The sequence below is a fragment of the Chloroflexota bacterium genome (genome assembly GCA_020161265.1).
GTDB lineage: Bacteria > Chloroflexota > Chloroflexia > Chloroflexales > Herpetosiphonaceae > Herpetosiphon.
Genome location: JAIUOC010000013.1, coordinates 57,672 through 115,342, shown reverse-complemented (window position 1 = coordinate 115,342; position 57,671 = coordinate 57,672). Strand labels below are relative to the sequence as shown.

The 57,671-nt window shown below is 47.9% G+C and carries 43 protein-coding genes and 1 other RNA gene (2 of these 44 cut by a window edge); 27 read left to right on the top strand and 17 right to left on the bottom strand.

Features of this window, described 5'->3' with window-relative positions:
* The 3 genes in view from LCH85_24760 to serS are tightly spaced (at most 17 nt apart) and all read left to right on the top strand, a layout consistent with a single transcriptional unit that may run on beyond the window.
* Nucleotides 1–394: the 3' portion of a hypothetical protein gene (locus LCH85_24760; GenBank protein ID MCA0355218.1), read on the top strand. It extends 68 nt beyond the left edge of the window; the window shows 394 of its 462 coding nt (coding positions 69–462); its start codon lies beyond the left edge, outside the window; it ends in the stop codon at nucleotides 392–394.
* A complete protein-coding gene (locus LCH85_24755) occupies nucleotides 391–972 on the top strand; it encodes a hypothetical protein (GenBank protein MCA0355217.1) in 582 nt (193 codons plus the stop codon). The genes LCH85_24760 and LCH85_24755 overlap by 4 nt, the downstream gene beginning before the upstream one ends.
* A 17-nt stretch (nucleotides 973–989) precedes the next feature.
* Entirely contained in the window at nucleotides 990–2,258 is a 1,269-nt protein-coding gene (gene serS, locus LCH85_24750; GenBank protein ID MCA0355216.1) for a serine--tRNA ligase, read from the top strand.
* Nucleotides 2,259–2,432: 174 nt separating this feature from the next.
* Here the strand turns inward: serS and LCH85_24745 are convergent, their stop codons facing one another.
* On the bottom strand, nucleotides 2,433–3,464 hold the full coding sequence (locus LCH85_24745) for a response regulator transcription factor (protein MCA0355215.1): 1,032 nt from the start codon (nucleotides 3,462–3,464) through the stop codon (nucleotides 2,433–2,435).
* Nucleotides 3,465–3,835: 371 nt separating this feature from the next.
* On the opposite strand from LCH85_24745, the gene LCH85_24740 reads away from it, so the two are divergent.
* The 4 genes from LCH85_24740 to LCH85_24725 all read left to right on the top strand — a co-directional run bounded on the left by LCH85_24740 (nucleotide 3,836) and on the right by LCH85_24725 (nucleotide 7,631).
* Nucleotides 3,836–4,960 carry a sugar ABC transporter substrate-binding protein gene (locus LCH85_24740; protein MCA0355214.1) on the top strand — a complete coding sequence of 375 codons (1,125 nt, stop codon included), beginning with the start codon at nucleotides 3,836–3,838 and terminating at the stop codon, nucleotides 4,958–4,960.
* An 84-nt stretch (nucleotides 4,961–5,044) separates the two neighbouring features.
* The gene (locus LCH85_24735; protein MCA0355213.1) at nucleotides 5,045–5,836 is read left to right on the top strand and encodes an ATP-binding cassette domain-containing protein; all 792 of its coding nucleotides are present in this window, start codon (nucleotides 5,045–5,047) and stop codon (nucleotides 5,834–5,836) included.
* On the top strand, nucleotides 5,833–7,068 hold the full coding sequence (locus LCH85_24730) for a sugar ABC transporter permease (GenBank protein ID MCA0355212.1): 1,236 nt from the start codon (nucleotides 5,833–5,835) through the stop codon (nucleotides 7,066–7,068). Before LCH85_24735 ends, LCH85_24730 begins: the two co-directional genes overlap by 4 nt.
* 230 nt (nucleotides 7,069–7,298) lie before the next feature.
* On the top strand, nucleotides 7,299–7,631 hold the full coding sequence (locus LCH85_24725; GenBank protein ID MCA0355211.1) for an MGMT family protein: 333 nt from the start codon (nucleotides 7,299–7,301) through the stop codon (nucleotides 7,629–7,631).
* A 40-nt stretch (nucleotides 7,632–7,671) separates the two neighbouring features.
* On the opposite strand, the gene LCH85_24720 is transcribed toward LCH85_24725, so the two are convergent.
* Together LCH85_24720 and LCH85_24715 are read right to left on the bottom strand one after the other, a co-directional pair.
* Nucleotides 7,672–10,410 (bottom strand): hypothetical protein, encoded by a 2,739-nt coding sequence (locus LCH85_24720; GenBank protein ID MCA0355210.1) that lies wholly within the window; start codon nucleotides 10,408–10,410, stop codon nucleotides 7,672–7,674.
* A gap of 278 nt (nucleotides 10,411–10,688) precedes the next feature.
* The gene (locus LCH85_24715) at nucleotides 10,689–15,950 is read right to left on the bottom strand and encodes an alpha amylase N-terminal ig-like domain-containing protein (GenBank protein MCA0355209.1); all 5,262 of its coding nucleotides are present in this window, start codon (nucleotides 15,948–15,950) and stop codon (nucleotides 10,689–10,691) included.
* Nucleotides 15,951–16,542: 592 nt separating this feature from the next.
* Between LCH85_24715 and LCH85_24710 the strand changes: the two genes are divergently transcribed.
* From LCH85_24710 to LCH85_24685, 6 genes are all read left to right on the top strand, one after another.
* On the top strand, nucleotides 16,543–18,393 hold the full coding sequence (locus LCH85_24710; GenBank protein ID MCA0355208.1) for a glycoside hydrolase family 31 protein: 1,851 nt from the start codon (nucleotides 16,543–16,545) through the stop codon (nucleotides 18,391–18,393).
* A 46-nt stretch (nucleotides 18,394–18,439) separates the two neighbouring features.
* Entirely contained in the window at nucleotides 18,440–19,165 is a 726-nt protein-coding gene (locus tag LCH85_24705; protein ID MCA0355207.1) for a metal-dependent hydrolase, read from the top strand.
* 426 nt (nucleotides 19,166–19,591) lie between these two features.
* Entirely contained in the window at nucleotides 19,592–21,925 is a 2,334-nt protein-coding gene (locus tag LCH85_24700) for a putative DNA binding domain-containing protein (protein MCA0355206.1), read from the top strand.
* A complete protein-coding gene (locus tag LCH85_24695) occupies nucleotides 21,918–22,517 on the top strand; it encodes a UbiX family flavin prenyltransferase (protein ID MCA0355205.1) in 600 nt (199 codons plus the stop codon). Before LCH85_24700 ends, LCH85_24695 begins: the two co-directional genes overlap by 8 nt.
* The gene (ubiE, locus tag LCH85_24690; protein MCA0355204.1) at nucleotides 22,517–23,227 is read left to right on the top strand and encodes a bifunctional demethylmenaquinone methyltransferase/2-methoxy-6-polyprenyl-1,4-benzoquinol methylase UbiE; all 711 of its coding nucleotides are present in this window, start codon (nucleotides 22,517–22,519) and stop codon (nucleotides 23,225–23,227) included. The genes LCH85_24695 and ubiE overlap by 1 nt, the downstream gene beginning before the upstream one ends.
* Before the next feature lie 249 nt (nucleotides 23,228–23,476).
* Entirely contained in the window at nucleotides 23,477–24,016 is a 540-nt protein-coding gene (locus LCH85_24685) for a zinc ribbon domain-containing protein (protein ID MCA0355203.1), read from the top strand.
* A 109-nt stretch (nucleotides 24,017–24,125) separates the two neighbouring features.
* Here the strand turns inward: LCH85_24685 and LCH85_24680 are convergent, their stop codons facing one another.
* On the bottom strand, nucleotides 24,126–24,332 hold the full coding sequence (locus LCH85_24680) for a helix-turn-helix domain-containing protein (GenBank protein MCA0355202.1): 207 nt from the start codon (nucleotides 24,330–24,332) through the stop codon (nucleotides 24,126–24,128).
* 140 nt (nucleotides 24,333–24,472) lie between these two features.
* Nucleotides 24,473–25,618: a glycosyltransferase family 4 protein gene (locus tag LCH85_24675; GenBank protein MCA0355201.1), complete on the bottom strand. Its 1,146-nt coding sequence runs from the start codon at nucleotides 25,616–25,618 to the stop codon at nucleotides 24,473–24,475.
* 304 nt (nucleotides 25,619–25,922) lie between these two features.
* Here LCH85_24675 and LCH85_24670 point away from each other — a divergent pair, with 304 nt between their 5' ends.
* Both LCH85_24670 and LCH85_24665 read left to right on the top strand, forming a co-directional pair.
* Nucleotides 25,923–26,153, top strand: coding sequence for a heavy-metal-associated domain-containing protein (locus LCH85_24670; GenBank protein ID MCA0355200.1), 231 nt, complete (start codon nucleotides 25,923–25,925; stop codon nucleotides 26,151–26,153).
* Nucleotides 26,154–26,224: 71 nt separating this feature from the next.
* Complete coding sequence (locus LCH85_24665; GenBank protein MCA0355199.1) at nucleotides 26,225–28,741, top strand: heavy metal translocating P-type ATPase; 2,517 nt, start codon at nucleotides 26,225–26,227, stop codon at nucleotides 28,739–28,741.
* 53 nt (nucleotides 28,742–28,794) lie between these two features.
* On the opposite strand, the gene LCH85_24660 is transcribed toward LCH85_24665, so the two are convergent.
* The 8 genes from LCH85_24660 to LCH85_24625 all read right to left on the bottom strand — a co-directional run bounded on the left by LCH85_24660 (nucleotide 28,795) and on the right by LCH85_24625 (nucleotide 41,762).
* The gene (locus tag LCH85_24660) at nucleotides 28,795–30,864 is read right to left on the bottom strand and encodes an AIPR family protein (protein ID MCA0355198.1); all 2,070 of its coding nucleotides are present in this window, start codon (nucleotides 30,862–30,864) and stop codon (nucleotides 28,795–28,797) included.
* Nucleotides 30,865–30,866: 2 nt separating this feature from the next.
* The gene (locus LCH85_24655; GenBank protein MCA0355197.1) at nucleotides 30,867–31,841 is read right to left on the bottom strand and encodes a PD-(D/E)XK motif protein; all 975 of its coding nucleotides are present in this window, start codon (nucleotides 31,839–31,841) and stop codon (nucleotides 30,867–30,869) included.
* Nucleotides 31,825–34,539, bottom strand: coding sequence for a Z1 domain-containing protein (locus LCH85_24650; protein MCA0355196.1), 2,715 nt, complete (start codon nucleotides 34,537–34,539; stop codon nucleotides 31,825–31,827). The genes LCH85_24655 and LCH85_24650 overlap by 17 nt, the downstream gene beginning before the upstream one ends.
* Entirely contained in the window at nucleotides 34,539–36,014 is a 1,476-nt protein-coding gene (locus LCH85_24645) for an ATP-binding protein (GenBank protein ID MCA0355195.1), read from the bottom strand. Before LCH85_24645 ends, LCH85_24650 begins: the two co-directional genes overlap by 1 nt.
* Nucleotides 36,015–36,149: 135 nt before the next feature.
* On the bottom strand, nucleotides 36,150–37,688 hold the full coding sequence (locus LCH85_24640; GenBank protein MCA0355194.1) for a DNA cytosine methyltransferase: 1,539 nt from the start codon (nucleotides 37,686–37,688) through the stop codon (nucleotides 36,150–36,152).
* A 283-nt stretch (nucleotides 37,689–37,971) separates the two neighbouring features.
* A complete protein-coding gene (locus tag LCH85_24635) occupies nucleotides 37,972–38,958 on the bottom strand; it encodes a nucleotidyltransferase family protein (protein ID MCA0355193.1) in 987 nt (328 codons plus the stop codon).
* Complete coding sequence (locus LCH85_24630; GenBank protein MCA0355192.1) at nucleotides 38,955–40,460, bottom strand: NAD-dependent epimerase/dehydratase family protein; 1,506 nt, start codon at nucleotides 40,458–40,460, stop codon at nucleotides 38,955–38,957. The genes LCH85_24635 and LCH85_24630 overlap by 4 nt, the downstream gene beginning before the upstream one ends.
* A 123-nt stretch (nucleotides 40,461–40,583) precedes the next feature.
* Nucleotides 40,584–41,762 (bottom strand): DegT/DnrJ/EryC1/StrS family aminotransferase, encoded by a 1,179-nt coding sequence (locus LCH85_24625; GenBank protein ID MCA0355191.1) that lies wholly within the window; start codon nucleotides 41,760–41,762, stop codon nucleotides 40,584–40,586.
* A 116-nt stretch (nucleotides 41,763–41,878) separates the two neighbouring features.
* Between LCH85_24625 and LCH85_24620 the strand changes: the two genes are divergently transcribed.
* Entirely contained in the window at nucleotides 41,879–42,424 is a 546-nt protein-coding gene (locus LCH85_24620) for an NUDIX domain-containing protein (GenBank protein ID MCA0355190.1), read from the top strand.
* On the opposite strand, the gene LCH85_24615 is transcribed toward LCH85_24620, so the two are convergent.
* Nucleotides 42,364–42,663, bottom strand: a complete 300-nt coding sequence (locus LCH85_24615; protein MCA0355189.1) for a hypothetical protein — start codon at nucleotides 42,661–42,663, stop codon at nucleotides 42,364–42,366. The genes LCH85_24620 and LCH85_24615 overlap by 61 nt on opposite strands.
* A 418-nt stretch (nucleotides 42,664–43,081) precedes the next feature.
* On the opposite strand from LCH85_24615, the gene ssrA reads away from it, so the two are divergent.
* Nucleotides 43,082–43,440: a transfer-messenger RNA gene (gene ssrA, locus LCH85_24610) on the top strand.
* Between the two features lie 43 nt (nucleotides 43,441–43,483).
* On the opposite strand, the gene LCH85_24605 is transcribed toward ssrA, so the two are convergent.
* The 3 genes from LCH85_24605 to LCH85_24595 all read right to left on the bottom strand — a co-directional run bounded on the left by LCH85_24605 (nucleotide 43,484) and on the right by LCH85_24595 (nucleotide 46,600).
* The gene (locus LCH85_24605; GenBank protein MCA0355188.1) at nucleotides 43,484–45,256 is read right to left on the bottom strand and encodes a serine/threonine protein kinase; all 1,773 of its coding nucleotides are present in this window, start codon (nucleotides 45,254–45,256) and stop codon (nucleotides 43,484–43,486) included.
* A 66-nt stretch (nucleotides 45,257–45,322) separates the two neighbouring features.
* Nucleotides 45,323–46,099 carry a histidinol-phosphatase gene (gene hisN / locus LCH85_24600; protein ID MCA0355187.1) on the bottom strand — a complete coding sequence of 259 codons (777 nt, stop codon included), beginning with the start codon at nucleotides 46,097–46,099 and terminating at the stop codon, nucleotides 45,323–45,325.
* A gap of 27 nt (nucleotides 46,100–46,126) precedes the next feature.
* Nucleotides 46,127–46,600, bottom strand: coding sequence for a MarR family transcriptional regulator (locus LCH85_24595; protein ID MCA0355186.1), 474 nt, complete (start codon nucleotides 46,598–46,600; stop codon nucleotides 46,127–46,129).
* A gap of 185 nt (nucleotides 46,601–46,785) precedes the next feature.
* Here LCH85_24595 and LCH85_24590 point away from each other — a divergent pair, with 185 nt between their 5' ends.
* The 10 genes from LCH85_24590 to LCH85_24545 form a co-directional block, all read left to right on the top strand.
* Nucleotides 46,786–50,634, top strand: a complete 3,849-nt coding sequence (locus LCH85_24590) for an efflux RND transporter permease subunit (protein MCA0355185.1) — start codon at nucleotides 46,786–46,788, stop codon at nucleotides 50,632–50,634.
* Between the two features lie 75 nt (nucleotides 50,635–50,709).
* Complete coding sequence (locus LCH85_24585) at nucleotides 50,710–51,168, top strand: GNAT family N-acetyltransferase (protein MCA0355184.1); 459 nt, start codon at nucleotides 50,710–50,712, stop codon at nucleotides 51,166–51,168.
* Nucleotides 51,169–51,262: 94 nt separating this feature from the next.
* A complete protein-coding gene (locus LCH85_24580) occupies nucleotides 51,263–51,421 on the top strand; it encodes a hypothetical protein (protein ID MCA0355183.1) in 159 nt (52 codons plus the stop codon).
* Nucleotides 51,422–51,501: 80 nt separating this feature from the next.
* Nucleotides 51,502–52,443 carry a mevalonate kinase gene (gene mvk, locus LCH85_24575; GenBank protein MCA0355182.1) on the top strand — a complete coding sequence of 314 codons (942 nt, stop codon included), beginning with the start codon at nucleotides 51,502–51,504 and terminating at the stop codon, nucleotides 52,441–52,443.
* A gap of 10 nt (nucleotides 52,444–52,453) precedes the next feature.
* On the top strand, nucleotides 52,454–53,659 hold the full coding sequence (locus tag LCH85_24570; GenBank protein ID MCA0355181.1) for a glycosyltransferase family 2 protein: 1,206 nt from the start codon (nucleotides 52,454–52,456) through the stop codon (nucleotides 53,657–53,659).
* Between the two features lie 119 nt (nucleotides 53,660–53,778).
* On the top strand, nucleotides 53,779–54,240 hold the full coding sequence (locus LCH85_24565) for an NUDIX domain-containing protein (GenBank protein MCA0355180.1): 462 nt from the start codon (nucleotides 53,779–53,781) through the stop codon (nucleotides 54,238–54,240).
* Between the two features lie 8 nt (nucleotides 54,241–54,248).
* The gene (locus LCH85_24560; GenBank protein MCA0355179.1) at nucleotides 54,249–55,913 is read left to right on the top strand and encodes a serine/threonine-protein kinase; all 1,665 of its coding nucleotides are present in this window, start codon (nucleotides 54,249–54,251) and stop codon (nucleotides 55,911–55,913) included.
* Nucleotides 55,914–55,922: 9 nt separating this feature from the next.
* Nucleotides 55,923–56,444, top strand: a complete 522-nt coding sequence (locus tag LCH85_24555; GenBank protein MCA0355178.1) for an NUDIX domain-containing protein — start codon at nucleotides 55,923–55,925, stop codon at nucleotides 56,442–56,444.
* Nucleotides 56,445–56,517: 73 nt separating this feature from the next.
* Nucleotides 56,518–56,805: a hypothetical protein gene (locus LCH85_24550; protein ID MCA0355177.1), complete on the top strand. Its 288-nt coding sequence runs from the start codon at nucleotides 56,518–56,520 to the stop codon at nucleotides 56,803–56,805.
* 92 nt (nucleotides 56,806–56,897) lie between these two features.
* Nucleotides 56,898–57,671: the beginning of a hypothetical protein gene (locus LCH85_24545; GenBank protein ID MCA0355176.1), read on the top strand. Its footprint extends 1,164 nt past the window's final position; 774 of the gene's 1,938 nt are visible here — the first part of the coding sequence; the start codon lies at nucleotides 56,898–56,900; its stop codon lies off the right edge, out of view.

The following is a 57,671-nucleotide window of genomic DNA, read 5'->3' as shown; positions in this document are numbered from 1 at the left end:
ACGTCAACTCCAAGCGATGCGGGCTTTTCGAGTGCCATTTTTGCCGATGCTGCTCATCGGTTTGGCGCTGATTAGCTATGGAACATTGCGTTTCGATACCTTGGGCTGGGTTGTTGCGGGATTGGGCGGTGTGTTAATTATCAATGCTTGGGTTCGTCGCCAAAGCCAAGCCGCGCTCAAGGCTGGCGTGGTGCAAGCGATTACCGGCGAACTCGAAAAAATTCGGCCAGTGCCGTTTGCTATGTTTGAATCTGAGCTAGTGATCAATAAACGTTCGTATGCGCTCTTAGCCAAATTGGGTCACCAACCGCTCCAGGTTGGACAACCGTACACAATCTATGTAGCCAAGGGTGTTTCACGCATGGGTATTATCGTGGCGGTTGAAACAGCATGAGCAAGCGTCAATCCAAGCGCCCAACTGGCGAGGAATTAGCCAAAATTCGCGAACATAATGCCCAAGTAGTGCAAATCCAAGCGGTTGATCTGGTTTGGGGCATCAAAGCCGAGTTGCCAAGCAATCGACGTGGCGAGTTGCATCCTGATCAAATTAAACGCATTTTGAAAATCTCAATTTTTGATATTTGGATTCGTTTGGCCTTTGGGGGATTCTTCTTGGTGTTTGCGCTAACCCAACGCACCGATTCGTGGCAGTTTTGGGTTCCGCTTGCCATCGCGTTATTTCCCTTAGTTAGTGCGATCAATGGGGCACTTGCTCGTCAGCGGCTCAATAAAGCCAAAGTCGAAACGCTCGAAGGCAGTTTAAACGAGGTCAAAATGCATCGTTCCGAGGCAGTTTCGGCCACCTTGCACCGCGATAGCTTATATATGTTTTTGCTGAACGACCAACACAGCAAAACTTTGCCCAAGCCCAACCAAGCCTACCGTTTTTATGTGGCATTCGGGGTGATTCGGCCAGGAATTGTCGTTGCAATCGAGGAATTAGATCAGCTTGCTGCGTCAGCCGACGCATAATTTGAAGGAGTATTTCAATGCTAGATATTCGTTTATTCCGTGAACAACCCGACATGGTACGCGAAGGTTTTGCTAAAGTTGGCCGTGATCCTGGCTTAGTCGATCAGGTGATTGGTTTGGATCTTAAACGGCGCGAGGCGATTACCGAAGTCGAACGGCTCAAGGCCGAGCGCAATGCTGGCTCGAAAGATGTGGCCCGCACCAAAGATAAGGCTGAACGCGACGCAAAAATTGCCGCCATGAAACTGGTTGGCGATCAAATTACCGAACTTGATACTCAAGCGAATGCAATCGATTTGGAATTGCACAATCTTCTGCTCGATTTGCCCAACTTGCCGTTGCCTGAAGTGCCAGTTGGCAAAGACGAGCACGATAATGTTGTGGTGCGAGTTGAAGGCACAATCAAAGAAACCGATTTTGAGGTTAAGCCACACTGGGAGCTAGGCGAAGCCCTTGGCATTCTCGATTTTGAGCGGGGCGTGCGCATGAGCGGCACACGCTTTTTCGTGATGAAGGGTTTGGGCGTGCGCTTGCAACGGGCCTTGATTAGCTGGATGATCGATATGCATGTTGATCAGCATGGCTATACCGAGTTGGCCGTGCCCTACTTGGTTAAGGCCGATGCCATGGTTGGCACTGGCAACTTGCCCAAATTTGCCGACACGATTTTTCATATTGAAGATACCGATTTATGGTTGATTCCAACCGCTGAAGTGCCAGTTACCAACTTACATCGCGAAGAAATTTTGGATAAAGCCCAATTGCCATTACGCTATGTGGCGCATACCCCATGTTTCCGCAACGAGCAAATGAGCGCTGGACGCGATGTCCGTGGCATCAAGCGCCTCTACCAGTTCGATAAAGTTGAGATGGTGAAAATGGTTGAGCCAACTACCAGCTACGACGAATTGTTCTCGCTGATTAGCAATGCTGAAGATGTTTGCAAAGGCTTAAAGATTCCTTATCGCTTGTTGCAATTATGTACCGCCGATTTGGGCATTGCCACGGTCAAGTACGATTTGGAAATGTGGGCACCTGGCATGAACGAATGGCTCGAAGTTTCGTCGTGTGGCTTGTTTGGCGATTATCAAGCTCGCCGCGCCAATATTCGCTATCGCCCCGAAGCTGGGGCAAAACCAGAGTTTGTGCACACGCTGAATGGATCGGGCTTGGCTTTGCCACGGGTGATTATCGCGATTCTGGAAAATTATCAAAATGCTGATGACAGCGTGACCGTCCCCGAAGTGCTGCGACCGTACATGGGCGGCATCGAACGGATTGGGTAATATTAGGGGTCAGGGGTTGGGGTTCAGGGGTCAGGAAATGCTTTGGTGAAACAGAAAGCAGCAGAATAATCAAAATAATCTGTGCTCATCTGTGGCTAAAAACCTTCTTTGTGTTCTTCGTGTCCTTCGTGGATCACAATCCTGACCCCTAGCCCCTGACAACTGACACCTCACTCACACATCTTCCAACAACAAGCGCAGGGCTGCCGCATCGAGGTCTTTTTTATCGAGCAAGGCGACTGCCCCGACTGCCAAACCGCGTCGGTGAAACTCGCGGTCGGGGTAGGCACTGACGAGTAGCACCCGGGTATTGGGTGATTGTTGCTTGATTTGGGCCGCGCAACTAATTCCATCTTCATCGCCTAAAACCACATCGACCAAGGCCAAATCTGGCGAGCGTTGGCTGATTGCTGCCATGGCCTCGGTTTGATGAGCGGCCTCAACTACAGCACAATTGGGCTGCATTTTGCTAATCATGCGGCTAACGTGTTGCCGATAGCGCAAATTATCATCAACAATCAACACGCTTAGCGCTTGACTGGGGGCGAGCGCTTGGCTGCTGGTTGGCATCATCGGCAATTGCGGGTGTTGGGCCGCATAATGCACCGCCTCAAGCCGACTTTGCACCCCAATTTGGCGATACAGCCGTGTAAGATGATTTTCGACAGTTTTAACGCTCAGGCCGATGCGGCGAGCGATTGCATGGTTATCATCGCCCTGCTGCAAACACCACAGCAATTCGCGTTGGCGCGGGGTCAGGCCAGTTTCAACCACGGGCACGCCGCGCATCAATTTAGAAAGCAAGGGTGTGCAAACCCAGCGTTCGCCAGCCAGCACGCGTTGCAAGGCTAACCGAATATCAGCCAAAGGTTGATCTTTGAGTTGATAGCCATCGACTCCTGCTTGCAACAACCCTTGCACATACACATCATCATCGTAGGCGCTGACCACCAAGATTTTGAGCTGGGGATAATGCATGCGAATTTGGCGAATGGTTTGCAACGGCTCGAATTGCGGCATGCTCACATCAATCACCAAGGCATCTGGTTGCAAATCGAGCGCTGCTAAAACCCCAGGCCCATCGCCAACCTCGGCCACAATTTCAACATTGGGCAAATCGCTTAGCGCGGTTGAAATGCCAGCTCGCACTACCGCATGATCATCGGCTACCACAATTCGAATCTGACGCTCGCCATTGAGTTGCATGCAAATCCTCGCTTTAGGGGGAAATCCCCCCATTCAACTAGGGGAAAGACCCTAGGAAGATTGGGGGATTGGGGGTTGGGTTGACCAACAGCTTTGGCGTACACTAGCGTTACATCAGTCAGCACATACTATCGTGCCATAAGCGGCGAATTTACGCAACTTAGGCAACCCACCACCAACCAACTACCCATCATGGCAAATCTACACCTACAGAAAAAAGCAATGGTTCGCTCAGCGTAGCTTTGATGATGGTTTAGGGCATTGGTGCGCTTCTCACCAGGAGCAGGTTCGTTCGATTTGGTTGGCTTTTTGTTCGCACAATTCGGTATCAATGACGATTGTAGGTCTTAACAGACGAAGGAGTCCACTCTATGAACGTGCGGCGTAGCGCATTCACTTCCCTCTTGTTGATCCTCATCTCCGGCGTGATTGCAGCCTGTGGTAGCGAAAGCGCTACAACTGCTCCAACCACGGGCACTGGTGGCACAACCAGCAGTGGCGGCAAAGTAGTCGCTTTGTTCTTGCCCGATGCCAAAACTGCCCGCTATGAAACTGCCGACCGCCCCTACTTCGAAGCCAAAATGAAAGAGCTTTGCCCAGATTGTCAGGTGATTTACAACAACGCCAACCAAGATGCTAGCTTGCAATTGCAACAAGCTGAAGCAGCATTGACCAACGGCGCAAAAGTGTTGGTACTTGACCCAGTTGATTCAGCTGCTGCTGCTTCAATTGCCGACAAAGCCAAAGCCCAAAATGTGCCAGTCATCGCCTACGACCGCTTGATCCTCAACTCAGATGGCGTAAGCTACTACATTTCATTCGACAACGAATCAGTTGGCAAGTTGCAAGCTGAAAGCTTGGTCGCACAATTAGACAAACAAGGGATTGCCAACCCAACCATCGTCATGATCAACGGCTCACCAACCGACAACAATGCTAAATTGTTCAAAGCTGGCGCTCACAGCGTGTTTGATCCATTGGTTAGTGCTGGCAAATTGACCATCGCCAACGAATATGACACTCCCGACTGGAGCCCCGACAAAGCCCAAGACCAAATGCAACAAGCCTTGACCAGCATGGGCAACAAAGTTGATGGCGTGTATGCTGCCAACGACGGTACTGGTGGCGGGGCGATTGCCGCTATGAAAGCTGGCGGTCTCTCACCATTGCCCCCAGTCACGGGCCAAGATGCTGAATTGGCTGCGATTCAACGGATTTTGGCTGGCGATCAATACATGACGGTGTACAAAGCAATCAAGCCTGAAGCCGAAGCTGCTGCTGAATTGGCTTTTGCCTTGCTCGAAGGCAAAACCACCGATAAAGCTACCAGCAAGGTTAACAATGGCAAAATTGATGTTCCTTCAATCTTACTGACCCCAATTGCTGTGACCAAAGAAAACGTCAAAGATACGATTGTCAAAGACCAATTCCACAAAGTTGATCAGATCTGTGCTGGCGACTTCGCCAAAGCCTGTGCTGATGCCGGTATTCAATAACTAACCTCTACGCCGCTGGGTTGGCACGGCTCACACAGCCAGCCCAGCGGCTCCTCCTCTGACCCACAGCAAAAGGAATATGTCATGACAGCAACAGAAGCAGCGATGCCTGTCTTGCAATTGCGCCAAATTAGCAAACGCTTTGGTGCGGTTCAAGCCCTCTCCAACGTCGATTTCGAGGTTTACTCGAATGAAGTGGTGGCGTTGGTTGGCGATAACGGCGCAGGCAAATCGACGCTGATTAAGACCATCGCCGGAGCCTACAAACCTGATGAGGGCGATTATGTCTTTGAAGGCAAGGTCGTTTCAGTCAATAGCCCACGCGATGCCACCGACCTCGGCGTTGAAACCGTCTACCAAGATTTGGCCTTGTGCGATAATCTCGATGTGGTTTCCAATCTCTATCTTGGCCGCGAAAACGTGCGCCGTAGCGGGGTCAAAGCGCTTGATCTGCTGAATGAAACCGAGATGGAACGTCGAGCAACTGAAGTGCTGCGCGATCTGAGCGTCAAAATTCCGAGTGTGCGGGTGCAAATTGCCAATCTTTCGGGCGGTCAGCGCCAATCGGTGGCGGTTGCCCGTTCGGTTATGTGGAACTCCAAAGTTGTGCTGCTCGATGAGCCAACGGCGGCGCTGGGCGTTGAGCAAACCCGCCAAGTCAAAGATTTGATTATGCGGTTGCGCGATCGTGGTTTGGCTGTGGTGGTGATTAGCCATAATGTTGCCGATGTGTTTGAAGTATCCGATCGAATTATTGTGATGCGGCTGGGGCGGCGGGTCGCTACCTTCCACACCGCCCGTAGCACCAACGAACAAGTGATTGGCGCGATTACTGGGGCAATGCTGCCCAGCAATGCCTATGGAGAGGCCGAATGATGAAAACGCAACCGACGAATCTTGCTGCTGCGCCCAACAATTGGCGCGAAGCATTAGCCGAACGCTTTCGCCAAGGCAACTTAGGCTCGCTACCAGTGATTATTGGCTTGATTATTATTGCGCTGGTGTTTCAAAGTATCAATAAAAACTTTCTTACGCCACTCAACCTGACCAACTTGATGGTGCAAATCGCCGCGATGGGCACAATTTCAACTGGGGTTGTGCTAATTTTGCTGCTAGGCGAGGTTGATCTTTCGGCAGGCCAGGTTAGTGGCTTGGCGGCGGCAGTGATGGCGGTGTTGGTTTCGCGCCATAATTTGCCTGCTGGCGTGGCGATTATTGGGGCAATTGTGGTTGGAGCCTTAGTCGGCTTGTTGCAAGGCTGGTGGATTTCATCCTTCCGCGTGCCCTCGTTCGTGGTTACGCTTGCAGGTTTGCTAGCTTGGCAAGGCTCGCGGCTACGGGTGCTTGGCGACACAGGCACCATCAACATCACCAATAAATTTATTAATGATATTGCCAACTATAAATTGCCAATTTGGCTTGGCTGGGTTTTGGGGGTTGTCAGCGTTGTCGTTTATGCCTTGATTGTGTTCAACGAATATCGCAGCCGCCGCGCTGCTGAATTGCCAACTGGTTCGTTGAACGGCGTGTTCTGGCGGGTTGGAGTGGTTGGTGCGAGTGTCTTGGCAGGTGTTGCCATGATGAGTGTCAACCGCAATGCCAACGCTGCAGGCAACCCAATCCAAGGTGTGCCTAGCGCAGTCATTATCTTCTTGACCTTCTTGATTATCTTTGATTTTATTACCCAGCGCACCCGTTTTGGCCGCTATGTCTATGCGGTTGGTGGCAATACCGAAGCTGCTCGCCGCGCAGGGATCAACGTTAATCGGATTCGGATTACGATTTTTATGCTGGCTTCGGCGCTCGCAGCCTGTGGCGGGATTTTGGCGGCCTCACGTTTGAACGCGGCCAATCAATCATCAGGCGATGGCGACGTGCTTTTGAATGCAATCGCCGCAGCGGTGATCGGTGGCACCAGCTTGTTTGGTGGGCGTGGCCGAATTTGGTCGGCTTTGCTGGGCGCACTGGTGATTGGGGCAATTGCCAATGGCATGGATTTGCTGGCGCTCAAGTCATCGATCAAATTTATCGTCACTGGCTCAGTGCTTTTGTTGGCCGTTACGATTGATGCCGCCTCACGCGCCCGCCGCGAAAACAGCGGACGTTAGATCCAAACCTTAACGCAGAGGCGCAGAGAGTATTTTAGGATTCAGAGGCCAGCGATCAGGGGTCAGGATTCTTGATTGGGCGAGGTGATGCAAAGCTGATCCCTTGTCCCTGAATCCTGACCCCTTCGTGTTCTTCGTGTTCTTCGTGGATTAATCTTAACCTTGACTTCTTCGTTCGTGCTATTTTGTGCTAAAGTGCTGGTAGCAGATCTATCAGTGAGCACAGATTAATGAGCAACGAATTTTTGACGGCGATTTATCAAACGCTCAAGCAAGTGCCAGCAGGCCGGATTGTGAATTATGGGCGGTTGGCTTTGGCAGCGGGCTACCCTGGCTATGCGCGGGCGGTTGGCAAAGCCTTGCATTCCTTAGATGAGCAATATCCTGATGTTGCTTGGTGGCGGGTGGTCAATCGCGAGGGTCGGATTTCGACCAATTGTCCAGTGCATACGGCAATCGAACAACGCCAACGCTTAGAAGCCGAGGGGATTGAGTTTGATGATCGTGGCTATATTAGCTGGCAACGCTTTGGTTGGCTCGAAACCAGTGAGCTGGAGTTTTGAATAATGGGCGATAGCAACCACTATCGCCCATTATGTTTAATTATTTCACCAGCACTACGCCCGATTGGGCTGAAACTGGCAAGGTTAATTGGCCGTTGCTGACGGTATAGCTGCCACCATTCAAGACATCGGTCAAGACTGTGCCATTGACCAAATGGCTGACATTGATGGTTGCGGTTTGGGTGGCTGTGCCATTGTTAAGCACTACAACTGCCTCTTGCGTGCCTTTCCAGCGACGATAGCCATACAGTTTGCTGGCATCGTTGACCAGCAGGGTTGCCACATCGCCGCTGCTGAGCGCTGGGTAGGTACGACGTAGCCCGATCAATTTCTTGAAATGGGCGTACATTGCCGTATCGGGACTACCACCTTTATCAGCCCAAGGATAGGTGCGGCGGTTATCGGGATCGCCGCCACCAGTTACCCCAACTTCGTCGCCATAATACACCGATGGTGCACCTGGCAGGGTCATTTGCAACAGCACCATCAATTTCATGCGGGCTTTGTCGTCGTTGAGCAAGCGTAAAGCGCGAGTTGAGTCGTGCGAACTGACCAAGTTCATCATGCCAAACCATGGGGTAGCAGGCATTTGCGCACGGAAGGCATTGTAGCTACTGTCGAATGAGCTAGGTGCATTGCCATTGGCGAAGCTCACCGCCCAATCACGGAAACAATAGTTCATCACCGAATCAAGCTCGTTTTGGTTGAGGTAGGCGCGATATAAGCCCCAATCACAACCGCCCGTGACTTCGCCCAGCAATAAACTTTCGCTATCGCCATAACCAGTTTTGACATAGGGCCGCATATCGCTCCACCAAGCATGGGTGATATCTTGGGCTACGTCGAAGCGCCAGCCAGCGATACCCCGTTCGAGCCAGAAGCGGGTTACTGATTTGCCATTGGGGCTTTGAGCGCTGCCATCGCGATAGAAAAATTGCTTCACTGGGTCGTTTTCGATAAATTCAGGGATGGTTTCATAGCCATACCAACCCTTCCAGCCCCAACCGCCAACACATGGATACGAGCCGCTGGTGCCAGCTGAGCCTTGGGTGAACCAACTGCGGTAGGGCGATGAAGCCGATTCGCAAGCACCATTGATGCCTGTCCAGCGGTCGGTTTTATAGCCTGGGTAGCCTTGGAGATAGATGCTATCCATGCCAGCGTGGTTGAATACACCATCAAGAATCACTTTGAGGCCTTTGGCATCGGCGGCGGCGATCATCTCGTCGAATTTTGCCAAATTGCCAAAGCGTGGGTTGATGCCATAATAATCGTTGGTATCGTAGCCATGGTTTGAGGCTGCATCGAAAATCGGGTTGAGATAGAGGACATTCACGCCAAGATCGTTGAAATAACCAGCATTGATTTTATCGACAATGCCTTGTAAATCACCACCATAAAAATCGATGCCATAGCCGGGGGTGGTTGGCGTTTCATTCCAATTGCTGTGGATTGAGGCCAAACAGTTGGGTGCGCCTGCGCCGCTATAGCCGTTGCAGGTGTTTGGGCCATAGACCCGCACATTGTTGAAATTGTTGCCGCTATCGCCATCACGGAAGCGATCAGGGAAAATTTGATAGATCACGGCATCTTGCAGCCATGTTGGCACCGCATAATCTTGCGGTGGTGCTGGAACCGTTCCTAACTTCCACGAACGATCAAGCGCGGTGGCACTCCACACGCCTGGGCCAGTGTTGCTGGTGTTGGCAACCACATAATAGCCAATTGTCGAGCCGTCGCTCAGCTTAAATTGATACCACTGATCGGTTGAGCTGCTGGGGGCTGGCACGCTGGCTTGCCACATAGCATAGGTTCCATCATTACTCACCACAGTTAATGGATAGCTGAATGATGGTTGGCTGAATGGTGCGCCAGTTAACCAAACCGATAAACTCACAGCGCTAACATCGTTGCTACAGGTACGTAAACGAATACTAGCCGATTGCCCGGCTTGCAGCGAACCAAGCGGGTCGCGATACACGCTGTTGGTGCTATCGTGGTACACCGCGCTGCTGATGATCGTGTTGTTGCCGACTGCTGCGCCGCTGCAAGCCCCCGATGGCGTGGCTGAAACTGTGGGAGTTGGGGTGTTGGTGGCAGTAGCAGTTGGGGTACGCGATGGCGTGGGTGTTGCGCTGATGGTGCCAACCGGCGTGCGCGTGGCTGTAGCGCTAGGAGTGGCAGTGCGAGTGGCGGTTGGGGCAATTGTTGGAGTAGCCGTGGGCGTACCGCCGCTTTGCACTGTAAAACTATAATCATCGGGATCATAGTTTGCGCCCCGTACATGCTGGCCGCGAGGATTGACGTAATTGCCATTTTGGGCTTTGAGTAGGGCTAAAACGCTGCCATCGTACACCCGAACCCGATAATACACAGTTGTACCAGCGGCATGAGCTGGAATTGTGCCACGCCACAGATCGTAACTGGTGCTAGCGGTGTTGCGGAAACTAGCAGTTAGCGTTTTGACTTTGCTCATCGCTACGATCTGCTCAGTTCCGTTCCAGTAGCGAATTTGGGCACTGGTCAGATCGCCAGCCAGCGCTAAGATTGAAATTTGGACATTGGTGGTTGAAACGATCGTGCCATTGGCTTCGGCTTGTTGAAAGCTGAAACTTTCGCCTGGCACAAGCTCAGTGCGGGGGTTGGCGCTAGGAGCAGCATGATACAGCTCATCCCAATGCACATTATTATCGCCAGCGGCAACCGACTTCGGGTTTGGCAACAAGGCCAAGGCCAACAGAACCAACGCGAGCAATCCGCCAAATCGTTTGTTTAGCATTAATGACTCCGTTTACAGCGTTGTTAGAGTATTTGTCGTGAAACACCAACGTTTCAGATAGGAGCCGTGCGCCAAATTTTAGGCACACCAAACCTAGCGTCGAACGCTCGGCTACCTATGTTCTCTGTTGGTGCTCGCAACGATGGTGGCCTAGACCATCCTCACAACGACCAACAGAGCCTCATTCGGGGCGGTGCAAAACGGGGTATCGCGATGGCTAGGCCATCAACAATACCCCGACACCATTATCGGTATTCAATTAGCGGGCAAGCATGAAATTAGTTTGAACGTCCAACGATTGGTAGAAAGATCTTGAGAATATCCCTGCCAACAGTGAAGCGCACAACGTAGCGTTGTTGCATTGGCGATGGATCACCAATCACCCGCCGTACATTGAATGCGGTTAGCGTGTAGGTTCCATTTGGCAGTGGTGCTGCGGGGATGAAGCTGAAGGTTGTTGGGCTGGTAGCGACCACTGTGCCGACTACGGGCTGATTTTGAGCATTGGTCAAGACCAATACTTGGCTGATTGGGGTTGTTGCCGTAACAACTTGCGACCATGTAATTGCTGGTTGGACTGTTGGCGCAACTTCAACTGCGTTGTTGGCAATTGAACTACTGCTGACCAAGGGGTCGCGCCATGCTTGGACGGCCTTGCGGTTATCGTCGCCAGTGCCCCAATTGGTGTCAGTATCATCAACGATGAAATGGCCGTTGTTGCCATATTCAATGGTTACGCGGCGATTGGTGAAGGCCTCGATTGTGCCCCACGATTCGACGCGCTCCCACGCGCCACGAGTGTATTTATACTCCAAGGCTGTGCCTTCGAGAATTTGTTTATTGAATTCCCATGTATCGGTCAGCACGCGTTGCATAATTTGACCATTGGCCGTCCAAGCGCCATTGAAAACTGTGCCATCGTTGCCAGCGACATAGACGCTTTCGTTGGTTGGGGTTTCAACTGGCACTTTGACGCGGAAGGTCACGTCAATTACCCGTTGCTCGGCGCGAATCGAGACGCTATTCGAGAATTCCGATTGATTGAACGAACCGTCGAGCGCCTTCAATTGATAGGTATAGGTAATGCCTGCGGTTACCTCGGTATCAGTGAAGATTGTAGTTGGGTGCAATACCGAGGCAATCGCGTTGCCATCGCGATACACATCGTAGCGATAGGTATCGTTAGCGCTTGAAACATCCCAGCCAATCACAATTTGCGAGGCTGAACGTCGCACTTCGCGAAGATTAATCGGCGCGGTCGGCGCTGTTGTGTCGCTGCTTGCCGCAACAACTAAACTAGCTGCCTGCGCTGGTGAATAGCCATTATCCGAACCATCAAGATCGGCATAGATCCAGCTTGTGCCACCGTCGGTGCTATAACGATAGGCTACATCGAAGGTTCCAACACTGTTTGGCAGCAGATTGCCCACAAACTCATCGTTATTGCCATCTTGTACATTGAAAGTAGCCTCGAACCATGTCCAGCTAGCAGTGTTTGGCTGCGAACCATCGGGGCCATAGCCAACTTCGGCCAACAGGCTTGGCGTTGCGCCTGCTTCACTGGTAACGCCTTCGATGTATACCCGCCCATAGATATTGGTGGTTGGGTTGGTAATGCTGATCGTATGGTTGATTGTGGCTGGGAATTGCAGATTCGACCAGTTGATTACATAAGCTGGCAAGCCCGAAACTTCGTTGCTCGCGTCGCTTTCCAAGCCATTGCGTACTGCTTTGACAATGTAGTAGTAGCGTTGGCCTGGCGTGAGATCAGCATTGCTAAAACTGGTGCTGGTTGTATTGCCGACCAACTCGTAGCCACCGCCGCTCACGATTGAGCGATAAATGTTATAGCTTTCAGCGGTTGCAACGTTGTTCCAGCCAAGTTCGATGCTTTGTGACAATTGATTGGTCACTTGCAAGTTGGTTGGAGCAGCAGGAGCACTCATATCAACGCTATCAGGCGTTAGCCAAATGCCAACACTTTGTGGTGCAACGCTGAATGTGTAGGTTGTAACATCGGTTGCTGGCAGCAAACCAGTTTGGGTCAATGGCATGGTGCGAGTTAGCACTGTCCCCGTTGGCACGTAGCCAGCTAAGTTCAGCTCGATGCTATGGGCTTGGCTATCGCGGTTGAACACAACAATTGCCGCGCCGTTTTCATCCTTACGTCCATAAGCTAAGACTTTGTTGGCATCGTCGGCGGTCATCACATCGAACGAGCCTGTGCGCAGATAGCTATAATCGCGGCGCAATTGGCCAAGCCGTTGATAGGTTGCCAACAAATTGGTGTCGGCTTTGCGCCATTCGGGCAAGCTGTTGTAGCCTGCTTGGTCAGTCCATGGGTAGGGTTGGCGGTTGTAGGGGTCGTCGCGTGGCACATCGAAGCCATAGCCAGTTAAGCCAACTTCATCGCCATAGTAGATGGTTGGCGCACCTGGCAAGGTCATTTGCAAGGCGGCAACCAACGATAAACGATGCCGCGCATCAACGAAATTATCGACTGGTTGGCGATCGTAGCCAGTGCCGGTAAAGCCCAATTCGTTGAGCACATGGACGGCCCGATTGGTATCGTGGCTATCGATCAAGTTCATGGCTGCATTGTAGGCTGGCTCTGGGTAATCCTCGCGTATGGTTTCAAAGCTGTTGACAAATTGGCTGGGTAAGAGCGGATCGATCTCCTGACCGCCGTCGTTATCGACCCAGCGGGTATCGCGCAAGAAGCCCAAAACTGCGCGGCGATAGCGATAGTTCATGGTGCTATCGAATTCATCGCCAAGCACCCGATCGCGTACATCGCCTTCGCTCCAGGTTTCGGAGTAGAGCACAGCATCGGGATTGGCGGCTTTCATTACGTCGCGCCAGGTTTCAAAGAAGGTTGGGTTGACCCCAATCACATCGGGCACAACGTCGATACGCCAGCCGTCGGCTTTGTTGGTGCCATCGACCCAGTAACTAGCGGTGTTGCTTGGTAAGTTGGGGTTGCCGCCAGCCGTACCAAACCAATAGGCCATCACTTCAGGATGGTTGGTGTTGATTTGGGGCAAGGTGGCTACGCCAAACCAACCACGATAGTTGGTATCGCCAGCACATACGCCCGTGCCTGGCTCAGCGGCTGGCTCAAAGAAGAACCATGTGCGATATGGGCTGCTGACGCTTTCGCATGCGCCAACTTCAGCGTGGCGGCCAAAGCGATCAAAGAATGGGCTATCGCTGCTGACGTGATTGGGCACGCCGTCGAGCACCACCGTCATGCCACGGTTATGGGCATCGGCAACCAAATCGTCAAAGGCTTGTTGTCCACCAAAGGCCTCATCCACGTTGCGATAATCGCGACCATCGTATTTGTGGTTGGATGGGCTATCGAAAATTGGGTTGAGATAGAGCGTGGTTACGCCCAGCTCTTGCAAATAATCGAGTTTATCTTGGACCCCATTCAAGTCGCCGCCATACATGGTGCTGCTATAGGTTGACCACCATGGGTTATTTTGGTCGGTGAATGGCTCGGGATCGGGCACGATCGAGTTCCACGGAGTAACTGGGAAGCGATGGCCGCGCTCGGTTGGGTAGAACCAACCTCGCCCTGGGTAGGTGGTGTCAGTTGCTACACCAGTTGGGTCATTGCTGGGGTCGCCGTTGCGGAAACGCTCGACGAAAATTTGATAAATTGTGGCGTTTTGGGCCCATTCAGGCGTGGTAAAGGCTGGGTCGTAGATATAGATATTCCACGAGCGATCAGCGCTGGCGTTGACCACCTCGCCTAAGCCACCATCGAAACGATTATCATCTTCATAGAATAGGGTTGTCGCGCCATCTTCGATGATAAAACGGTAATAGACCACGCCCAAAGCAGTTTGCGCTGGCATGGTGTATTCCCAATAATCGTACATTTCATCGCTAGCCACCTTGGTCATACGTTGAATGCTTTGACCATTGTTGGCGGTGTAATACAAGCGAATGCGAGCTTGATTGATATCGTGGGCAGCGGTGCGCAAACGCAAGTTAACCGCTTGGTTGAGCGGTGCAGCACCAAATGGCACGCGATAGAGCGATTCACGGCTGTGATGTTCAATTGCATCACGATTGATCAAGCCATCGCCAACGACTGAATCGGGCACTTGGCCATCACGTTGCGGCGTAATTGCCACGCGGCCAGTGCGATTATCCAAGTAGAAGACGACAGTTTCATTGAGATTGGTGGTGGTAAAGCCGATAGGTGCAGGATCGTTGGCATCGAAGACCCGACCTTGGGCATTGTATTGCTCAACCCACGAGCCAGTGCGGGTGAACTTCGCAGCATAATTGCCTGGTGATGCAATCGTGTAGCGCAACACAAATTGATTTGGGGCGATTTGGATCATTTTGGTCGCTGGATTATTGTTGCTCCAGCCTTGGAATGCACCAACCACCGTGAAATCATTCGATGCATCAATTGCATTGACCACATTTTGAGTTGGTAGCAAATCCCAGCCGTTATCAGCCGCATGATTATTGCTATCGAACAATAATTTTACCGTTTGATTTGGTTGGTCGGTATAAATCCAAGCGTTTGCAGCTGGGAAGGCGGTCGCCCAATTACAAGCATTGACCTTCCATTCATAGGTGCCAGCGGTTGGAATAACAACATCGAGGCTGAAAACCCCGTCGCCGCTCACCAAGTCGCCTTGGGTTCCATTATCGACCAAGGGACTGCCAGTTTCTTGCCATGGTGGAGTTTGGTAGCTGCCTGGAGCACACCATGGGCCTGCATTGCCAGCGGTTTGCGGGCGAATCGTCAGGCGGCTCGTGTTGGTATCGAGCAAAAATACCACCATTTGTCCGGCTTGGGTGGTGGTAAAGCTGATGTTGCCTTGATCGACGGCACGGCCAACCCCAGTATATTGAGTTGTCCAATCGCCAGTATGTACGACTTTGCCTTCATAGCTACCAGCGTTTGGCACAGTATAGGCCAAATAGTACCAGCCATTGCCGAGGTTGGTCATGGCCGTGGCTGGGTCGTTATTCGTCCAAACAGGATTTTGGAACGAACCAACCGCTGTCCAGTTGGCAAAATCGCTATCGTAGGCGTGAATAATATTGGTGCTTGGCACGCCATGATTGCCAGCATTGGAATTGTAGTTGTTGGTGTCGAGGGTCAATTTGACGGTTTGATTGGCTTGGGTGGTGTTCATCCAAGCATTAGGGCCAGCCGGAACTGAAGTTTCCCAACTGCCACAAACAACCGCTTTCCATTCAGAGCGGCCAGCAGTTGCGATCACAACATCTAAAGAGTAGATGCCATCGCCAGCGACTAAATCGCCAGCGAGACCTTCGTCATTGGCAGGTGTTGCGCTGTTATCCCAATTTTGGAATCCGCCAGCGAAACACCAATTAACTTGAGCATTTGCAATAGTTGGAGCTTGATTGAGCGCCGGATTAAACGTGGTAGGCTGGGCAGCAACCACAGGCGTTTGTTGGCTGAACGTGGGGATCATCAACGACAACAGCATAACGATCAGCAGCATACGGCTGATCAGGCTCCGACGATGGGCAGTGTCACGCATGGACGGCTCCTTTGGTAAGGGGTTTTATTTGAACTGCGTTGTCCGCGATTTGTTGTGTCGTCAAACAAACTTTGTTGGTGCTGCGATCATAGCCTACAGCCAATACTTTGTCAACTGAACGAACGAGGTTTTAAATAAGGTAAAAATGTTTACAACTATTTGTAAAATATGCTTTTGTAAAAATGTAAAATGAATTTATTTGTTTTGGATTGTGTAGTTTTAGCGACGTTTCAAGCGCATGAATTTTGAGCAAAATTGGATGTTTCACGTGAAACGTTGCTTGATCCACGAAGAGCACGAAGGACTGAAACCACGAAGGACGCGAAGAGCACGAAGGTTAAGTTTTTTAGCCACAGATTGCACCGATTATTTTGATTATTGTCCTATGCCTCACACCTCAAATGCTAATCCTGTTAGAATTTCCTCCCGCATCCCTCATAATTCATCCTTTGGTTCTCTGCGTTCTCTGCGTTAAACCTAGCCCCTGATCCCTTCATCTATGTTCTATGCTCTATGTTCTATGCTCTTTGTTCTATGTTCTTCATCCCCACTATAATAGCTGGCAACATATTGATCGTTACGTGAGGCGTTTATGGCATACACTCTCGAATCAACAGGCTTATTGGTATTTCAACGTGATGACGAAGAAGTTTTGACGATTCAGCCCTACTTGCAGGCTTATGGCTCGCAGTTTGCCGCATTAGGTGTGCAAACCAAGCCTGATACAGTGCAATACACTAGTTTTGATAACCAAACCTTTGAGCTTAATCTTGAAACGACGGCAACAGGCTATCGGTTGGTGTTTCACGTGAAACATCAGGTTGCCCAAATTGGTTTAGCAATCGGCGTACAACCAGCAGGCTCGTGGTATGGCATGGGCGAACGAGTGATTCAAAGTTGGCCGCTCAACTTGGCTGGCGTGCAAAGCCAACCATTTATGACCTATGACCACGCCGATGATGGCACACTCAATATTGTTACGCCAGCTTGGATTGGCGCGAATGGCGTGGCCTTTATCGTGGCCGAAGATACAGGCCCGTTGCACGTCACAATCAATAGCGATCCAGCAGGGGTGATTCGGCTGGTGCAGTTTCCTTCGCCAACCCCATTTGGCGCAGGCTTGGATGGTAGCGAAACCCATTTTGAAGGCACGCGCTTAGTGCTCGATCTGCTGATTGCTGAAAATGTCAGCGTTGCAGCCCAACATGTCATTCAAAAATTGGGCTATCCCAAGGCGGCTCCACCATTGGCAATGTTTAGCAAGCCGATTTGGACAACCTGGGCACGCTATAAAATGGATATTGATCAAGCTCAAACGCTGGCGTTTGCCCAAGAAATTATCGACCAACGCTATCCATATTCCGTGCTGGAGATCGACGATCGCTGGCAAACCGCTTATGGCGATTTAGAATTCGATCGGCGCAAGTTTCCCGATCCCAAGGCAATGGTCGATCAATTACATGAGCTTGGCTATAAAGTAACCCTGTGGATTCCACCATTTTTCGATCCTAAGAGCGCGGCTTTTGCTGAAGCTGCTGCCAATGGCTATTTGGTCAAACATCCCGCCAACGATCAACCCTATTTGACCCGTTGGTGGCAAGGTTGGGGCGGTTTGTTGGATGTCTCGAATGCTGCCGCCTTGGCTTGGTGGCAAGCAGGTTTGGAGCGCTTGCAAACCTTGTATGGCATTGATGGTTTTAAATTTGACGGCGCTGAAGGCAATTTTCTACCCGCCGAGGCCAAAACCCATCTGCCGATGACTCCCAATCAATATAGTGATCGGTATGTGGCTTTTGTGGCCAAATCGTGGCAATGGACAGAGGTACGAACCGGTTGGCGCTCGCAACAGCAACCAATCTTCTTCCGCGAATGGGATAAATGGAGTCGTTGGGGTATGGATAATGGCTTGCATGCGGTCGTTACCCAAGCGCTTGCGATGAGCGTGATCGGTTATCCCTACGTGCTGCCTGATATGATCGGCGGCAATGCCTATAACGGTGAATTTCCCGAACGCGAGTTGTTGATTCGTTGGACGCAAGTCACAGCATTATTGCCAGCTATGCAATTTTCAATCGCGCCATGGCAGTACGATGCAGAAACCAGCCAGATTTGCCAGCGCTATGCTCAATTGCACGCTGAGCTAGAGCCGTACATCGCCGAATTGGTGCAAGCGACAATCACCGATGGCACGCCTTTAGTTCGGCCATTGTGGTGGCACTACCCCGACGATGCCAGTACCCGCTTTATTGGCGATCAATGGTTGTTTGGCGAGCAATATTTGGTTGCGCCAATGCTCCAATCCAATCACTACCAACGCGACATTTATTTGCCTGAAGGCGGTTGGCGCGATTACTGGACTGGCGAGAAATTCGAGGGTGAAACTTGGCTCTACAATTACCCTGCGCCCTTGGAAACCCTGCCGTTGTTCGAGCGGCTGTGGTAGAATTTTAGCGAGTAGTTGGATTATTGGTGTGCAAGGAGATTATTTCATGGCCAACACAACCATCACTTGGCTTGGTCACGCCAGCTTTTTATTTGTCACGCCCGAAGGCAAACGAATTGTGCTTGACCCTTGGTACGAGGGCAATCCTAGTTTCCCCGAGTCTGCCAAAGCTGAACTCGAAAATGTCGATGCAATTTTGCTTACGCATGGTCATATGGATCATACTGGTAACGCTATCACGCTGGCGCAGCAAACCAAAGCTCCAGTTGCTGGCATCGTTGAACTGATTGGTTGGGTGCAAGGCCAAGGTGTCGATGCGACACAATGTATTGGCTTCAACAAAGGTGGTTGTATCGAGATTGCTGGAATCAAAGCAACCTTAACCACAGCACACCACAGCAGCAGCATCAGTAGCGGCAGTATTTCGCTCTACTTGGGCGATCCTTGTGGCTTTATCCTCGAATTTTCCGATGGCTGCGTGGTGTATCACACTGGCGATACCTGTGTTCACGGCGATATGGCCCTGATGGGCGAGATTTATCAGCCGAATGTGACCATCTTGCCAATTGGCGATTTTTATACCATGGGGCCACGCCAAGCGGCGCATGCACTCAAATTAATTGGCTCTAAATTTGCCATCCCCGAACACTATGGCACATTCCCAGCTTTGCATGGTAACCCCGCAGCGTTGCAGAGCGAATTGAACAAACTTCAGCTCAACACCGAAATCGTTGCGTTGCAACCAGGCGAGGCTTGGACTTACCCAGCCTAAATGTTTCCCGTGAAACATTTAGCAGTTTGATCAGACAGCGTGCTCTTTGGCAAGGGTACGCTGTTTTTGTAGGCAAGGCTTGTCCCAACTTGTGAAACATATGCACAACGATCTGCGGTTGCTTAACATTGAATTAACGTTAATGCCTAATTTGGCTATGTTATGCACATTACCCACAGCTTTTCCACATTAGCAATTAACCAAAGTTATCCACATGCTGTGGATAACTTCTTGATAACTAAGCCAAAATAGCGAGAAATTAATGGTTTCACGGGAAACAGTAGAACATATTTGCGATCGATTGGTCAATTTTAAGTAAATTGCTGCTCTGAGCAGATTGAGGTATCATGACGGGCAAAATCGGCTTGAGAAGTCGAGAGTTTTTGGCGAAATAAAAACATTGATCTTGATGGAGTAAAACGGAAAATGACCTTTAGCGATGAGCAGGTATCTGCGATTTCCGAGCGATGGATGCGTTTAGATTTACATATCCATACACCAGCATCTGAAGATTATGCTGAACCAGAGGTAAGTTATCTCGATATTTTGCGGGCTGCTGCCGCCCACCAACTCGATATTATTGCCTTTACCGACCACAATACGATTCGCGGCTATGAACAATTTCGCGATGAACTGGCCTTACTCGAACGTTTTGTCCAAGCCGATCGCTGTACGCCCGAGGAGCGCGAACGCTACGGCGAATATCAACAATTGCTAGCCCAATTGACGGTGCTGCCTGGTTTTGAGTTTACTAGCCATTATGGCTCGCATATTTTGGCACTTTTTGCCCCGACTACCCCATTAAGTGTGCTCGAAGCGGTTTTGTTGCAATTGGGGATTCCCGCCCAAGAATTAAAAGCTGGCTCGTGCTCTATCTCCAACACCAAACATGTGACCGAAGCCTACGAAATTATTCATCGCGCTGGCGGGATTGTGATCGCCGCCCATGTCAATGCCCATGCGGGTGTCGTTAGCGAGTCAATTCGCTTTGGCAATAGCGGTCAATCACGGGTTGCCGCCACCCAAAGCCCCTATTTGCACGCCTTAGAATTTGTGCATTTCTATGCCTCGCACGAGAGCTACCTCAGCCCAAATTTTTATAATGGCCAACATAGCTATTACGAACGGCCAATGTTTTGCATCCAAGGCTCCGATGCCCATCGCATCAGTCGGGCTGATGCCGATGACCCAGAAAGCAAAAAAGTCTATGGCGTAGGCGATCGTTATTTTGAGGCCTTATTGCCCGAAGCCTCGTTCGATGCGCTCAAAGCTTTGTTCAATAGCAAGCAAATCGATAAGGTTCGCGTGCCACGCCGCGACCAAAAGCAATGGGAGATTGATAACGTGCGACTGAATGGCGATTCGCGCCACTTAATTGCCCGTCCGGCAACCGAGGAGTATTTGGCGCAAGCTTGGCACGATATAGCTGCCCTCGCTAACGCCGATGGTGGAGTTTTGTTAATCGGGACTGATGGCGAGCAAACTGTCTCGCCAACCGTAATTAGCGAGCAAATTAAGCACCTCGTAGCCCAACATCTTGATCCTCAACCCAGCCTCAGCCTAGAATTAATGCAATATCAAGAACGCGATGTGGTGCGGGTCGAAGTTAAAACTGATGAATTGCCGCCTTACGTCGCAAGCAATGGCTCGGTTTATGTGCGCCGCGACGATCAAACCCATGTCGCGAATCGCGAAGAATTATTGCAATTAGCCCGCCGCGCTTTGGTGCGTAGCACCATGTCACCACTCGATAATGGCGAAGATTTGGAATTGCCACGCTCTGGGGTCGAGATTGTTAGCGAGCAAAAACGTAACGCAGTTTGGACCTATGAAGTACGTGATTTGCGCACCACCACTGGGGTTGAGCGTGATCGTGCCCAAGGTTTGTGGGCCTATGCCATCGCTCGCCACGAAGAATTGCGCGATGCCAAAATCGACCTCAACGAAGATGTGCGTTGGTATGGGCGGCTCGGCGTATGGCGTACCTTCCAACAAGGCAATCGCACCAAATACGATCTGATTCATCGCGATGCCTCAGGCGTGATCGACCATATTTTCTATGGCGTTTCTGAATGGGGGCTTGGCGAAGGTTGGCGTTCATTGCTTGGCATCAACGATAATTTTGGCGTTGATCTGAATGTCAACGATGATCATGCACCAATCAGTGCGCCACGTGGCTTTACTGCGCCGATCGACGATGAGCAAACCGATGGCGAAGATGATTGGATGCCTTGGGGCGATCGCAAATATCGTTGGAAAGGCCGTGGCGGGCTTTGGCGAATTTACGGCAACGATGAAAAAATTCGCTTTGATCTGGCCATGAAAAATAAAGAAGATGAAGATTTTCAAACCTTCAACGATGTAACTCGCGCCAAATTGACCGAAGCTTGGCTCAATTTGATTCGGGTCAAGCCGCCAACTACTGGCATCGAAGTTGTGTCGATGGAAGAAAGCGATTTTGGCCGCTCGTTCCGCTTCCGCAATTTGCGCAGCGGCGAGGTCAGCGACCCATGGCGCGACCAAGATCTGGAGCAAGGCACAGTTCGCGAATATGCTGCACGCATGTTCCTTGAAGATCTGCCAATCGACGAGGCTTCAGTACGTTGGTGGGGCAATATCGGCTATATGCGGCCAATGCGCTCACAGGTTGATCTCGTTTATCGCGATGAAGATGGCGTGGATCATATCTACTATGCTGCCCGCCGCGAGGAACTTGAAAACGAATGGCGCGAATTATTGGAGCTATGGGACGATGAGTAAGCGTTTGCCAGTGGTGGTTGGGGTTAGCGGTGCGAGTGGAGCAGCCCTCGCCGATCGGGTGATCGAGCGTTTGATCGCGTTGGAACACCCGATTGAGTTGATTGCTACGTCATCAGCTCGGATCGTTTGGCGACAAGAACAAGGCTATCCTTGGGCTGAAGCCGTGGCGCGTTGGCAGGCTTCAGGCCTGATCACCGAGCATAATCCCAATAATCAAGCGGCGACGATTGCTAGCGGTTCGTATCCGGTCTATGGCATGCTGATTGTGCCCTGCTCGATGGGCACAGTTGCGGCCTTGGCGGCTGGTTTTGCCAACAATTTGCTGCTGCGGGTGGCCGATGTAACCCAAAAAGAGGGACGGCGCTTGGTCGTCGTCCCGCGTGAAACGCCGCTATCGAGCGTGCATTTGGAAAATATGCTGCGTTTAGCGCAACGTGGCGTGCGACTTGTGCCGCCAATGCCCAATTTCTATGCTCGCCCAACCACAGTTGCCGAGGTGGTCGATTTTGTAGCGGCCCGCGCTTTAGTCGCCTTGGGGCTAAGCCCTGAGCTTGATAGTAACCAGCAATGGGCTGGCTTGGAGCTTGAATAATGTCAGTTTTGCCACAATCCGATCAGAAGGCGGTCTATGTCAATGCCATGTTCACAGCAATTGCCCAACGCTATGATCTGATGAATCGGCTAATGACGTTTGGGCTTGATCAAGGCTGGCGACGTTGGGCAACCAAACGCATCAAACAGCCGCAAGCGATGTGGGCCTTGGATGTTGGCTCGGGCACTGGCGATTTTCTGCCGATTTTGCAACAAGCCATGCCCCAGCTCAACGTCGTTGGGCTGGATTTTACCTTGGCGATGATGCAAGCTGGTCAAGCCAAACGCGAGCAAGATACGCTTGGACATAGCTTTATCAATGGCGATGGCATGCACTTGCCTTTCGAGGATGAGGCATTCGATATTGTGACAACAGGCTTTGCCATGCGCAATATTGTGGATATTCGCCAAGCATTTAGCGAGATGGCACGGGTAACCAAGCCAGGGGGCAAATTAGCATGTTTGGAAGTTGCGCGGCCTAAAAATCCCTTGGTACGTTGGGGCCATCAGTTCTATTTCAACAACATTGTGCCGATTATTGGCAGTATTGTTGGTGGTAACAATCGCGCCTATACCTACTTGCCCCAATCAGCTTCGATCTTTCCGCAACCACCTGAGCTAGCCCAGATTATCGCCGAATGCGGCTGGCGCGATGTGACGTGGAAGCAACTTGGTTTTGGTGCGGTTGCCGTGCATATCGCCACAAAATAGATCTACAAAATCGATATGGCCGCATCAAATTTTAAAGTTGATAACAATAAGGGCTTCTCCACTAGAAATTCCTATTGTTTGATATGAAATATTGTATATACATTTCCCTAACACATGTTATAATGCGAGAACTATACCTTTATTGCCCTGAATATTCAGCCATAATTACTATCAATCGAATTTCGATTAAAACTACCTTTGAGTAGAAAGTGCAATAGATTCTATTTCTAACTATGGAAGGATAGTGGGATGGAAAATGTAATAACATGCCCTTATTGTAAAGAAAATATTATTGCTGGAGCACAGAAATGCCGCTATTGTGGAGAGTGGCTTATTCATCGAAAACGTTGGATATCATTGTGGGATTTATTAACCATTATGTGGAGAAGTGATGGCAAATATTGGATATTAGCCACAATCATTGGGCTTATCATATCTCCCTTCGGAGCTATAACAGTTCAATCTATTTATGAATCTCTGGATATACCTCAAATTCAAACTAATCCTTCAAATGTTTTTAGAGGAATGAGAACCGATTATACTATTTTTGCAGTTACAAGTATGGCATTTATATTTAGCTTTACACAATGGATAATGCTTAGAAGATATATTAAAAAAAGTTATTTATGGATTATTTTAAATTCTAGTATTATTCCAATAATTTTTATAAACTTTGGACATATTTATATAACATCAACAAATATATCTTTATTCCTGGTTATCTCTATTTTCTTGAATTTTATTATTGGATTTTACTTGATCGCTAATTCATCCGAAATTGGTAATTGATTATACAATCATGATATATAACTATTTTTTGTGGAAAATAATAATGAATCAGGCTGGATTCGCTAAGAATCCAGCCTGATTTGTGTTGTCTGCAAGGATATTTTGGAACTTAGGCTGCACTTGGGGCAAATTGGCGTTCTTGCTCCATTTCGTGTCGTGCCGTCAAAATATTCTGAATCTCGTCTTCGGAAATTCGCCAGCCACGCCCAAGTTGATACGAGCCAATCAACTTTTTGCTAACCCAACGCCGCACGGTATCTTCGGAGAGCTGCATTAATCCGGCGGCTTCTTCGATTGAATAATCATGGGAACGCATATGCGCCTCCTCTAGATAGCTCATCGTTAGAATCCACCACATTGGGGTTCGTTGCCACCGTTGGCATAGCCATACTATAGCACAAGATTATTAAGCACCTGTTATGCAAACTACACAAAAAACTGCTTAGGCTCTTGGTACTATTGCACAGTTTGGGCCATTGTTTTTTTGTAGAATTCCATAATTTGGTCGCCAATCATTTGCCAACTATAGCCTTTGGCTGCTTGTAGATTTAATTGGCGCAGGTGTTTGCGAGCAGCAGGGCTAGCAATAAAACTGGCAATTGCCCCAGCCATTGATCGTGGATCGCGTGGCGGCACTGCTAAATTACCTGGATGATTGGCTAAAACTCCCGCATAGCCTGCATTAGCTGCCGCCACAATTGGCAAACCTACCGCCATGGCCTCAACCAATACGTAGCCAAAGCTCTCTTGGCCAATCGCTGGTGCACAAAAAATATCAGCACTCGCCATCAAATGCGGCAAGGCTAAATCGGTCACATAGCCCAGCCATTCGACATCGGTCAAGTGCAATTGGGCTGCCAAGGCTTGTAATTCTTCGCGTAATGGCCCATCGCCAGCAATCACCAAGCGCAATTGGTTGGGATAATCCTTTTGGAGCAAGGCATAAGCCCGCAGCAGATACTCTACGCCCTTGCGTTGCTCCAAGCGGCCAAGTGTGAAGAGCGTAATTTTATCATCGTTATATTGATGCAAGCGTGGCAAATTCACCGCTGCATCAAAGCGATCAATCGTGATGCCACTGGCAATAATTGTATATTCGGCTTTGGTGCCAAAAATTGCCTGCGCCGTTTCGAGTGCCGCCTGCGAGCCAGCGATTCGTCCATGGATATGGCGATATAAATCGGGGCCAAGTGAGGTTGCCAAACGCAAGGCCTGTAATTTCCACGCCTCATCAACCCGAATATGAAAGGTTGAAACATGGCAAGCCTTGGAATTTGCTAAAAGTCGCCCGCTCAATGTCGGCGAGTGCAACGATTGAACATGCAAAACATCGCAAGCCTCTTCGGCCAAAATCTCGCGTAAGCGGCGATTCGATTCGATACAGATTGGCAGTGAGGTGCTTGAACCGCTGCCATACGTCGGAATCGAAACACCCAACGAGATAACGCGCTCAGCCAATTTGCTATTATCAAACTGACTACCACCAGCAAAAATCACCACCTCATGACCTTTGCTTTGAAAATAATGGTACAAACCACGAACATATACCTGAATGCCACCAGCGCGGTGCATATGATCATCAATCAAAAAGCCAATTTTCATAGATCAACCTAAATCAAAATAATCCTGGCTCAATCTGCGTTACCATGGCGAAAATGTCAAGCACGAGCAGATCGGGTTTGATCCACGAAGGACACGAAGGTACACGACGGATGGCTATGGGCTTTTGGCGATAGGAATTAATAGATTAATCAAATACACGGTATGTTCCATCCGCCCCATAGCCTGGCGTTTCATCCTTCATAATTCATCATTCATACTTTCATGGATTGACAAGCCCAAAACTGCGTGTTATCGTTTATCCATACCCCCCTGGGTAGGGGGGTGTTAAATAAGGAGTAATGCAATGAAAACTGAAAGCTTCAACGTTCCAGGTATCTCATGCCAACACTGTGTTAATGCGATCAACAACGAAGTTAGCGCAGTTGCTGGAGTTCAAAATGTCGTTGTCGATTTGGCGAGCAAAATTGTCAAGGTCGAAAGCAACGAGCAAGTCAGCCGCGATCAACTGGTAACCGCAATCAGCGAAGCAGGCTACGATGTTTCGCCATTTACGAATACAATTCCCTTAAATTAAGTTTCGAGGCTAGGTCGGGTTGCATCGTCAGCCCGCCATCCTGCTTAACTTACCAGATCTGAAGGTATGGTATGGATACAAAGACACTTACATTGCCAGTGACCGGAATGACCTGCGCCGCTTGTGTGACGCGCGTCGAACGCAATTTGAAGAAGGTCGCCGGAGTTGCTGAAGCCAGCGTCAATTTAGCCAGCGAATCGGCGACGGTGGCCTTCGATCCAGCGGCGGTTAGCCCAACCAACTTAATTGCTGCGGTCGAAAAAGGTGGCTATGGCGTAATTACCGCCGAACGCACGCTGCCAATCACCGGAATGACCTGCGCCGCCTGTGTCACGCGGGTCGAAAAAGCCTTGCGCAAAGTTGATGGCGTGTTAGAAGCAACAGTTAACTTGGCAACCGAAACCGCAAGTATCCGCTACCTGCCCGATCAAGCAAGCCTTGAGCAGATCAAAGCTGCCGTGACCAAAGCGGGCTATGGGGTGATCGAAACTGGCGAGGATGACGATGCTGAGGATAGCGAAACCCAAGCGCGTCAGGCCGAACTTAAGCGCAAACGCACCAATTTGATTGTGGCGTTGATCTTGGGTGTGCCGCTGATGATCGTCTCGATGATGCACGATTTTAGCTTAATTAGCCCGATTTGGCTGGGCAGCGCCCGCGATATGACTGGTATGGGCCATGATATGCCAGCCTTCTACAACCTCTGGCCATGGCTGTTTGGCTTGATGGCAACGCCAGTTGTGTTTTATAGTGGGCGCGATTTCTTGCGTGGTGCTTGGGTTAACCTCAAGCATGGCAGCGCCAATATGGATACGCTGATTGCCCTTGGTTCGCTGACGGCCTATGGTTTTAGCTTGGCGGTGCTACTATTCAAACTGAGTGGCCACGTCTATTTTGAAACTGCCGCCATGATTGTGGCCTTGATTTTGGTAGGCAAATATCTCGAAGCCCAAGCCAAAAGCGCCACCTCATCGGCAATTCGCGCCTTGATCGATCTTCAGCCGCCAACCGCCCGTGTGCTGCGGGGTGGGGTTGAAGTTGAAATGGCTGTGGCCGAAGTACGAGCTGGCGAGATTGTGGTTGTGCGGCCTGGCGAGAAAATTCCGGTTGATGGCGTGGTCACAATGGGCCAATCGGCTGTTGATGAATCGATGCTCACTGGCGAATCGTTGCCAGTTGAAAAGCGGGTTGGCGATAGCGTGTTTGGCGCAACGCTCAACAATGCTGGCAGTTTTCAATTACGCGCCACGGCGGTGGGCAAGGCTAGCGCTTTAGCTCAAATCGTCAATCTAGTTAAAGCTGCTCAAGGCTCCAAAGCGCCAATTCAACGCTTAGCCGACCAAATTTCGGGCGTGTTTGTGCCGATTGTGATTGTGATTGCCTTGCTGACCTTCGGCTTGTGGTATTGGGTTGGCGGCGTTGGCTTTACTCAATCGCTGATTTTCGCGGTGGCTGTGTTGGTGATTGCCTGCCCGTGTGCTTTGGGCTTGGCTACTCCTACCGCAATTATGGTTGGCACAGGCGTTGGCGCACAACATGGCATCTTGATCAAAAATGCCGAGAGCCTTGAACGCGCTGTGCGGTTGCAAACGATTGTGCTCGATAAAACTGGCACAATTACCGAAGGCAAGCCAACCCTGACCAATGTGCTAGCCTTGGGTGATGAATCAAATCTATTAGCCCTTGCTGCGACTGCCGAACGCGGCTCGGAGCATCCGCTGGGTAAGGCGATTGTGCAAGGTGCGACTGCTCGTGGTGCAACGCTTGGTCAAGCGAGTAACTTCAAAGCAATTGTTGGCGGTGGGATCGAAGCTGAAGTCAATCAACAAAAGGTGGTGATTGGCAGCCCACGCCTAATTCGCGAACAAGGCTACGATTTGATCAGCATCCAAACCACGATTGATCAATGGCAATCGGAAGGCAAAACCGCGATGGTTGTGGTGGTTGAGCAGCAACTTGCTGGGGTGTTAGCGGTTGCCGATACCATCAAAGCTAGCTCGCCAGCCGCCATCCAGCAATTGCGTAAATTAGGGCTGAAAGTGGTGATGTTAACTGGCGACAATCAACGTACTGCCGAGGCGATTGGCCGCGAAGCGGGGGTTGAGCAAGTGATTGCCGATGTGCTGCCAGCTGACAAAGCCGCCACGATCAAGCAATTGCAAGCCAATGGCACGTTGGTGGCAATGGTTGGCGACGGCGTAAATGATGCGCCCGCTTTGGCTCAAGCTGATGTTGGCGTGGCGATTGGCACAGGCACTGATGTTGCCATCGAAGCCAGCGATATCACCTTGTTGCGCGGCGATTTGGTGGGCGTGGCGCAGGCGATTGAACTTTCGCGCCGCACCATGACCACAATTCGTTGGAACTTGTTCTGGGCCTTTATTTACAACGTGATTGGTATTCCAATTGCAGCGGGCTTGTTCTATAACCTGACTGGTTGGCAACTTTCGCCGCTCTTGGCAGCTGGCGCAATGGCCTTCTCATCGGTCTTTGTTGTCACCAACTCGCTCCGCTTGAAACGGGCTGCCAGCTTACCGAATGCTCAGCCTAGCTCAACCAACGAGCCGCTCCAACCAGCTCGCGCCTAATCAACAGCAATGGTGCTGAATTAATTCAGCACCATTGCTTCTTTGCGTTGGGATTATTTTTGATAAATTGCTTCTAGTTTTGCTTTTTCAAGGATATCAATTAAAATTAAAGATTGTTTTTCCGAAGGAATCTTTTGAGGTAGTCGAGCTGCGACCTGAAGTATTCCTTGTTCCTTTACTGAGAAGAGTCCTTTTTCTTGACCCTCTGCAAGAATATATGCCCATGTTTCACCAGGAATTCCAACTACTATTTTCTGTGCCTCAATTCCATTCAGCATTTTTTGGGTTTTTGCTGAAGATCTTGCTTCATTTTCCAATTGATCTGTAAAGGCTAAATCTTCAAAAAAAGATTCAGGTAGAAGTTCTTCTAAAGTATATAGTTTTTCCTGTAAAGTTACCCAACAAGCTTCTTTTTTACACCACTCACTAATATTAGAAATAGTACCCGTAGGATGCATAATATGATCATATACAAGTTTTGCAGTGATCTCTATTGCTTGTACCGTAGCTTGATTAATCTCTTGATTATGCCATACCTTGAGAAAATCAAAAGATTTTCTCTGACGAGAGCATATTTTAGATAGCATTGCAATGGTGTAGGCTACGACATTTGCTCGATAACCACCGTTGTACCAAGACTGAGCTGAAACTATTTTTTCTGTTCTGCGAAAAATTATTGCTCGGGCTATTGCACGCTTGAAGAAGAATTCGTTAAATTGATCTGCATTTTTGTCCCATTCTTGTCCAATACGTCCTACATAGTGCCCAAAATTTTTTTGGGCACCTTGATTGACAGAAATTGGATACCCCTCCCATACATTTTCAAACTTAGCAAGATCTGTTTTGGTAAACATCTGTGTTTTAGGATACTCTGCCTCAAAACGTTTTTTCTGAGTAGGTGTAAGTTTTGCTTGAGCATCGGTATATTGTCCACGTGCCCTTTCATAAAACCATTTTGTCTCACGCTGTGAGCCTTGTTGAGCAGGAACCCATAGCCGGCGTGAGAATTCTTCCATACGTATATGAAATGGATGATTTGAGAAGAAGTCTGCTGCGTTAACCTTATTTTGAGTATTAGCATACTCAGAGATTTGAGGAATAATGTCTTCACTTTTTTCTTCATCAATAACTGATATTTTCATCTGTACAAAAATATTTTCAAGCGGTGCCTTATCTTTACGATTAGTATGAAATAGCGATGCAGTGGTCTGTCCACCATTAACAATTTGTAAATCCTTAAGTGATGCTATAGCAAATCCATTAGATGTTTTTACTATTTCAATATCTCTAGCTGTTGCAGCAATACCATTATTGTAGGCAAAAAACATTTCAGGATTTTTCATGATAGTAAAACGAATACCTTTATTAACATTTCCTCTTACCTGAAGGAAGCTACGAACATTTTGTTCCAATAATCTAGAACCATATTTTCCATATAAATCAGCCAATATTTTGGCTGGCATTACAACCAAATATGATTTATACGTTGCTGAATCCAGATGTGCTGGAAGACATGGTAGTCCTGGATCAATCATCTCAGCGAAGTTTATCTCTAATTCTTCACGAGCACCTCGTGAAGTTTGTAATCGGTGTAAGCGAGAGATATCCCAAATATTATAAGAGAAATTCCACGAATTATATTGTTTATCTTCAAGTTCTTTCACCTGTGTACTTAGTACACGCTCAGAAAATAGAAAGAAATTTACTTTAGAAAAAGAGCCGCACCTATCAGCTATATTACGAGCAAGGTCATAACCGTGAGAAGTCTCTTCTAGGTTAAGATAGAGGTTTTTCTCAGCACTTGCAGTAAAAAAGTTTTCTAGGCGCTTGAAAATAAGTGAGATCTCTGCTCGTGCTAGTGACTGTAGCGTTTCTCGATTAGCAAAGTCTGAAATGAATAAGTCAAGGGAGTTATCGTTAAACCAATATCCATCGACTTTCATTCCACCACTTGCTAGGCGATGATGACCTAGTTCAAATCCATCAATAACTCCTGAATCGATAAGCTCATCCGCAATGTTCTGAGTAAATTCAACTTCCAAGAAATCCATATTTGCTTCTGCATTAGCTAGAATTTCTTGGCGGAAATTATGTAAAAATTCTTCCATTGATAAAGATGCCATGATTATTGCTCCATTATGTTTAATTTATTAGTCCTGAATCTCTCAATGCTTGATAGTACAAGTTCATAAGTAACAGATTCGATTCCCTCAGGTAAAAGATTTCTTGTAATTCTAGGAAAATCATCCTTAATAATATACGTATAATGATCTTTTACTTTAAATAAAGGTAAATCATAGTCTGGGATATCAATATAGCCTGCAATTCCTAATTTGAGCTCAAATAAATTTATAATTTCAACCTCACTTAGATTACTAATAATTCTCTTCGTAATCGTATTAAGACTCTCACCATTATTTTGTGTCTCTGATAAAAAATAAACTTGTAAGTATAACTGTCCTAAGTGCGTAGAGAGCTGATCTTCAGATGTAATACGTACTTTATCACGCTGATCTCCTGCAAGTGATTTAACTTCGATTGCACTATCATTAAGAATAAAATCCTGATGCTTTTTTTCTGGACCTTTCCATCCTTGGATCAATATATTTTTATCTAATAGATTATTTTCAAGCATATTAGCAATAAAATATAATTCGGCATACAACCCTTGTATTTCATTTTTTGGAAGAAGATTATTTAATCCACTAGAAAATAATGATTGCCATTTCTTTAATCTTTTACAGACAACATAAAATATATCATATTTCTCGTGATGTATTTTTATATTTTCAATGAGATCAAGACATAGTTTCAAAAAAACATCTTGATTTTGTCGATGTTCAAGTTTTAATACTAATGCTCTTATATTATCATCATTGAATTCAAATACATCCACTGAAATATCTCGGATATTTATTTTTGCCTCTTGCAGTGAAATATTAGGAACAAGCTTTGAAATTTCAATTAATAAACCAGGTCGACCTTCATGATCTTTTATCCAGAATAATGCAAAATCAACCTCAATTTTAACACGACGACGAACGAGCTGTCTATTGGGAGCTGGATTCATATCAACCCAAGGATCAAATATTAATGTCATAGTCATCTTCCTCACTAGAAGAATCATATTGATTCTCTTCGAATTGTTTGAGCCATACTGAGTTTACTACATACCTTATTGTTCGAACATCGCTTGAATTTGGAAAGCTTAGACTAATAGCTGGAACCAATGATTGGATAACTTGATCATCTTTTTTTCTGTCAATTAAATTTAGAAGGTGTAAAAGTAACAAAGGTTTACCTCTCACATTTGTATAATCACTAAAGATAGGATTTTTCCTTGATGCCTCAGCTGCTAATTCTTGAGCTCTCATAATTTGATTATCATCTAGTCCTATTTTAAACATACTATTACCCGAAAATCTATTTTTATTTCCTGTATACCAACCATTCTCTGAGCTAGGTTTTCTTGGTTGTCCAGAAGTATCATGACCTACATCTCTTTCCTGTGCTGCGATCATATAACCTATTTCAGGTTCTTTTCCTGACAACGATCTGAATGCTACGTCCCAGTAAGGATATATATCCGAAATTTCCTTGATAAATTTTGGAATATTTTCTTGCAAATCAGATAAATCGTTATGAAATTGAAAGCTAAAAATGAAATTTTGAATATCTTCCCAATTTATATTCTTAAATAAAAGCGAGTTAGTTGCATCAATATAAGGGGCGCTTGACTGGCTTAATATATCAAAAAAAGATTTAAAAAACGATCTATTACTTTCATTTTTATCAATAGATGCAGGTAGTATATGGGTCTCCATAAGCTTACCATCATAGCTAATATGGAATGAACGATTTTCCGCATAACGCATTTTATTTAGTGCTGTAACAATTAATGTATCTGGATGCGCTCTGACATATAGTCCGAAATCACTTGGTTTTTTCTGTTCACGACTCATTCGTTTTACTTGCATCCGAAGTTCTTCTGTCGCCTCACTAATATGACAATACCAGCCATACGAAATATCTGACATGTAAATACGACATATATCTTCATATCCATCACGATAGCCAAACCATCTCCCCATTTGCATCAGCGTATCATACATCTTTGAGTTACGATAAATGTAACTGATTGTCAATCCTTCAATTGTAAGGCCACGTGATAGGCTTAAACCACCAATTACAATTACGGTAAGCCCATCCCCCTGATTTGTATAAGTTGTATAATTGAGTGCTTCATCAGATTTGCTATTAACTAACAAGATTTTGATTAGACTTGCTGCCTCATTCAATTCGTCTAATATATCCATCCATTCTGTTTCACAATCAATATATTCTTCTTGAAAGGTTTTAAATATTTGTTGTATAAGTTCATCTTTTAAAGCCTTTTCAATTGGTAATTTGTAATTAAAACGTATTGCATTTTTTAATTGTTCAATATATTCTGTAATAAGATACTTGAATTCTCGTTGTATAGATACAAAACGAGAAATATTAACCATCATTGAGCAATGTTTATTTTTATCACCTCTTATATTACGAATTGTTCTACTAAGGATAAAGCAATTTATTGCCTTTTTTAAGCTTTGTGGAAGAGATTGAATTGAATCATCTTTCTTGTGTCCTATAGAAATATGTTTATCTACATCATCTATTTTTCTAATAATAATATTATCAATTGATTCATAACCAGAAAATATCTTTTCTGACCCAAAATAATTTGTTGGTGCATCTAAACAGTGAATAAAATGTGCTGGAAATAAATCATTACCAAGCATATCATCTTTATTATCCGGATTAATAAATACATTGGCAAATGGAGTAGCTGTATAGCCTATATAACAACGTTTTTTGAACAAATTAAGTATTCTACGAATCTCTTTATTTGTTCTCGTTGGATCTAGTTCTGGTTTATTAGTATTGATAGAAGCATTATCAGCTTCATCATCAATTAATAACATCGGAATATCAGAGATTTTCTCTATACCTTGACGTACATTCAATTCCTTTAACCAATTGTAGAGACTACCAAGTGTACTTACGTTCTTTTTAATAACGAGTATAAATGTATTATTAAGGGATTTTAATTCCATGCCGAATCTATTTGCAAGAGCTTTATTAAAATCGCTTTCAGTTGTAGTAACAGTTACAGGCATAGAACGATTAGGTCGTAACTGACCTACTCCAATGCGATTATTATTCCTACTATCTCGACCTATAAATCCTACATCAATACGCTCTTGAGTTTGTGTTCTAAGATTATTATGAATTCCAGCAATAACAATTATAAATTTGTAGCCAGCATCAGCAGCCTTTGAAATCAACCCAATGTAATTTGAGGTCTTTCCTGATTGAACATGACCAATCACTAATCCTCTTCGCTCCCAATCTCCATCTTTATGCGGGTCTTGTAGAAGACCAAGAATTCGGTTAGTAACAGACCCCATTGAGCCAATCACTCGAGTTGGCCAACCTTGCGTAATAAGATATTTCTCATAGTCTTCTGCATAATCCCAACTGATTTGGCGCTTAAGATACCATTCCTCATCATGAGGTATATCAAGATCGATAAGAGATACACCTGCTCCCATAGTTGTAAAATATTGGGTTTCTAGCGATCTAATAAGTGTATTAAAATCCTCTGATTTAAATTGATAGTAGCTATCTTGAAATACAGGACGAAACTGTTCGACGATTGTAATAATATCTTGACTAGATAGATTACTGCCACGAGAAAGAATAATTTGAGATAAAAACTTTTCGGCCTCTTTAATTTTTACTGAATCTGTCATTATAGTAACTCCTCAATTATCTTTTGTGTCAATTCTCGATTTTCATTAAATTGTTTCATGCTGAAAATTGTTTTTTTGAAATTCTCCTTATCCATTGAGAAATCAGAAGTGAGTAGAATATGGAAATGCATTATTTGGCTTTTCAAATCCTCATATTGAATTGGCTCTTTTTCCTCAAATGATTGTGGAACAGAAGAATAGTCGGCATATATGGCTTCAAGTGGTACAGAACGTTCGATTAAAGAAATAACATCTCTAAGTATTGATGCATTATCTGGACCAATTCTATTGAGAAAAGCATTTATAAGAACATGTTCTTTATTAACTTCATAACGGATTTTATCTCTATCACTAAAGCGAACCCATAACGGCTGTGATTGTTTATCAAATAAACGATTCCCTCTACCAATATGAATCCGTTTGCTTTGATCAGTAATTCGATTAATAATCTGCTTTAGTTTTTCTCGAACCTGAGGTGGAGGATGTGCACGAGATTTCTTAATATCAATTGTCCAATATTCGTCGAGAACATTTGTAAAATCAATTTGAATTCGTGCTAGTTTTGTTGCCTCACTTTTCGGGACTAATCTAAACCAGTCACCCCAAGCCATTAATCGACCGTTTCTATATATATATGCTCCTTGGTTAGTTACAAAATCGCCACGTGATCGATAAAAATCATAATCTTTCTTTGATAGTTTACTATGATGTGGTAAAATGTAAGGTTGGATCTTGATTTCATTTCCATCAATTCTTACGATTTCTTCTTGTAATAGTTGTGTTGCTTTATTAGAAATACAGAATGGATCGAAAGCTATAATAGGATGTCCATTAATCTCAATATTAATCTTATGTCTTTTATAATCACCACTTATATATCTATGAAAAACTAATGCCAAATGTTTCTCAACTATAGATAGTTTGTCATAAGAATTATTTTTGCTGCTATCATTGATACTATTTTCTAGAAATCGATCTAGTTTTTTCCATAAAATATATGTTCCTTGAAAACCTAATGTCTTAATATAAGGAGTAAAGAGAAGATCTTCAATAGCTGGAATTGTGACAATCCACTCATTACGAGCCGTAATCAGATCAAGATCCCAACAAGCTGCAAATGTATTCTGGTCTTTTCGGCTAACTACAGTAAGCGATTTGCATTGAGAGAAAGAAGCTGTTTTGAGTCCAAGCCCAAATCGCCCTAGATCATCTTTATCCCGCTTATCACGCGGATTTCGTGAACCAGGACGCATAGCTTCGATCAATTCATTCTCATTCATTCCTGAACCATCATCAATGATGACTAAACAAGGATCATTTGCCTCATCAATATCTAGGAATATCCGAATATTACGTGCTCCTGCGGTTATACTATTATCAATAAGATCAGCAATGGCAGTTTCTAGAGAGTATCCTAGATCACGCATTGACTGGCTCAAAGATGCGGCATGAGGCGATAAAATCTTCTCTTGCATTCAAGATTCCTTTCTAATCTTGCATTGATTAAAAAATATCTGAACTATAACAACCGCGCTTTTTGGACACCATTTACTATCAACTTGTAAATCGTTTCCTTTTTAGACTCCTAATCCACTCTAAACTGTAAATATTTACTCCATTCTTTCTAATATATCGAGTACAACTGCCGCAATCTTATTGGCTAAGAGCGGTGGAACAGCGTTTCCAACTTGATGATATTGTGATGTTCGATTTCCTTCAAATTTATAGTTATCAGGAAATGTTTGAAGTCTAGCTGCTTCTCTAACGGTTAGGCTACGACACTGTATTGGATCATAATGAATATAGTAATGACCATCCTTTGAGATATGAGATGTAATAGTTGTCGAGGGCGTATTGGATAATTGAACACGAAAACGATCTGAGAATTTTTTTCCGGAAATTCCATCAGTAATATTTTTATGTGCTGGTAATAGTTCTTTAGGAAAATCAGATAACTTAGGTGATATATTATACACTTGGGCAAAAGCAGCTGAAAAAAAATACCGTTGTAAGTCACTTTTCATATGGGATCGTGCCTCATGTGAAAGTAAAGTCTTTAATCGTTCATCATAAAACCAATCCATAAAATGATCTGGTTGTGAATAGATAGTAGAATCTTTTTCCAATATCTGTTCTTTAATCGACTCGAGAATCATTTCTATATGGTCTGCTAAAATTGTCAAGCCATTTTCTCTCCCATATTTGAACCATGATTGCTGTGTCATAGCTGTTAAAGTTTCTAACCATATAGAATTATTATCTAATCCCTTGGATATTCCGCTACGAATTTCTGGTAAATTACCAATAGCATCACGTACAGTAGTACGTAAATTTACTTTCTCTAATACTTTAGGAACGATATCAATATCACTGCGAATACCTAAAATGAAAATTCGATGTCGGGCTTGTGGAATACCATATTCCTCGGCTTTGACAACAAAATCACTAGGATCACCAGTTAAATTCATAATACCTGGTTGTGATAAGGAATAGAGCTTATATTCTAGATCAGATGATTTAGAATCAATAATCGATGAAGGATTGCTAAGGTCTCGTAATATATCATTGATAACATATTTACCTTGAATCTTTGAGGAAATTAAACCTTTTACATTTTCCATAACAAAGATAGGAGGTTTATGATCGATTAATATTCGTAAATACTCTCTATAAAGAAAATGCCGCGGGTCATTCTCAAAATTCTCTTGACCTTTCATCCGTGATCGGCCTACCAGTGAATAAGCCTGACACGGTGGACCTCCAACAAGTACCCATTTATTCTGATAATTGAGTGCTTCAATAATTCTTTTTTTTACATCTTCATGAGGTGTTTCACCCAGGGTACATAACCATGCAGTATGATCTGCCTGAGCTGATTCTACAGGATGGCGTTTATAGAGTTCTTCAAGCGTAATTCTATTTTCAAGGTAATGGTAATAATCATCAGGAACAGCATTGGATTGAAACTCTCTGTAAAAGTGACGTAATTTGAGTGTTTGATGTGAAAACATATCTTTTTCAATAGAAATGGCTGTTTTAAAAGCATACAGATCTGGTGTTCTGGGATGAAGGAGAGATGCAAATCCTTCGCCTAATCCACCCGGGCCTGCAAATAAATCTATAACAGGATGGATAATACTATCTTTCACTATATCGAATTCCTATAATTTTCTGTCTCATAATGAAAACAGATGCTACGTCATGCCACATAATCCGACGAGATTTTAGGTTAGTAGAATATATAATGGCTATACTTATACGTAAGGGTATCATGTTTTATTTTACCATGCCACCTGTTTATACCTAAAATAAGTCCTCGTTACTCAATTAGATTGGATTTGTAAATATATAGATAGTGTAATTAAATGTAATTTATGCACTCTCTGTTAGCATTTAAGTAAAGTTATGGATAGGCTAACCGAATCATATGTTTTAGCCCCAAGTGCTGGCCAAAATTGCATAACGCCACCTACGCCGCAACCGTGGATCGGCCCCAAGCAAGAGTTTTTGGCTTGGCAAGCAGCGTTCGAGCAAGGCTCTGCGCCAAGCACATGGCTGCCAATGCCATTCAATGGCTGAATTAAACCATTGCTCGGTCAAACGCAACCCGCCCCAAAGCACATGCGCCAAACTCCAACGTTGTGCTTCGTGCCAAACCTGTTGCCAATCAAATGCATAACTTGCAATCAAACGATCAATATCAGCTAGCATGCGACCAATGCCAGCCCCATATTGATTGCCAATCGCTAGATGATGAGCAGTATGCAGCAGTTGGCTAATTGGCTCCAACACTGGCAAGGTGAATGTTTGATAGTGTGCTTGCTGGATTTGCCAAGCTGGATAGCTCTGCAAGCCAGCCCAGCGCGACCACAACCCCGCAAACAACCACCAATGTAATTCTAAAGTTGCGCCGCTAGGCGTTTGCAAGCGAACTTCGCCACCGCTACGACGCTGTTGTGGCCATGTTTGCACGGTGTATTGGCTCAGGCCATAGCCCGCCGCGAATAACACCGCACAAGCTCGTTGCAAATCAGCGTGCTGAATCAATAAATCAATATCGCCCATTTGACGTTGACCAAGTGCGCGATAAATCGTTGGAGCGAAGGCCATGCCTTTGAGCAATGCTACTTCGATTGATTCGACTTTGAGCAATTGCTGAATTCGCTGAAATTCTTCGAGCCGCAAATCGTTGCGTAGCGCCGTGAGGTAATAGCGTTCGCGCCAATGTTCGGCGAGGGTTGCTGGCAGGGCTTGTTGGCGCAAAACCGACCAGAGCAAGCCCTCAACTTCATGATAATCGGCTAGATGAGCGAGCATTTGCCAGTCGTTTGGGCTACAAGCAGCACATAATTGGGCTAGGTTGGCGGCTGGTTGGCTTGACCAGGCCGCCAACAACAATTCCACGGCAGGCTCGCTCATTGCTTGATCGACTCACGTTTGTTGGCCCATGGTGTTTCAAGCCGAATCAACGGCGCATTATCAACATTGGTCAGGAATTTATGGTTGTTATAGGCTGGATCGTAATAATCGCCAATTGCGCCATCGCGCAAAGCCGCCTCGATCTCGCGCACCCCATCTTCAACCGTGTGCTCAGGACTGAAATTAAGTACTTTGGCAATTTTGGCGAACGAAACGCGATAGTTGCGTTTATCAACATCGCTGCCTTGTAATACCAACTCGGCCTCAGGAATTAAACGTCCGATCAATTCGCCGATGGCGCTGATGGTGTAGTTTTGGCTATCCGAGCCAACATTGAAGATCTCGCCGCGCACGGCTGCCAACGGCGCATTCAAGCTCATTACAACGGCGCGAGCGGCATCGTCGGCATGCACAAATGGCCGCCATTGATCGCCACCAAATACCGTGATTTTACCCTCGCGCACAGCTTTGGCGGTTAGTAAATTGACAACCAAATCAAAGCGTGGGCGCGGCGATAAGCCGTAAATTGTTGAAAAACGCAAAATCGTTGGGGCAAATTGGTGATCTGTCAAGCCCAACAAGATGTTTTCAGAGTCGATTTTGGTTTGGGCATAGAGTGAAACTGGATTGAGCGCCGAACGCTCATCGAGCAATTCATCCGATGCGCCATACACGCTACAGGTTGAGGCAAAAATAAAGCGCCGAATCCCATAACCTTTGCACGCTTCGGCCAGCATTCGCGTGGCAATCAAATTAATTTCAGTGCTGAAATCGGCATCGATCGCACAGGCAGGGTCACCAACAATCGCCCCAAGGTGAACCACAGCATCCATGCCAACCAACGAGCGCACCACTGTTTCGATGTGACGCATATCGCCATGGACAAATTCAAATTGCGGGTGATTGTAAAGCTCGCGGATTGCCCCATCGCCATACATCAGCGAATCGACCAAACGTACATGATAGCCTTGATTGAGCAGGCGACGCAGCACTAACGAACCGATGTAGCCTGCCCCACCAATGACTAATACGTGCTTAATCGGCTGATCGGTTTTGGGGGTTTGGCGTTCTAAGGCATCGACTGCTAACACCACATTGCGGGCAATGCGAATGCCAATTACCAGCGCCGAAGTAAATACCCAGCTCAGCACCACCACTCCACGCGGAACAAACGGCAAGAAGCGCAGAAAGAAAAAGCTAAATCCATAAGCGAGATGGGCGAGCGTGGTGGCTTGCAATAAGGTCATTACTTTGAAGCGGCGGGCATAGCTGCGCACATGGTGATAGACCCCAAACATCCACAGCAAAGCCAAGGCAAGGCTGGTCAGGAGCCAACTGGTGCTCAAAAATTGGTCACGATAATCCAAAATCAAGCGTTCAGCCAAACTTGGCTCGTTGATTACAATCGTGATATAGCGCACTACAAAGGCCAATAACAAGCCCACATTGATGAGAATTGCATCGACCACGAGGCGCGTAGCAATTGCGCGTGAGAATTTCAAGGCAGTGCTCCTTTCGCTAGCTGCCACAACGGTGACCTTGAATCAGTCATGCTTAACGCAGAGACGCAGAGTTTTCAATTGGAACTACAATAACCTCTGCGCCTCTGCGTTAAACGAAGCAGGTTATTGTTTTGCTATGATTTCCTCACCAAACAGCTGAATCCGTTTGATCGCTGCGCAAACAGTTTCGATTGTGCTGAACTCCATTTCCGAGTGAATTGGCAAGCTCAAGCTCGATCGTGCTAACCAGTCGGTTTTGGGCAAACTGCCCTCGGTGGGTGCAAATTGGGCATAGGCAGCATGGCGATGAACTGGCGGATCATAATAGGCACGACTATCAATGCCCTCAGCCGCCAAAGCTTTGCCCAGCAGATCGCGACTGATGCCAAATTCGCTGGCTTCGATCGTGATTGAATAATCTTTGTAAGAGCAACGATCGTTTGGGCGCACTTTTTGAAAATCAACCCCAGGCATGGCAAACAAGGCCGCCCAGTAGAGCGCGGCATATTGGCTGCGTTGGCGGGCGGCTTGCTCTAATTGCTCAAGGCTGTAGCGCCCCATAATCGCGTTATATTCGGCCATGCGAGCATTCAAGCCAGCCCAATCGCTGCCATACTTGCCATCGTTGCCATATTCGCGGCCTGTACGAATTTTGTGGGCTAACTCATCGTTGTTGGTGGCGACGATTCCGCCTTCGCCAGCAATCAAGAGCTTGGTTGGGCTAAGACTGAAACATTCGGCAGTGCCAAATCCGCCAACAGGCCGCCCATCGTATTGCGCCCCAAAGCCATGGGCTGCATCGAAAATCAAGGGAATTCCAGCATCAGCGGCGATTGCTTCGAGTTCAGCGATTGCTGCTGGATTGCCAAAATTGTGCACGGCCACAATCGCCTGCACTTCGGGCGTGAGTGCTGCCCGCACTGCATTCACATCGATATTGGTGGTCGTGGGGTCAATTTCCACAAAGCGTGGGGTTGCGCCAGCCCAAATCAAGGCGCTGACGGTAGCCATAAAGGTAAAACTAGGTACAATAACTGGCCCGTTTAAGCCCAAAGAGCGATACACTAAGGCCAAACCGGTAGTGCAGCTTGAGACCGCAATCGCATGCGCCACACCTAGATGGGCGGCGACTGCTTGTTCAAACGCCGCTAAATGGTGACCCTTAGTGACCATGCCGCTGATTAAAGTTTGCTCAACATCGGCGGCTAGGGTGGCAAACTCTGGTAAAACTGGACGAACTAAGCGAATTGGCGACGTTGCCAAAGGCGTGCCGCCGAGGATTGCAGGACGTAAATCAGCCATAAACTACACTCATTAATAGGTATGATTAACCTCAGGATAGCATAGGCTGGCAAATGCTGGCTATCCCCTTTGTGTGTTGGGCAACGATTAGTGCTTTCGCGCTGGAAGGGTATTCGATGAAGTTTTTTGTGCGGGTGGCAGCGATTATTGTGCGTGATCAACAGGTGTTGGTGCATCGCTCTGAGCAGCAAGGCATCAGCTATTGCGCCCTACCTGGTGGTCACCTCGAAGTAGGTGAGACGACCGAACAATGTTTGGTACGCGAGTTTGTTGAGGAGTTTGGGGTAGCCATTCAAATCGAGCGGCTGGTGTATGTTGCTGAAGGCATGTTTATGGCGGGGCGCAAAAAGCCCAAGCCCAAACACGAAATTGTATTTTACTACCGAGCGCACTTGCAAGATCCCATGGTTGAGGTGCGCTCTCGCGAGGAACCAACGATTTATGCCGATTGGCTAGCCTTGGATAGCGATTTAGCCGAGTTGTATCCGCAATGGCTGCGGCCACTGTTGCCCAGCGATTATCAGCACAATTGGCGGGCATGCCCACGCCAAATTATTGCCGATGAATTGATTGAGCCGCCCTATACCAGCGTGCGCCAACTTTATTCAGGCGATGGTAATTCAAAATCATCGTCGTTGGCTGGTGGCGACGATAACTCATAGCGTACAACCATGGCCAAGCGATCGATATCACTGATCAGCACTTCTTGCTGGCCGCGAGCTTCGCTGACCAACAGTCCACTGTCGCCAACCTTGATATCGTAGAGCGCTTGCGATTGTAAAACCACCAACCGATGATTACCTGCGGAGATTAGCACTGGAACCTTGGTTTTGTTGACCAACAAATCGCCATCAAGCAAAACCCGCGCCGTATTAGGAGGAGGAGCATCTACTATTGTCATAACCGGAATCCTCATTGAGTAATTGAGACGCATCATACCATAAAGCTTTTTGGGCCTCGCAGGCTTGTATCTAAGTAGCCATCAGACGGATCAATAGCTTTGTTTGTTCCCAAAGCCCTAAAAGCTTTGAGTTTGCTCTAATCAAGGCCAGCAAGGACATTTAAAGATTCCATCAAAAGTCTTAGCAGGGCTTGGATTCATCCCTCACTGCTGACTCCTAGCCCATCCATTAGTGCTTTTTGTAATTGTTCGTCTTATGATTCTCGCCATCCAAAAACATTCCTGCTTGATTGCGATTCTCTAGCCCCTGACCCCTAGTCCCTGATCCCTAACCATCACAATTCCAACAAAAGTCTTATGAACATGTGGGTTGAGTATGCTATAATGCAAGGACCTCGAACGCAGAGGCCTAACACCTGGGGATGCTTGGTTTCGACAGGGAGGGCCAATCGTAAGTGGCAAGCCGAGACGCTGAGCCTCGTTAAATCGGCAACGCCATTAACTGGCAAAAACACTTTCCGCGCTCCTGTAGCGCTTGCTGCCTAATTAAGGCAACACGTCTCTACTAGCCTCAGCCCGATGGGCTTGTAGCGGCGACACTTAGTCGGGTCGCTCCCCTAGTTATGTCTGTGGGCTAGGGGCTAAGATTAACAGGCTGGTCGTGGCCCGCTTTGTCTATCGGGTGGTGCTCCGATAAGATTTAATCAATAGACTACGCTTGTAGATGCTTGCGGTTTAACTTTTTGGACGCGGGTTCGATTCCCGCCATCTCCACCAAATCGACTCAAATCCAGCCAATTCGTTGGCTGGATTTGGCGTTTTAGAAGTGTTTGAAAAAGTAGTGATAGACCGCATTACAAATCAAACTCCCACCCAAGGCATAGAAAAAGGCCGTTAGCGTAAATGGATTAAACGCACCAAGAATGTAGATCGCATAAATACTGCCAGCCAGTAATGCCCCGCCAATACTTAACAACATATGCAGCACGACATCTGTTTTGTACTCGCTAAACATCAGTGTCCAAATAACGCCAACTAACGAACCAATTGCTGCTTCAATTAACAAGCTGTTGTTGGGATGATACGCCACTGCCAACATAATGCTTAGCATGCCTGAACTACCGCCTAGCGCCGCAATCAATGGCCAGACATCGCCGGTATCGGGCTTTGGAAGGTAGCCTTGGGCTAGTTGGATTTTTAGTTTGCGCCGTTGCGGTTTTTCATGGCCTGTGCGAATTTCAAAGCTAACGCTGGCTGTTTGACCAGGCCGTGGGTTGCGATCAAGATCAATCCCAAGTTGAAATTGTTGGGGTTGTTCAGGCACAACGTATAATTCTGGTGGCCCTACCTGCAACCAACCTGGGGCATCAATCGCCTTGATATGCGCAGCGCGATTGCGAACAGTAACGGTTAATGGCGTGGCGCTCATGCCATCAAGTGGTAGCATCACGGTATTATATTCAAATTTGACTTCCGCCATCAACAAATTCGGTGCTAAGCTGCCAACCAAAAAATCGAGCACCCGCTCTGGGCGTTCGTTTTGCACCAACATTCGATGCGTTTTTATGGCTAATTCGGTTTGTTGATGCTGACGCAGCCATGTATTCAGATCGCCATTGACTAAGGCATGCAAGCCATAGCCCCAATCGGCTTGAATTGCCTGAGCAAGGTCGTAACCAGTGTATGGAGTTACGCCACTAGGAAATTTGAATGGCTGGACTAAGGTTGGCTCAAGCGTTTCTTCGAGCAGATCACGGAAAATTGTCGCATTTGGCCGTTGATTTAAATCCTCATGCAGCGCCCGACTAAGCACTTGTTGCAGCCGCGACGAAAGGCTGGTGAGTTTGGGGAATTGTAGCGGGTGTTCACAGGGATTATCATCGGTCAATAGATGATAAATCGTCGCGGCCAAGTTATAAATATCGCTCGCCGGATAGCGCTGATTGCGATATTGCTCAGGCGCAGCATAGCCAGGCGTGCCATAGGTTTGGCCCACACCACTGGTCGCCGCAGCCCCAAAATCGACCAAAAACAGCTCGTTGCTATCACGATCGCGAATTAAATTGGCGGGCTTGATATCGCCATGAACGATCGCAGGCTTGAGGGCATGCAAGTATTCTAAAATTTTGCAGATCACAATCGCGTCGCGTAGCACTTGCTCAAGCGGGCGTGGCTTGCCCGCCATAAACGTACCATCAACTAGCCGATGGCTTAGACCATGCTCCAAATCACGCCCCGCTACATATTCCATCACAATTGTGGCAACCCCTGCTTCCTCAAAATAAGCAAAAACTTGAGGAATTTGGGGGTGGCGCAGGCGGGTTAATAATTCGGCCTCAGTCGCAAACCGCTGTCGCGATTCATTGCCGCCCTGCAAGAGCGTGCGCTTCAAAATACACTTACGGTCAAATGTGCGGGTATCTTCGGCTAAGTAGATTTGGCCAGTGCCGCCCTCGCGCAACGGCTGAATCACCCGATATTGGTTCATCATCAACGCACCAGCTACCAACAGTTGGGGTAGTGGTGCGCTGCATTGATCACAGGTACGCTGATGAGCATTGGTGGTGGCCGCGCCACAAGCAGGACATTGCATAGGATGATCTCAATTAAAGGCTTTTAACTATGATACACGTCTACGCAAGCCAGCCCTAAAATGTGGCTAGATTTTGCGTTGCTCAGCGGCTAAAATCGCTAGCACTTCTTGATGCAGGGCGGCATTGGTCGCCATTCCATCAGCGCCCCAAATTGTTGCCTCGCCCGCCCATGTGCTGAAATGGCCGCCAGCCTCGCGCAAAATTGGTAGCATCGGCGCACAATCCCACGGGTTCATGGCTGGATCAAGCATAATTTCGGCCCGGCCAGTTGCCACCAACACATAGCCGTAGCAATCGCCCCATGTTCGTTGGAGTTTGGTTTTGCTTACAAGCGTTTCGTAGGCATCAGAGCGTTTCATTGCCGAAGTGACCGAGGTGGTCAACAGGGTAGCCTCAGCCAGATTATCAACTTTGCTAACCTGAGCCGAGCGGCCATTCCAGCTACAGCCTAAGCCATTGGCAGCCGCCAACATTTCATCGAAAGCTGGCAAATAGACTGCACCAACGCTGGCCTCGCCCTTAACTTCTAGCCCAATCAGCACGCCATAAAACGGCACACCATGAATAAAGGTTTTGGTGCCATCAATTGGGTCGATAATCCAGCGATAATCGGCATCGCCCTTTTGTTCGCCATGCTCCTCGCCAATAATCGTATGGCTTGGAAAATAGCGCCCAATATAGTCGCGAATAATCGTTTCGGCCTCACGATCGGCACGGGTGACGGGAGTGGCATCGCCTTTAGTTTCAACTTGAACATCGGCTCCAAAATAGGCCAGGGTTCGACGACCACCTAAATAAGCCGCTTCGGTCGCAACATCCAACAGTTCACGCAAACTTGGCATGGCTTGAATCCTTCCATGGCAACACAATTAGCGTGAGCCATGGTAGTTGGCTGCATCCAAACGAGCAAGTTCGTGCACAAAACGCTCGACAATGCTGGAGAGTAATTCTAGTTCTTGATTATTGAATTGCTCCATCAACTGCGACATATCACGATAACGTTCAGCATTAATTGCTTCAATCTTTTTGCGTCCAGCATCCGTAAGCTCTACGAACACCACTCGCCGATCTTGTTCGTCGCGCTCACGAGCGACTAAATCGTTGGCGATCAAACGATCGACAATTCCGGTCAAGGTGGCGGGAGCGTGCTGAGTAATGCGGCCAAGATCGCTCATCGTGGCGCGGCCTTGGTGGGCATCGAGCGCAATTAGCAAAATTGCCTGCGAAAGGGTCAAGCCCAAGCGTTCCATGGTTTGGCTGCTTTGACGATGCGAAAGCCATGTCAATTGACGAATCATATCGGAGATTGAGCTCAGTAGTGAACTACGATGTTCATCTTCCATAAAGTTTCCTCGTTGTGAACAATTGTGAAAAACAGAAGTACCAAGCCGTTTTGGGGCGTTTGGTCTCTTGACACGAAATTCACAAATCCTATAATAGTTCGCGTGCCGAAATATTCTCGACATATATAATCGTAGCGACAAATAATCTTGCCGTCAAACATTTTCGTGCCGAAAGGAGCCACCTAGTGTTGTGGTTTACACGTCAATCGCTTAAGCGCTCGCCAATTACGATCATGATCTCCGTGGTCTTGATCATTGCGGGGCTGGTTGCTTCAGCAGGGCTGAAACGGGAACTCTTCCCGGATATTTCATTCCCCATCGTCAGCATCACCACGATCTATCCGGGGGCTTCTTCTGAAACCATGGATAGCGAAGTGACATCGGTGATCGAAAAGGCCGTTAATGGCTTGTCGGGCGTTCAAGCAGTTCAATCAACCTCATCGGAAAGCTTTGCTTTTACAATTTTGACCTTTGATGTTGATGTTGACCCCAAAGATGCCAAAGTTGAGGTTCAAGAGAAAATTAGCTCGTTGGCCTTACCTGAGAATGCTCAAAAACCCACAATTGGTACCTTCGATTTCAATTCGTTGCCAATTGTGGTTGCTAGTGTTAGCGGCGAGAACTTGAGCAATGTTCAGGCCCGAGTCGATGGCGAATTGATTCCAGCGCTGTCGGCAATTCCTGGCGTGAACAATGTGGCGGTCACTGGCGGCCAGCAAGAAAAAGTCTTGGTGACGATCGACCCTGATAAACTGAAAACCGAAAATTTGACCCAAGCCCAAGTTGTGCAATTCTTGCAAGCCAACAACATCGTCTTCCCTGTGGGCAGCGTGACCGACGAAGGCCGTTCGTTGCCGTTGCGGATTACCCATAAATATAGCTCAACCAACGAAATTGAAAATGTTGTGGTTGGGATTCGCTGTTTCGATTTGGGTAGCCTCGGTGGCGGCGGTGGCGGCGGCTTGGGTGGTGCAAGCAGTGGTGGCGGCTTGGCAGCCCTCGCTGGTGGCGCTTCCAAAGAAAAACCTGAAGTCTGTAAAAAATACGATCAATTGCTTGGTGGGACGACTGCAGTTACCACGACAACCCCACCAACAACAACTGCACCAGTTACTACCAGTTTGATTCCGGCTGTATTACAAACAAGAGGTATTACCAGCCCCGATCAAATTACGCCTGCAGTGATTAGCCAAATTCCTGCTGCTGGTGTAAGCCAAGTATTCAACCTGCCTTTGGCCTTGGCATTGAGCGACGAAAGCCAAGCTGCTTTGGCTCAACTCTACCCTGAAGCCGAAGTTCCAGCCGACTTAGTTGCCTTGAACATTAGCTCGCCAGATCAAATTACCCCAGCAGTGATTGGCCAAATTCCAGCAGCAGTCTTGGCGCAATTCCCAGTTAACTTGGCGTTGGCTTTACCTGAAGCTAGCCAAACCGCCTTGGCCACAGCTTTGGCCTCAGCACCAGCGCCAACTACCAATACAGGTGGTTTGCCAGCGGCATTTGCCGCTTTTGACATTACTTCACCTGAGCAACTTACACCTGATAAAATCGCGATCATTCCAGCTGAATACTTATCCGTATTCACCGAAGACGTAATTGCCCTCTTGCCTAAGGAAAGCCAAGATGCGATTGCTCAACGCCTCAATAGTGATGAGGTGAGTGCAGGCTTTAGCCTTCCCGATGAATTATTGATTCGCTTGAAGGATGTTGCCACGGTTAAAGTTGGCGCAGTTGGGAGCAGCACGGTTACTCGCACCAACGGTCAAGCCAGCTTGGGCTTAGAAATTTCCAAAGATACGACTGGCAACACGGTCGAAATCGTCGAGGCTGTTGAAGCCGAATTTGCCAAATTCAACAATGGCGATTTGAAGATTCAGATCGTCAGCGAACAAGCCACGCCAATCAACCAAGCCGTAAGTGCTGTGTTGACTGAAGGCGCGATCGGCGCAGTCGTGGCAGTTGTGGTTATCTTCTTGTTCTTGCGTTCGTTGCGCACCACCTTGGTTACCGCTGTTTCAATTCCACTTTCGATTATGGTGGCCTTGATTCTGATGCGTTTGCAAGGCTTCTCGCTCAACGTGATGACCTTGGGCGGTCTGACCGTCGCGGTCGGGCGGGTGGTCGATGACTCGATTGTGGTTTTAGAAAACATCTATCGCTATTTGAATAAAGGCGCAAATCGCCGCGAAGCCGTGATCGAAGGCACCAAAGAAGTTGCTGGCGCAATTACCTCATCGACCTTGACCACCGTCTGTGTGTTCTTGCCCTTGGGCTTGGTCGGCGGGATCGTCTCGAAGTTCTTCTTGCCCTTCGCTTTGACCGTAACTTATGCGTTGTTGGCTTCGTTGATTGTGGCAATCACGATTGTGCCACTCTTGGCGTTCCTGTTTATTCGCCAAACCAAAGAAGAGCCAGAAAATACCTGGATGCAACGCGCCTACACGCCAGCCTTGTTGTGGGCTTTGCGCAATCGCGCTTGGACGTTGGTAATTGCATTCGCGCTCTTGCTGGGTAGCTTTGGTTTCGTCAACTTCTTGAAATTCACCTTCTTGCCCGATAGCAGCGAAAAGTTGATTTCAATTCAGGTCTTTACGCCTGCTGGAACCGACCTTGATAGCACGGTTGCTAAAGCCGACGAAATTGAAAAATTGTTGTTGCCGCAACGCGATGCTGGCAAGGTGCGCGATATTCAAACAGTGATTGGGAGTGCTGGTGGGGCCAACGCCGCTCGTGATCAATCGGGTGGTGCTAGCGCTCCCAATAGTGCTCGCTTTAGCCTGACGATCAACAACGACAATGTGACCGACCCAACTGCCTTTGCCAAAGAGCTTGAAGCCCAAATCAAAGGCGTTGCAGGCTTAGATTCAGTGGCTGCCGAGGTTATTTCGCAAGGTGGCGGCCCTGGCAATGCCGGCCTAGATATCACTTTGGTTAGCTCGGATATTACCAAACTGCGCGAAGCCAACGATAAAATTATGGCCGCCATTGGTGGTAATAATGCCAGCGATCGCTTCGATATTGCCAATGTCAAGAGTGGTTTGGCCGAAGTCAAGCCTGAGCTTGAAGTTGCGGTTGATCCTAAGAAAGCGATCGGCAGCGGCACGAGCACGGCCCAAATTGCCTTGCAAATTCGCGCTTTGTTAACTGGCGAGAATGCTGGCACAGTCCAATTGGCTGGCACTGACAAGCCTTTGGATATTTATGTTCAGGTTGATCCTACAGCCTTGGATGCTGAGAAATTGAGCGCCTTGGAAGTTGGTTTGTTCAACACTGTGCCTCTGTCATCAGTTGCTACGATTAGCGAAGTACCAGGCGCTAGCAGCATCGTGCGGATTAATGGCGACCGCGCCACCTCGATCTCTGGCCAATTTACCAGCGATGATACCTTCTCGACCCAAGCTGCGGTTGAGGCTGAAATTCGCGATAACATTGGCTTGCCCGAAGGCGTGATCATCCAAGCAGGGGCGCAAGCTCAATCACAAACTGACACCTTTAATGATATGTTCCTCGCCTTGGGCGTGGCAGTTATCTTGGTGTATTTGGTGATGGTGCTCTCGTTTGGCTCGTTGATGAATCCGTTGATCATCCTCTTCTCGTTGCCATTGGCAATTATTGGGGTCTTGACTTCGTTGTTCATCACTGGCAAGCCACTTGGCATCACCACGATGATTGGGGTCTTGCTGCTGATCGGGATTGTGGTTACCAATGCAATTGTGTTGATTGAGTTGGTTGAACAATATCGTGAAGCTGGCAAGCCAGTCTACGAATCGTTGGTTCAAGCAGCTCGCGTGCGGCTCCGCCCAATTTTGATGACCGCCATCGCCACGATGGTTGCCTTGTTGCCATTGGCGCTTGGCCTCAAAGAAGGTGGATTCATTGGCGCAGACCTTGGGATTGCGGTGATTGGGGGCTTGTTTACCTCAACCTTCTTGACCTTGTTGGTCGTGCCAGTCGTCTATAGTTTGATCGAAAGCGTCAAAACTCGTTTTGGCTTCGCCGATAAACATGGCAAGCCCGAAGCTGATGTTGCATAATCGCTAGCTTGTTTCTGGTTGCAACGCAGGTTACCATCACGGTAGCCTGCGTTTTTTGTAACGAAAGGAATAAGCATGCGAGCCATGACCGAAGCCGATTTCTTGCCAATTCAAGCGGTGATTGACGACTGGTGGGAGCGCCCGCTAAGCAGCTTGTTGCAGCGTTGGATGTGCCATTATTTTAGTGCTAGCAGTTTTGTGATTGAGCAAGATGGCAAACTCGTTGGATTTTTGATTGGCCTGATCGATCAAACCAAAGCTGAGGCCTATATTCATATGGTTGGGGTTGCACCCGAACTACGCCGCACCGGTTTAGCCCAACAACTGTATGAAAAATTCTTTACACTGGCCATTAGCCAACAATGTCGTACAGTTCGCGCAATCACTGCACCTGTCAATCAACGTTCAATCGCGTTTCATCGAAGGATGGGTTTTGGGCTAGAGTTGGGCGATGGCGAGGCCGAGGGTGTGCCAGTTGTGCTTGATCATGCTGGGCCGCAGCAAGCCCGCGTTTGCTTTCTGCGCCAGTTGTGAGTACTATGCGCCACATTCGTGCCCACAAACGTGGATCTGTTGCTTGCACAGATTTGGGTTAAAGCAAGCATTGGTGTGTGTAGGAGTTATGGTTATGTCCAAGCGGATGCGGAATTGGATTATTGGCTATTCGATTTTGTTCGTGGTGTTGGTGGTTGGTATGATGCTGCTCGATATTCCGTGGTATGCAGCAGTTGTGTTGACCGCAGTGGGCATGATCTATCAAACTGGGCGTTATTTGCTCTGGGATTAAAGCGGTTGTAGTTTGCTGTGGTCTGATCATTTTGGTCAGGCCACACAGCATATTAAGATATTCGATCTATAATACATGCAATGAATAGTGCGCCTGGAAAACTTATTTTAGCTGGCGAACATGCCGTGGTCTATGGCCAACCAGCTTTGGCGATGCCGATTGCCGCCTTACGTGCTAGCGTCGCCGCCGAACCAGCCCCACGCGGCGCGGGTATGACCGTGCATGCGCCAGATTTAGGCTTGGTTTGGCGTTTGCGGGCCACTGCACCGTTGAGCGATTTGGCTCAGCGTACCTTAGATTATTTGCAATTGCCAGAACCAGATTTGCGCTTGACCATTAGTTCTAGTATTCCGATTGCGAGCGGGATGGGCAGCGGGGCAGCGGTTGGCGCAGCTTTAGTCCGTGCATTGGCTGAACAGGCAGGCCAACAACTTTCGGCCCAAGTTATTTCAGATCTGGTTTATCAGAGCGAAAAAGCTTTTCATGGCACTCCCTCAGGCATTGATAACACCGTTGTAGCTTACGAACAACCAATTTTGTTTCAACGCCAAACGCAAGGTGAACCACTGATTGCGCCGTTAGCAGTTGGCAATCAATGGCATTTTGTGGTGGCCGATAGCGGCATTGCTAGCGAAACCAAAGCCGTTGTCGGCGACTTACGCCAGCGCTGGTTGGCCGAGCCAGAGCTTTATAATCGCCAATTTGTGGCAGTTGGCAACTTGGTACGCCAGATTCAAACGGCTTTGGCTGGCAATGATGCCGAACTATTTGGCCAATTGCTGAGCCAAAATCATCAATTATTGCAAACCCTGGGCGTTTCCGCCGAAAAACTTGATTATTTGGTGCAAACAGCCTTGGCGGCTGGGGCGTGGGGAGCCAAAATGTCGGGGGCTGGCTGGGGCGGAATTATGCTAGCACTGGTTCCGGCTGAACGCGCTAGCCATATTCAACAACAACTGCGAGCGGCTGGCGCTGTGCAAACCTGGCAAACCAGTTTGCTACCAACGGATTCAAAGCGATGAGGTTGCTTCTGTGACGATTGATGCTGCAATTATTGTTGTAACCTACAACCACGCTCGCTATATTGGCGATTGTCTCAGCTCGTTGTTGGCGCTTGATCCTGCGCCCAGCGAATTGGTGGTAGTTGACAATGCCTCGCGTGATGCAACGGCCAAAATCGTCAAAAATCAATTTCCTCAAGTGCGCTTTGTGCAAACCGGAGCCAATTTGGGCTTTGCAGGTGGTTGCAATCAAGGCGCTCGATTAACCTCCGCTGAATATATTGTGTTGGCCAACCCCGATTTGATTGTGCAGCCCGATTGGCTTGAGCAGCTGGTCGCGCCGTTGGAGCGTTGGCCGAGCGTTGGTGCGGTTGGCGGCAAATTGCTATATCGCGATGGCACGACCATTCAACATGCCGGCGGAGTTTTGCGCTTGCCATGGGGTTTGGGCCATCATCGTGGGGTTGGCGAGCATGATCATGGCCAATACAACGCACTTGAAACAGTCGACTATGTGACTGGGGCGGCCTTTGCTTGTCGGCGGAGCACTTGGGATGTGCTCGATGGCCTTGATGAGCAATTTTACCCGGCCTATTACGAAGAAGTTGATTTTTGCACTCGCCTACGGCGTGCCAGCCTTGATGTGCTATACACGCCCCGCGCAGTCGCAACCCATATCGAAGGCTCTAGCGTGGGCCATCGTAGCGCCGTTTATTTGCAACTGTACCATTTTAATCGGCTACGCTACCTTTTTAAATACTTCAACAATACCTGGCTGATGCGTACATGGCTGCCTGCCGAGATGGGTCATATTCGGGCTTGTGCCAGCGACGACGAGATTCAAGCCCTGAAAATTGCCTACTTGGCCTATCAATCAGCCTTTTTAAACCATGAATCCCAGCCAGTCATCAGCGAACTGGATATTTTTCCCGATGAGACTGCTGATGGTGGCGAAACCGAATTACAATGGATTGAACGCCAACTTCGTGCTAAAGTGAAGGTCGAACCAGCGCCGATTCCAGCACGGCAACGTTGGTTAGGGGCGATTCGCAATGGCCTGCTACGCTTGGCCACCCGTGATTTTGTTGTGCCGATCGTACAAGCACAAAATGATGCTAACGCCGCCTTGTTAGAATCGATTCAAGCATTGAGCCGCCAACGCCGTGCCGCCGATGCAACCATCCTACTACAAGGCATGTTATTAGCCAAAAGTTTGGATCAACAACCAAAGGCCTAAATTGCCCCTCTTGATCACCACGTTATGATAGTGTTAAGCCAATGTTTATAACATTGGGTTTTATATTGCTTTGGTCTGCGACGACTATTATTCATTATTCGTTTTTAGGAGCGTCAACGATGACCAAGATCCATCCACCGAGCCATCGGGTTGCGGCATTTGCCATTATTTTTAGTTCCAATGGCGCAGTGTTGCTTTCACGACGGGCTGAGAGCGGCTGGTGGAATTTGCCAGGTGGCGGTGTTGAAGCCCACGAAAGTGTCAGCGAAGGCATTATTCGTGAGGTGCGCGAAGAAACAGGCCTAGAAGTTGCGGTAACTCGGCTGGTTGGGGTCTATTCCAAGCCCCAAAAGCATGAGGTAGTGCTAACCTTCGAATGTCATGTGCTTGGCGGCGAGTTGCAAATAACTGAGGAATCATCGGAACATCAGTGGTTTGCGCCCGAACAACTACCAACCGAGCATTTTCTGCCAAAACATCGTGAGCGCGTGCTTGATGCCTTGAGCAATCAGCCAGCAGCGATTCTCCGTGATCAACGTTCACCCTCAGTCGGCGACCATCAATCCAATCACAATCAATGAGGTGAGCAGTGGCCATTCTCGATAAGCTCCTCTCGCGCTCTGATGATGCCGATAATTTAAAGGGCGTTGAGTTTAAAGTTGGCGATATTATCGACCAACGCTATTTGGTGCGCAATGTGCGCAAAGGATTTATGGGCTTAGTCTACATCGCCCGCGATTTGCGTTCGGAGCAAACCGTGGCGATGAAAACGTTTCAAGCCAAATTCACATGGGTCGATAGCGCAATTGCTAATTTTACCCGTGAGGCCGAAGTTTGGATGCGGCTTGGTTCGCACCCAAATATTGTTGAAGCAACCAGAATTGTGACCATCGCTGGCCGTCCGCATATCGTCATGGAGTTTGTGCCAGGGGTTTCGCTGCGCGAGATGATGCGCCGCGGTCGCTTGCGTTTCAAGCACATTGTCGATTTTGCCATCCAAATTTGTTGGGGCATGCAATATGCCTACGATCGCTGTAATTTGATTCACCGCGATCTCAAGCCCGATAATGTAATGGTTACACCCGAAGGCATCGCTAAAGTCACCGATTTTGGCTTGGCGCAAGGAGCAAGTGTTTCCACCAAAGTCCGTTGGGGCCACGATTCGCAGCACAACGAATCGAAAATTGTGACCCACGCCAGCGATTTGTTTGGCGGTTCGCAGCCCTACATGTCGCCAGAACAACGGGCACCAGGCACACCGTTGGGCACAACCAGCGATATTTATGCAATGGGCGTAATGCTGTATGAGATGATGATCGGTGATTTGCCGTTCAAAGCCCCAACCGTTGCTGAATTAACGCATCTGCATTGTAACGTACCACCGCCAACGCCTTCAGAAGTACGGCCAGACCTTCGGCGCGGCTGTGATCATGTGATTTTGCGCTGTTTGGCCAAAAAAGCCAACGATCGCTATCAATCGTTCGATGAGCTAGAACACGATTTGCAATGGCTGCGCAAATATCACCTTGGCGAAGAATTGGCCCGGCCAACCGTTTCAATTAGCCTTGAAACCCAAGCCGCCGATTTGAATGCCAAGGGGATTGTGCATATGTCGTTGCACGAATACAGTGCGGCGGTCAAGTGTTTTCGCCAAGCCACCGAGCTTGAAAGCAGCCGTGCAACCTATTGGCTCAATTTGGGTATGAGCCAAGTGGCTTTGTTGGCCTATAACGATGCGCTCAAAAGCTATGAACATGCCTTGACCTTGAACCCAAGCCGCGATGAAGAAGTTCGTTTGCACTGGCTTGCAGGTGAATCGCACGAATATCTGTATCAATTGCGCGAAGCCTTGGAAGATTATGATGCAGCCTTAAATTTGGATAAAAAAGAGCGGCGGGCTTGGCTGGGCCGTGGTCGGGTCTATAGCGCTTTGGCCTTGCCTAAAGAGGCCTTTCAAGCCTACGAATACGCTTCCAAGCTCGACCCGAACGATCCGATTACCTGGCGCAGCATGGGCTATGCCTCGCTCGAATTAAACCAAGCCAAGCAGGCCTTGTATTATTTCGATCAAGCCTTGAAGGTCAACCCACGCGATGCCCAATCGTGGTGCGGCAAAGGCCAAGCCTTCCTTGATCTCAAGAAAAACAACGATGCCTTGCAAGCCTACGAAAAAGCCTATAAACTCGATGCGAATTTAGCAGAAGCCGTGATGGGCTTGGCCAAAGTGCGTGGCACTGGGGCATTACCGAGGTAGGCAAACACTATGGGGCGCGAAGATCAAGGCATTAATAACAATCTGCATCGTTGGCAGACGATTCCACGAACGCTCTGTTTTGTGACCTTTGGCAGCGGAGCCGAACGCCAAGTGTTGCTGTTACGTGGTGCGCCGACCAAACGTGTTTGGCCCAACCGCTTAAATGGTGTGGGCGGCCATATCGAACGCCACGAGGATTTTCTCAGCGCAACCCTGCGTGAAGTCCACGAAGAAACGGGCTTGACGGTGGCACAACCGCGTTTGGCTGGAATTGTGCATATTGATAGCGGCGCTGAAGTTGGGATTGTGATGGCGGTGTGGACTGCCGAGGCCAGCAACCAAAACATCGTGTCAAGCGTCGAAGGAGCATTAGAATGGCACTCAGCTGTGCAATTACCAACCAGCGATCTCGTTGATGATTTGGCGATTCTGTTGCCCAAAGTGCTGAGCATGCAACCGCATGATCCGCCATTTTTCGCTCATTATTCTTACGACGAACACAATCAACTGCGGATTGCTTGGCAAGCTTAATGCAGAATCAACTTAATTAATCGCGCAGCAGGCACGGCTTACCCCGTGCTTGTTGCATGGTAGGAGCAAGATTATGCCACTCACACCCTATGATAACCCCAACGGCGTACCAGGCCAATTGGTTGGCTCGAAAGTATTGTTAATTTTGGCGGCAATTTTGGGTTTGGCTGGGCTGTTATTAACGATTTTTGGCGATCTATGGGCAGGTTTGATGCTACTGGGCGGCGGCATGAGCTTTGGCTGTTTTAGCGTAATGCAATCAAATGCGCCCACCTCAACCCGCAACCGAAACATCCTTTTAGGCGTAGGTTTGGTGGCGGGGATTGTAGCATGGTTGGCGGCGCTCAAATTAGCCCTTTAGAATCGCCTAGACGCGCCATGCTATAATTCAGGTGGCGGCACTGCTGCGGCCACATTCGCAAACTACATTCTCAATCGCTAGGAACTTTAGGTATGGTGGCGGCGTTTTCGTGGACTAATTTTTTGCTTGCAGCCAATGACCTAACGCTGGCAGCAATTGTGGTCGTGGGGTTTTCGTTATTTGCCTATATTGCGCTGCACAATTGGCGCAATGGGGTAGCGCGTTCGTTTTGTTTGTTGATTGTGGGGTTGATGATTGTGCTTGGGGGCGCAATTCTCCAACGTCAGGCGCAAACCGAAGCTACTCGCCATGTGCTTTGGCGCATTCAATGGGCAGGTATTAGCCTTGTGCCTGCGGCCTATTACCATTTTGCCGAATCTCTGCTGCGCAGCACAGGTGATCCACGTATGTGGACGCGCGTGCTCTTGCCCTTATTCTATACATTTAGCGTTGGCTTTTGGCTAGTCGCGCTGACGAGTAATATTTTGGTGATTGATGTGCCAAGTCAGCCCTATGTTGGCTTTGGCAAAGGACCATTGTTTTGGTTCTTTATTAGCTATTTCGTCACCGTGTGTTTGCTTGGGGTTTGGTGCATTCGCCAAGCCCATCGGCGCTCGATTACTCCGGCCAATCGGCGACGCTTATGGTATTTAAGTACTTCTTTTTTAGCTCCGTTTCTGGGTGTATTTCCCTATTTGATTATCGCCGCCAATACTAAGGGCGTGCCATCCTGGCTTTCGTTGATGCTACTAGGCGCAAGCACCACCGGCGTGGGAGTGATGATGACCCTCATGACCTATAGCGTGGCTTTCCATGGGGTGATTGTGCCAGATCGTTTGGTTAAGTATAATTTCTTACGTTATGTA

What these genes read in the sequence shown, in the direction of transcription:
- serS (MCA0355216.1), top strand. Translation starts at nt 990, where the DNA reads ATGCTAGATATTCGTTTATTCCGTGAACAACCCGACATGGTACGCGAA.
- LCH85_24620 (MCA0355190.1), top strand. Translation starts at nt 41,879, where the DNA reads ATGAAGTTTTTTGTGCGGGTGGCAGCGATTATTGTGCGTGATCAACAG.
- LCH85_24730 (MCA0355212.1), top strand. Translation starts at nt 5,833, where the DNA reads ATGATGAAAACGCAACCGACGAATCTTGCTGCTGCGCCCAACAATTGG.
- LCH85_24595 (MCA0355186.1), bottom strand. Translation starts at nt 46,600, where the DNA reads ATGGAAGATGAACATCGTAGTTCACTACTGAGCTCAATCTCCGATATG.
- LCH85_24615 (MCA0355189.1), bottom strand. Translation starts at nt 42,663, where the DNA reads ATGACAATAGTAGATGCTCCTCCTCCTAATACGGCGCGGGTTTTGCTT.
- LCH85_24695 (MCA0355205.1), top strand. Translation starts at nt 21,918, where the DNA reads ATGAGTAAGCGTTTGCCAGTGGTGGTTGGGGTTAGCGGTGCGAGTGGA.
- hisN (MCA0355187.1), bottom strand. Translation starts at nt 46,099, where the DNA reads ATGCCAAGTTTGCGTGAACTGTTGGATGTTGCGACCGAAGCGGCTTAT.
- LCH85_24680 (MCA0355202.1), bottom strand. Translation starts at nt 24,332, where the DNA reads ATGCGTTCCCATGATTATTCAATCGAAGAAGCCGCCGGATTAATGCAG.
- LCH85_24665 (MCA0355199.1), top strand. Translation starts at nt 26,225, where the DNA reads ATGGATACAAAGACACTTACATTGCCAGTGACCGGAATGACCTGCGCC.
- LCH85_24735 (MCA0355213.1), top strand. Translation starts at nt 5,045, where the DNA reads ATGACAGCAACAGAAGCAGCGATGCCTGTCTTGCAATTGCGCCAAATT.
- LCH85_24580 (MCA0355183.1), top strand. Translation starts at nt 51,263, where the DNA reads ATGTCCAAGCGGATGCGGAATTGGATTATTGGCTATTCGATTTTGTTC.
- LCH85_24670 (MCA0355200.1), top strand. Translation starts at nt 25,923, where the DNA reads ATGAAAACTGAAAGCTTCAACGTTCCAGGTATCTCATGCCAACACTGT.
- LCH85_24705 (MCA0355207.1), top strand. Translation starts at nt 18,440, where the DNA reads ATGGCCAACACAACCATCACTTGGCTTGGTCACGCCAGCTTTTTATTT.
- LCH85_24555 (MCA0355178.1), top strand. Translation starts at nt 55,923, where the DNA reads ATGGGGCGCGAAGATCAAGGCATTAATAACAATCTGCATCGTTGGCAG.
- LCH85_24685 (MCA0355203.1), top strand. Translation starts at nt 23,477, where the DNA reads ATGGAAAATGTAATAACATGCCCTTATTGTAAAGAAAATATTATTGCT.
- LCH85_24645 (MCA0355195.1), bottom strand. Translation starts at nt 36,014, where the DNA reads ATGCAAGAGAAGATTTTATCGCCTCATGCCGCATCTTTGAGCCAGTCA.
- LCH85_24565 (MCA0355180.1), top strand. Translation starts at nt 53,779, where the DNA reads ATGACCAAGATCCATCCACCGAGCCATCGGGTTGCGGCATTTGCCATT.
- LCH85_24745 (MCA0355215.1), bottom strand. Translation starts at nt 3,464, where the DNA reads ATGCAACTCAATGGCGAGCGTCAGATTCGAATTGTGGTAGCCGATGAT.
- mvk (MCA0355182.1), top strand. Translation starts at nt 51,502, where the DNA reads ATGAATAGTGCGCCTGGAAAACTTATTTTAGCTGGCGAACATGCCGTG.
- LCH85_24710 (MCA0355208.1), top strand. Translation starts at nt 16,543, where the DNA reads ATGGCATACACTCTCGAATCAACAGGCTTATTGGTATTTCAACGTGAT.
- LCH85_24625 (MCA0355191.1), bottom strand. Translation starts at nt 41,762, where the DNA reads ATGGCTGATTTACGTCCTGCAATCCTCGGCGGCACGCCTTTGGCAACG.
- LCH85_24715 (MCA0355209.1), bottom strand. Translation starts at nt 15,950, where the DNA reads ATGCGTGACACTGCCCATCGTCGGAGCCTGATCAGCCGTATGCTGCTG.
- LCH85_24650 (MCA0355196.1), bottom strand. Translation starts at nt 34,539, where the DNA reads ATGACAGATTCAGTAAAAATTAAAGAGGCCGAAAAGTTTTTATCTCAA.
- LCH85_24585 (MCA0355184.1), top strand. Translation starts at nt 50,710, where the DNA reads ATGCGAGCCATGACCGAAGCCGATTTCTTGCCAATTCAAGCGGTGATT.
- ubiE (MCA0355204.1), top strand. Translation starts at nt 22,517, where the DNA reads ATGTCAGTTTTGCCACAATCCGATCAGAAGGCGGTCTATGTCAATGCC.
- LCH85_24605 (MCA0355188.1), bottom strand. Translation starts at nt 45,256, where the DNA reads ATGCAATGTCCTGCTTGTGGCGCGGCCACCACCAATGCTCATCAGCGT.
- LCH85_24635 (MCA0355193.1), bottom strand. Translation starts at nt 38,958, where the DNA reads ATGAGCGAGCCTGCCGTGGAATTGTTGTTGGCGGCCTGGTCAAGCCAA.
- LCH85_24720 (MCA0355210.1), bottom strand. Translation starts at nt 10,410, where the DNA reads ATGCTAAACAAACGATTTGGCGGATTGCTCGCGTTGGTTCTGTTGGCC.
- LCH85_24550 (MCA0355177.1), top strand. Translation starts at nt 56,518, where the DNA reads ATGCCACTCACACCCTATGATAACCCCAACGGCGTACCAGGCCAATTG.
- LCH85_24755 (MCA0355217.1), top strand. Translation starts at nt 391, where the DNA reads ATGAGCAAGCGTCAATCCAAGCGCCCAACTGGCGAGGAATTAGCCAAA.
- LCH85_24740 (MCA0355214.1), top strand. Translation starts at nt 3,836, where the DNA reads ATGAACGTGCGGCGTAGCGCATTCACTTCCCTCTTGTTGATCCTCATC.
- LCH85_24725 (MCA0355211.1), top strand. Translation starts at nt 7,299, where the DNA reads ATGAGCAACGAATTTTTGACGGCGATTTATCAAACGCTCAAGCAAGTG.
- LCH85_24700 (MCA0355206.1), top strand. Translation starts at nt 19,592, where the DNA reads ATGACCTTTAGCGATGAGCAGGTATCTGCGATTTCCGAGCGATGGATG.
- LCH85_24660 (MCA0355198.1), bottom strand. Translation starts at nt 30,864, where the DNA reads ATGGCATCTTTATCAATGGAAGAATTTTTACATAATTTCCGCCAAGAA.
- LCH85_24655 (MCA0355197.1), bottom strand. Translation starts at nt 31,841, where the DNA reads ATGACATTAATATTTGATCCTTGGGTTGATATGAATCCAGCTCCCAAT.
- LCH85_24675 (MCA0355201.1), bottom strand. Translation starts at nt 25,618, where the DNA reads ATGAAAATTGGCTTTTTGATTGATGATCATATGCACCGCGCTGGTGGC.